Annotated in this window: 40 protein-coding genes and 1 pseudogene (1 of these 41 running past the window's edge); 19 read left to right on the top strand and 22 right to left on the bottom strand. The window is 71.2% G+C overall.

Features of this window, described 5'->3' with window-relative positions; translation table 11 throughout:
• The 9 genes from AB0J04_RS18640 to AB0J04_RS18600 all read right to left on the bottom strand — a co-directional run.
• Positions 1 to 6, bottom strand: partial view of an ABC-2 family transporter protein gene (locus AB0J04_RS18640; RefSeq protein ID WP_363169557.1) — the 5' portion only. It extends 798 nt beyond the left edge of the window; 6 of the gene's 804 nt are visible here — the first part of the coding sequence; it begins with the start codon at positions 4 to 6; the stop codon falls past the left edge of the window.
• A complete protein-coding gene (locus tag AB0J04_RS18635; RefSeq protein ID WP_363169556.1) occupies positions 6 to 1,001 on the bottom strand; it encodes an ATP-binding cassette domain-containing protein in 996 nt (331 codons plus the stop codon). Before AB0J04_RS18635 ends, AB0J04_RS18640 begins: the two co-directional genes overlap by 1 nt.
• A gap of 160 nt (positions 1,002 to 1,161) precedes the next feature.
• Positions 1,162 to 4,134 (bottom strand): glycoside hydrolase family 2 TIM barrel-domain containing protein, encoded by a 2,973-nt coding sequence (locus tag AB0J04_RS18630; protein ID WP_363169555.1) that lies wholly within the window; start codon positions 4,132 to 4,134, stop codon positions 1,162 to 1,164.
• Positions 4,135 to 4,146: 12 nt separating this feature from the next.
• Entirely contained in the window at positions 4,147 to 4,962 is an 816-nt protein-coding gene (locus tag AB0J04_RS18625) for a carbohydrate ABC transporter permease (RefSeq protein ID WP_363169574.1), read from the bottom strand.
• Positions 4,963 to 5,039: 77 nt separating this feature from the next.
• Positions 5,040 to 6,005, bottom strand: coding sequence for a sugar ABC transporter permease (locus AB0J04_RS18620; protein ID WP_363169554.1), 966 nt, complete (start codon positions 6,003 to 6,005; stop codon positions 5,040 to 5,042).
• 20 nt (positions 6,006 to 6,025) lie between these two features.
• Entirely contained in the window at positions 6,026 to 7,288 is a 1,263-nt protein-coding gene (locus tag AB0J04_RS18615) for a sugar ABC transporter substrate-binding protein (RefSeq protein WP_363169553.1), read from the bottom strand.
• Between the two features lie 285 nt (positions 7,289 to 7,573).
• Positions 7,574 to 8,035, bottom strand: coding sequence for a hypothetical protein (locus tag AB0J04_RS18610; protein ID WP_363169552.1), 462 nt, complete (start codon positions 8,033 to 8,035; stop codon positions 7,574 to 7,576).
• A 46-nt stretch (positions 8,036 to 8,081) separates the two neighbouring features.
• Positions 8,082 to 9,335: an ROK family protein gene (locus AB0J04_RS18605; protein WP_363169550.1), complete on the bottom strand. Its 1,254-nt coding sequence runs from the start codon at positions 9,333 to 9,335 to the stop codon at positions 8,082 to 8,084.
• A 162-nt stretch (positions 9,336 to 9,497) separates the two neighbouring features.
• On the bottom strand, positions 9,498 to 10,748 hold the full coding sequence (locus AB0J04_RS18600) for an FAD-binding protein (protein ID WP_363169549.1): 1,251 nt from the start codon (positions 10,746 to 10,748) through the stop codon (positions 9,498 to 9,500).
• Between the two features lie 163 nt (positions 10,749 to 10,911).
• Between AB0J04_RS18600 and AB0J04_RS18595 the strand changes: the two genes are divergently transcribed.
• The 5 genes from AB0J04_RS18595 (at position 10,912) to AB0J04_RS18575 (ending at position 17,976) form a co-directional block, all read left to right on the top strand.
• A complete protein-coding gene (locus tag AB0J04_RS18595) occupies positions 10,912 to 12,231 on the top strand; it encodes a radical SAM protein (RefSeq protein ID WP_363169548.1) in 1,320 nt (439 codons plus the stop codon).
• A gap of 288 nt (positions 12,232 to 12,519) precedes the next feature.
• A complete protein-coding gene (locus AB0J04_RS18590; RefSeq protein ID WP_363169547.1) occupies positions 12,520 to 14,025 on the top strand; it encodes a cellulose-binding domain-containing protein in 1,506 nt (501 codons plus the stop codon).
• 586 nt (positions 14,026 to 14,611) lie between these two features.
• Entirely contained in the window at positions 14,612 to 15,766 is a 1,155-nt protein-coding gene (rsgA, locus tag AB0J04_RS18585) for a ribosome small subunit-dependent GTPase A (protein ID WP_363169546.1), read from the top strand.
• Between the two features lie 222 nt (positions 15,767 to 15,988).
• Complete coding sequence (locus AB0J04_RS18580) at positions 15,989 to 17,377, top strand: AlkA N-terminal domain-containing protein (protein ID WP_363169545.1); 1,389 nt, start codon at positions 15,989 to 15,991, stop codon at positions 17,375 to 17,377.
• Positions 17,374 to 17,976 carry a methylated-DNA--[protein]-cysteine S-methyltransferase gene (locus AB0J04_RS18575; RefSeq protein ID WP_363169544.1) on the top strand — a complete coding sequence of 201 codons (603 nt, stop codon included), beginning with the start codon at positions 17,374 to 17,376 and terminating at the stop codon, positions 17,974 to 17,976. The genes AB0J04_RS18580 and AB0J04_RS18575 overlap by 4 nt, the downstream gene beginning before the upstream one ends.
• A 76-nt stretch (positions 17,977 to 18,052) precedes the next feature.
• Here the strand turns inward: AB0J04_RS18575 and AB0J04_RS18570 are convergent, their stop codons facing one another.
• On the bottom strand, positions 18,053 to 18,535 hold the full coding sequence (locus AB0J04_RS18570; RefSeq protein WP_363169543.1) for a DUF456 domain-containing protein: 483 nt from the start codon (positions 18,533 to 18,535) through the stop codon (positions 18,053 to 18,055).
• A gap of 72 nt (positions 18,536 to 18,607) precedes the next feature.
• On the bottom strand, positions 18,608 to 19,591 hold the full coding sequence (locus AB0J04_RS18565) for a helix-turn-helix domain-containing protein (RefSeq protein ID WP_363169542.1): 984 nt from the start codon (positions 19,589 to 19,591) through the stop codon (positions 18,608 to 18,610).
• Between the two features lie 578 nt (positions 19,592 to 20,169).
• Between AB0J04_RS18565 and AB0J04_RS18560 the strand changes: the two genes are divergently transcribed.
• Entirely contained in the window at positions 20,170 to 22,437 is a 2,268-nt protein-coding gene (locus tag AB0J04_RS18560; protein ID WP_363169541.1) for a protein phosphatase 2C domain-containing protein, read from the top strand.
• Between the two features lie 5 nt (positions 22,438 to 22,442).
• Here the strand turns inward: AB0J04_RS18560 and AB0J04_RS18555 are convergent, their stop codons facing one another.
• Positions 22,443 to 23,735 carry a helix-turn-helix domain-containing protein gene (locus AB0J04_RS18555; RefSeq protein ID WP_363169573.1) on the bottom strand — a complete coding sequence of 431 codons (1,293 nt, stop codon included), beginning with the start codon at positions 23,733 to 23,735 and terminating at the stop codon, positions 22,443 to 22,445.
• Positions 23,736 to 24,011: 276 nt separating this feature from the next.
• On the opposite strand from AB0J04_RS18555, the gene AB0J04_RS18550 reads away from it, so the two are divergent.
• From AB0J04_RS18550 to AB0J04_RS18540, 3 genes are all read left to right on the top strand, one after another.
• Complete coding sequence (locus AB0J04_RS18550) at positions 24,012 to 24,644, top strand: hypothetical protein (protein WP_363169539.1); 633 nt, start codon at positions 24,012 to 24,014, stop codon at positions 24,642 to 24,644.
• Between the two features lie 254 nt (positions 24,645 to 24,898).
• Entirely contained in the window at positions 24,899 to 25,378 is a 480-nt protein-coding gene (locus AB0J04_RS18545; protein ID WP_363169572.1) for a hypothetical protein, read from the top strand.
• Between the two features lie 1,043 nt (positions 25,379 to 26,421).
• A complete protein-coding gene (locus AB0J04_RS18540) occupies positions 26,422 to 26,820 on the top strand; it encodes an ATP-binding protein (protein ID WP_363169571.1) in 399 nt (132 codons plus the stop codon).
• 84 nt (positions 26,821 to 26,904) lie between these two features.
• Here the strand turns inward: AB0J04_RS18540 and AB0J04_RS18535 are convergent, their stop codons facing one another.
• Positions 26,905 to 27,978, bottom strand: a complete 1,074-nt coding sequence (locus tag AB0J04_RS18535; protein ID WP_363169537.1) for a DUF2637 domain-containing protein — start codon at positions 27,976 to 27,978, stop codon at positions 26,905 to 26,907.
• A gap of 331 nt (positions 27,979 to 28,309) precedes the next feature.
• The gene (locus AB0J04_RS18530; protein WP_363169536.1) at positions 28,310 to 29,179 is read right to left on the bottom strand and encodes a (2Fe-2S)-binding protein; all 870 of its coding nucleotides are present in this window, start codon (positions 29,177 to 29,179) and stop codon (positions 28,310 to 28,312) included.
• A 322-nt stretch (positions 29,180 to 29,501) separates the two neighbouring features.
• On the opposite strand from AB0J04_RS18530, the gene AB0J04_RS18525 reads away from it, so the two are divergent.
• The gene (locus AB0J04_RS18525; RefSeq protein ID WP_363169535.1) at positions 29,502 to 30,245 is read left to right on the top strand and encodes a GntR family transcriptional regulator; all 744 of its coding nucleotides are present in this window, start codon (positions 29,502 to 29,504) and stop codon (positions 30,243 to 30,245) included.
• A gap of 702 nt (positions 30,246 to 30,947) precedes the next feature.
• Here the strand turns inward: AB0J04_RS18525 and AB0J04_RS18520 are convergent.
• Positions 30,948 to 31,733: a hypothetical protein gene (locus AB0J04_RS18520; protein ID WP_363169533.1), complete on the bottom strand. Its 786-nt coding sequence runs from the start codon at positions 31,731 to 31,733 to the stop codon at positions 30,948 to 30,950.
• A 329-nt stretch (positions 31,734 to 32,062) separates the two neighbouring features.
• Positions 32,063 to 33,853, bottom strand: coding sequence for a PucR family transcriptional regulator ligand-binding domain-containing protein (locus AB0J04_RS18515; RefSeq protein ID WP_363169532.1), 1,791 nt, complete (start codon positions 33,851 to 33,853; stop codon positions 32,063 to 32,065).
• A gap of 400 nt (positions 33,854 to 34,253) precedes the next feature.
• On the opposite strand from AB0J04_RS18515, the gene AB0J04_RS18510 reads away from it, so the two are divergent.
• The 5 genes and pseudogenes from AB0J04_RS18510 (at position 34,254) to AB0J04_RS18490 (ending at position 39,809) form a co-directional block, all read left to right on the top strand.
• Positions 34,254 to 35,144 (top strand): xanthine dehydrogenase family protein subunit M, encoded by an 891-nt coding sequence (locus AB0J04_RS18510; RefSeq protein ID WP_363169531.1) that lies wholly within the window; start codon positions 34,254 to 34,256, stop codon positions 35,142 to 35,144.
• Entirely contained in the window at positions 35,144 to 35,728 is a 585-nt protein-coding gene (locus AB0J04_RS18505) for a (2Fe-2S)-binding protein (RefSeq protein ID WP_363169530.1), read from the top strand. The genes AB0J04_RS18510 and AB0J04_RS18505 overlap by 1 nt, the downstream gene beginning before the upstream one ends.
• Before the next feature lie 2 nt (positions 35,729 to 35,730).
• Positions 35,731 to 38,127 carry a molybdopterin cofactor-binding domain-containing protein gene (locus AB0J04_RS18500; RefSeq protein WP_363169529.1) on the top strand — a complete coding sequence of 799 codons (2,397 nt, stop codon included), beginning with the start codon at positions 35,731 to 35,733 and terminating at the stop codon, positions 38,125 to 38,127.
• 108 nt (positions 38,128 to 38,235) lie between these two features.
• Positions 38,236 to 38,493 (top strand): annotated as a pseudogene (locus tag AB0J04_RS18495) (NCS2 family permease); the annotation flags it as partial.
• 32 nt (positions 38,494 to 38,525) lie between these two features.
• Positions 38,526 to 39,809: an XdhC/CoxI family protein gene (locus tag AB0J04_RS18490; RefSeq protein ID WP_363169528.1), complete on the top strand. Its 1,284-nt coding sequence runs from the start codon at positions 38,526 to 38,528 to the stop codon at positions 39,807 to 39,809.
• Here the strand turns inward: AB0J04_RS18490 and AB0J04_RS18485 are convergent.
• From AB0J04_RS18485 to AB0J04_RS18475, 3 genes are all read right to left on the bottom strand, one after another.
• Positions 39,761 to 41,056, bottom strand: coding sequence for a lanthionine synthetase LanC family protein (locus AB0J04_RS18485; RefSeq protein ID WP_363169527.1), 1,296 nt, complete (start codon positions 41,054 to 41,056; stop codon positions 39,761 to 39,763). The genes AB0J04_RS18490 and AB0J04_RS18485 overlap by 49 nt on opposite strands.
• A 138-nt stretch (positions 41,057 to 41,194) precedes the next feature.
• On the bottom strand, positions 41,195 to 42,739 hold the full coding sequence (locus AB0J04_RS18480; RefSeq protein ID WP_363169526.1) for a helix-turn-helix domain-containing protein: 1,545 nt from the start codon (positions 42,737 to 42,739) through the stop codon (positions 41,195 to 41,197).
• A gap of 621 nt (positions 42,740 to 43,360) precedes the next feature.
• Entirely contained in the window at positions 43,361 to 43,801 is a 441-nt protein-coding gene (locus AB0J04_RS18475; protein ID WP_363169525.1) for an SRPBCC family protein, read from the bottom strand.
• Between the two features lie 146 nt (positions 43,802 to 43,947).
• Here AB0J04_RS18475 and AB0J04_RS18470 point away from each other — a divergent pair, with 146 nt between their 5' ends.
• A complete protein-coding gene (locus AB0J04_RS18470) occupies positions 43,948 to 45,195 on the top strand; it encodes a cytochrome P450 (RefSeq protein WP_363169524.1) in 1,248 nt (415 codons plus the stop codon).
• Position 45,196: 1 nt separating this feature from the next.
• On the opposite strand, the gene AB0J04_RS18465 is transcribed toward AB0J04_RS18470, so the two are convergent.
• From AB0J04_RS18465 to AB0J04_RS18455, 3 genes are all read right to left on the bottom strand, one after another.
• Positions 45,197 to 45,964: a polysaccharide deacetylase family protein gene (locus tag AB0J04_RS18465; protein WP_363169569.1), complete on the bottom strand. Its 768-nt coding sequence runs from the start codon at positions 45,962 to 45,964 to the stop codon at positions 45,197 to 45,199.
• Positions 45,965 to 46,049: 85 nt separating this feature from the next.
• Positions 46,050 to 47,498, bottom strand: a complete 1,449-nt coding sequence (locus AB0J04_RS18460; RefSeq protein WP_363169523.1) for a family 43 glycosylhydrolase — start codon at positions 47,496 to 47,498, stop codon at positions 46,050 to 46,052.
• Between the two features lie 43 nt (positions 47,499 to 47,541).
• Positions 47,542 to 49,032 (bottom strand): family 43 glycosylhydrolase, encoded by a 1,491-nt coding sequence (locus AB0J04_RS18455; protein WP_363169522.1) that lies wholly within the window; start codon positions 49,030 to 49,032, stop codon positions 47,542 to 47,544.
• Between the two features lie 579 nt (positions 49,033 to 49,611).
• On the opposite strand from AB0J04_RS18455, the gene AB0J04_RS18450 reads away from it, so the two are divergent.
• The 3 genes from AB0J04_RS18450 to AB0J04_RS18440 form a co-directional block, all read left to right on the top strand.
• A complete protein-coding gene (locus tag AB0J04_RS18450) occupies positions 49,612 to 49,977 on the top strand; it encodes a DUF5132 domain-containing protein (RefSeq protein ID WP_363169521.1) in 366 nt (121 codons plus the stop codon).
• 482 nt (positions 49,978 to 50,459) lie between these two features.
• Positions 50,460 to 52,406: an ABC transporter ATP-binding protein gene (locus AB0J04_RS18445; protein ID WP_363169520.1), complete on the top strand. Its 1,947-nt coding sequence runs from the start codon at positions 50,460 to 50,462 to the stop codon at positions 52,404 to 52,406.
• 257 nt (positions 52,407 to 52,663) lie between these two features.
• On the top strand, positions 52,664 to 57,671 hold a 5,008-nt coding region (locus tag AB0J04_RS18440; RefSeq protein WP_363169519.1), incomplete at its 3' end, for an amino acid adenylation domain-containing protein.

Here is a 57,671-nt window from a genome sequence, read left to right as displayed (position 1 = left end):
CGTCATCAGGCGTCCCCGGCCTGTACGTACGCGGCCCGCATGACGTCCTCCAACTCGGCCTCGTCCAGGGCGATGTCGGTGACCTCGTACCGTTCGATGACCGACTTCAGCGCCTGATGCACCGTCGGCGCGCCGGATCCGTCCGGACCGAAAACCACGCGTGAGCCTTCGTGTCGCAGCAGCGTGATTCCCGGCAGTGCCACGACCTCGGTGTGCGGATCGGCGAGGGTGGCCCGCACCTGCCAGGTGGAGCCGAACTTGCGGCGGATCTCGTCGAGAGTGCCGTCCAGGACCAGCCGGCCGTGGTTGATCAGCACCACGCGCTCGGCGAGCCGCTCGACCTCCGTCATGTCGTGCGTGGTCAACAGGACGGTGCGGCCCCGCTGTTCGACCTGGTGGCGCAGGAACTCGCGGACCTGCTCCTTCACCACCACGTCCATCCCGATCGTCGGCTCGTCGAGGAAGACGACGGGCGGGTCGTGGAGCAGGGCCGCGGCGAGATCGCAGCGCACGCGCTGGCCGAGGGAGAGGTGCCGCACGCGGGTGTCCCAGAAGGTGGAGAGCTCGAGAAGTTCGTCGAACTCCCGCAGTCGGATGGCGTGTTCGGCCTTCGGAACCTCGTAGATGTCCCGCAGGATCGCGAACGACTCGCGCACCGGAAGATCCCACCACAGCTGGGTGCGCTGCCCGAACACGGCGCCGATGTTACGGGCGTTGCGTTCCCGCTCCCGGTACGGCACCACACCCGCGACGCGCGCCTCGCCGGAGGTGGGGGTGAGGATGCCGGTCAGCATCTTGATGGTGGTGGACTTGCCGGCGCCGTTCGGGCCCAGCAGGGCGAGGAGTTCGCCCCGGGACACGTCGAAGGAGATGTCGCGGACGGCGTGCTTGGCGACCCGCTCCGGGTTGACCAGGGAGCGCAGGCCTCCGACGAGGCCGGGCCGGCGGACGGTGGTGTGGAAGGTGCGGGACAGGCCGTGCACCTCGATGCTGCCGATCACTCGTTCAACCTCCAGTGAAGCGCGGCCGGCCGGCTGGGGGCCGGCCGGCCGCGGGAGACGTCGTCACCGTGTCGGAATGTCGATCAAATGGTCAATCGATTAATCGGTGGTCCGAGTCGGTTGATCGGTGTCGGTCGAGCGACGCCGATCGAGCGCACGGTCAATCAGTTGCAGTGAACACGAACGAGAACTCGGCGCTCGCTGCGTTCAGGAAGTACTGCGGCAGCGGGCCGGGGCCACAGGACTGGGAGCCGACGCCGTGCTGACCGTGGTCGAGGTTGACCCACACCGTCCCGCCCGGGACCAGGTCGGTCAGGTGCCGGGCGGCGTCCAACTGCTCGGTCGTCCAGCGCCGTGCGGTGAACCAGAACTCCGGGTCGCCCTCGACGCGCAGCCCGCCGAGCTCTGCCCAGCGGACGTCGGCACGGGCGCCGTTCTCCTGCGGACGGACGTACGGCGTCTGCATACTGTCGACCGTCGACTGCCAGCGGCCGACCGCAGACGATGTCCTGCTGTCCGGATACGCCTCGCCGGGGCCGCCGCCGAACCACGTCACCCGGTCGGCCTCGGACAGTCCGAAGCGGACGCCGAGGCGAGGGAGCGGCACCGTCCAGTCGCCTTCGGGGGTCACGGAGACGGTCAGCCGTACACGGTTTCCGTCCGACGTCCACCTGTATACCGTCGACAGTCCGATCTCCCAGGCGGCCGGCGCCACCCGGGTCCGTATCGTCAGCGCGTCCGCCCCGGCCTCGACGGCGTCCAGGCGGTGCCGCATCCGGTGCAGGCCCAGCTTGCGCCACAGGATGCCGTGCCGGACGTCCGACTGCCAGGGCGCGCCGTCGTCGTTGTCGGTAGGAGCCCGCCAGACGTCCAGGCGCAGCCCGGTCACCGCCACCGAACCGATGCTGCGCAGCTCGCCCGTGCGGGCGTCGAAGGAGGCCGGGCCCAGGGTGATGAGCCGCTCACCGACGACCGGTTCGACGGCTGCGGCAACCGACGGCAACGCCCGCACGGCGACGGGCACTTGTCCCCACGCCACCACATGCCCCGCAGGCGCCCAGTCGGTGTCCTCGGCCAGTACGGCCCGGACGGTCCATCCCGTCTCCGCGCCGGCCGGGGTGTCGGCCGGCGGCTCAGGGAGCTTCACGTCGGCCGACCGGCCCGCCGCGAGCGCCGGCACCGCGAGGCCGCCCGAGTCGACGCTCACGCCGTTCACCTGGAACGCCCATGTGAAGGCCAGTGCCGACAGGTCGGCGAAGTCCTGCTTGTTGGTGACGCGGACGGTGCCGCCGTCGGAGCCGTCGAGGGCGACCGGCTCGATCACCTTCTTGAACTCGACCAGGCCGGGGGACGGGGTGCGGTCGGGGAAGAGCAGGCCGTCGCAGACGAAGTTTCCGTCGTGCAGTTCCTCGCCGAAGTCGCCGCCGTAGGCGTAACCCAGCTTCGGGTGCTTGATGCCGTGGTCGATCCACTCCCAGACGAACGCGCCCTGGAGGCGGTCGTGCGCCTCGAAGATCCGCTGGTAGTAGGCCAGTCCGCCGGGTCCGTTGCCCATCGCGTGGGCGTACTCGCAGAGGATGAAGGGCAGTTCGCGTCGCCTGAGCGTGCCGCCGTCCAGCCCCCGGCCGATCCGCTCGACCTCCTCGTGGAAGGCGTACATGCGTGAATAGACGTCTGTGTCACGGCAGTTGACGTCACCCTCGTAGTGCACGAGGCGCGAGGCGTCACGGCCATGGATCCACTCGGCCATCGCGGTCAGGCCGCGCCCGGTGCCGGCCTCGTTGCCGAGGGACCAGATGACGACCGACGGGTGGTTCTTGTCCCGTTCGACCATCCGCGCGGCGCGGTCGAGGAGGGCAGGGGTCCAGCGGTCGTCGTCGACGGGGTTGTCCCGCCAGTCCTGCTCGACGAATCCGTGGGTCTCCACGTCGCACTCGTCGATCACCCACAGCCCGTACTCGTCGCACAGGTCGAGGAAGGCCGGGTGGGGCGGATAGTGCGAGGTGCGGACGGCGTTGACGTTGTGCCGCTTCATCAGCAGCACGTCCTCGCGCATCGTTTCCAGGTCGAGTGCGCGGCCCGTCTCCGGGTGCCATTCGTGGCGGTTGACGCCCTTGAAGAGGATCGGCCGGCCGTTGACCTTGATCAGACCGTCCGCCAGCTCGACGGTACGGAAACCGATGCGCAGGGGCACCCGCTCGCCCGCCGTCACCAGCTCACCGTCGTACAGGGTGGGCGTCTCCGCCGTCCACGGCCGAACCGGTACCGTAACCGTTTCTCCGGTCGCGACATCGATGTCGAGAGCCGGCACGGTCACCCGGCCGTCGACGTCGGAGTCGACGCGCAGGGCGCCCTCCCCCGTGACATGGTCGTACGAGGCGTGCACGAAGAAGTCGAGCACGCTGCCCGCCGGTCGGTGCAGCAGCGTGACGTCACGAAAGATGCCCGGCAGCCACCACTGGTCCTGGTCCTCCAGATACGAACCCGCCGACCACTGGTGGACACGGACCGCGAGAACGTTTCCGCTCGGCTTGAGCAGATGTCCGACCGCGAACTCGTGCTGGAGTCGGGATCCCTTGAACTCGCCGAGGTCGGCGCCGTTCAGCCAGACGCGCGCGCAGGACTCGACACCGTCGAAACGGAGAACGAAACCGCCTTCGGAAACGCCTTCGGAGCTGCTTTCAAAGCCACCCTCGGAACCGCTTTCGCAACCGCCTTGTGAAGCGTCGGTCCACCCCTCGGGCAGGTCGAAGACCCTCAGATGGTCGCCGGTCGGGTTCTCGGTCGGGACCCGGGGCGGGTCGACCGGGAAGGGGTAGAGGTGGTTGGTGTAGATGGGCGAGCCGAAGGCGCCGTCACCCTGTAGAACCCAGTGACCCGGGACGGTCACCTCCGCCCAGCCGCCGGCGTCGTACCCCTCCTCCGCGAACGAGTCGTCCTCGGCATCGGCCGTCGCCGACACCCGCAGCCGCCAACGTCCGTTGAGGGAGAGGGACTTCGCGTCCGACGACGCGTACCAGGCGCGCGGCGGAAGAGCCCCGTTGCCCGGCGAGACGTCCTCTACATAACCGATGGATCCAGGTTCCCCCGCCCGAGGGGATCCGAGAGCGGGGGAGGTGGTGCGGAAAGACATCTGTCTCCTAGCTCAGCCCTTGATGCCGGTCTGCGCGATCCCCTGCACCAGCCAGCGCTGGAGGAAGAGGAACACGAGCAACAGGGGCAGGATGGAAATGGCCGTGGCCATGAAGATCAGGTGGTAGTTGACGGTCTGGTTGGTCATGTACGACGACAGCGCGACCTGCACCGTCCATGCGCTGGGGTCCTGGCCGATGACCAGGGGCCAGAGGAAGGAGTTCCAGCCGTTGATGAACGTGATCGTGGCGATCGCCGCGAAGAAGTTCAGCGAGTTCGGCACGACGACCCGCCAGTAGGAGCCCCAGTAACCGAGTCCGTCCACGCGTGCCGCCTCCTCCAGCTCCTTGGGGAACCCCAAGAAGTACTGCCGGAACAGGAAGCAGGTGAAACCACTGAAGAGGCCCGGGATGATCAGACCGCGGTAGGAGTCGATCCAGCCGAGGGACGACACCAGCACGAACCCGGGCACGAACGTGACCGCCGTGGGGACCATCAGGGTGAACAGGACGGCGTAGAAGACCTTGTTGGTGTGCCGGAACGGGATGCGCGCCAGTCCGTAGCCGGCCAGCGAGCACACCAGCAGGACGCCGACGGTGTGCAGGACACCGACGATCAGCGAGTTCACCATCGCCTGGCCGAAGTCGACCGTCGGATCGTCGAAGGGCTCGGTGATGTTGCCCCACTGGATGTCGGTGGGGAAGAACTTCCACTCCTCTCCGGTGATCTCGGGGTCTGTGGAGAAGGCGTTGCGGATCAGTACGTAGAACGGGACGAGGAAGAGAAGCCCGGCGATGCCGACCGCGATGTACAGGCCGACGGAGTTCATCACTGCACCGCGCCGGTTGCCGCGGGGTGTGGGCGACTGCCGTGGCGCGGCGTCCTGCGCCTTGGCGACGGTGGTGGTCACTTGGACTCGTCACCCCTTCCGAATCCCATGATCTTGCCCTGGAACAGGGTGATGACGACGATCAGCAACGTGAGGATCACCGCGCCCGCACTGCCCGCGCCGTAGTCCTGGTTGTCGCCGAGGGCGGTGTAGTAGAGCTCGACGAGCGGTGGCCGCCCCCAAGTGGTCTTCGACAGCAGGTTGAAGAACTCGTCGAAGGCCTGGTAGGCGGCGATCAGCAGCAGCAGGATGACGGCCGTCGAGGTCGCCCGCAGCTGCGGCAGCGTGATGTACCAGAAGGTCTGCCAGCCGGGCTTGGCACCGTCGAGCGAGGCCGCCTCGTACAGTTCGTCCGGGATGTTCTGCAGCGCGGCCAGGAAGAGAATCATGTAGAAACCGGACTGCAGCCACAGCCTCGCGCTGACGATGACCAGCCAGTACCACGGCGGGTCGGGGTTGGCGAGCCAGGCGATGTTGTCGACGCCGAACCAGCCGATCACGGTGTTCGCGAGACCGAAGCGGACGCCGTTGAAGATGGACATCTTCCACACGAGGGAAGCGGCTACGTAACTGCACGCCGTCGGGAGGAAGAAGACCGACCGGAAGAACGCCCGCATGAAGCGCAGCCGGTTCACCATCAGCGCCAGGCCGAGTGAGAGCGCCCAGGTGGTGGGCACGATGATCGCGGCGAAAACGGTGAACGTGAGCAGAGCGCCGGTGAAGTTCTGGTTCTCCAGCATGAACCGGTAGTTGTCGAACCCGACGAACGTGCTGGGAGTGACGGTGAAGCGGGCCTCGAAGAAGCTGAGCCAGAGGCTCCAGCCGATCGGGACATAGACGAAGACGAGCAGGCCGATGAGGAACGGCCCGGTGAAGAGCCAGAAGTTGAAGGTGGCACTGCCCCGCAGCCCCCGCCGCGGTCTGGCCTTGGAGGACTTGGCCGGGGCGGGGCGCTCGAGGTCGAGCTTGGTGGTCGTCGACATGTCGAGGTCCGTCCGCCGGCCTATCCGAACAGCTTCTTGAGTTCGGCGTCGACCGCCTTGTCGCACTTGTCGAGTGAGGCCTCCGGGTCACCGTCCTTGCGTACGGAGTCGGCGAAGACGTCCTCCGTCGCCTTGATCATGGCCTGGGTCCAGCCGATCTTGTCGAAGTGTCCGTAGTCGGTGAAGAGCTTGACGCCTTCGGCCGGCAGGCCGGACTTGAGCTTCTCGGCGGACGCGGCGATCGAGGTGCGCGGCGGGACGTGGAAGCCGTAGGAGAGGGCCCAGTCCTCCTGGTACTCCTTCTGGTCGATCCACAGCCACTTCACGTATTCCTTGGCCTCGTCGACCTTGTCGCCCTTGGCGTTGACGAACATCGACCAACCGCCGTTGTAGACCGAAGGCTTGCCCGCGTCGCCGACCTTCGGGAAGGCGAAGATGCCGAGGTCGTCGCCGAGCGCCTTCTGCATGGCGGGCATCGCCCACATGCCGCAGAACTGGATGGCGGTGAGGCCCTGGACCAGTGCGGACGGGTCCCAGTAGTCGGCCGGGGCGTCGAGAAGCAGGTCGCCGCTGGTGAACAGCTTGCGCATCTGCTTGAGGCCGGCGACGACGCCGTCCGTGTGGTAGGCGGGCTTGTTGTTGTCGTCGAGGGTGTCGGCGCCGGCCGCCCAGATCATCGGGCGGATGACCGCTTGCAGCGTGTTTCCGAGGTAGACGCCCTTCACCTTGTCCGTGGTGAGCTTGGCGGCGGCCTCGAGCAGCTCGTCGAGAGTCTGCGGCGGCTCGACGCCCGCCTTCTCCAGCAAAGACTTGCGGTAGAAGAAGAACTGCGGGTCGTCGATCATCCGGATGCCGTAGATCTTGCCGTCCACCGTGTGCGACTGGATGTCGGCCTGGTTGAAGTCGTCCTTGACCGGCTCGATGAGGTCCGTCAGGTCCGCCACCTGGCCGCTCTCGACGAGCTGGATCTGCGGGTGGAACTCGAACAGGTCGGGCGCGTTGTCGGTGAGCAGGGACGCGAAGAGCTTGCTCTCGAAGTTCGAGCCGGTGATCCACTGCGTGGTGACGCTCGCGTCCTTGTAGGCCTTCGCGTACCGCTTGATGGCCTGCTCGGTGCCTGCCTCGCCGTAGGCGTGGAAGTACTGGACGAGGTTCTTGCCCGAACCGCCGCTGCTTCTCCCGTTGTTGCCACCGCATGCGGCGAGGGTGCCGGCCGCGGCCATGCCCGCGGCGGCGCGGAAGAGGGATCGGCGGGACCAGTTGCTGTTGCTCATTGCCGACATGGTGACGTCCTTGTCTCGAGTACGGCTGTGGCTCAAGCGCTTCAGCGCCGGGTGGCTCAAATGGCGCTGCGGAGCGGGACGTTAACCTTCGGCTAAGGCTTCGGCAAGGGGTTGGGCGAAGCCTGTTCGAAGCGTTGTGATCGGTTCGGGATGGCGAACGGGCGGGGGTTGCGGCGTGTGTGCAGAGCGGTTGTGGACGGGGTGACGCTGCTGCGCTGAGGAGGGTTGAGGGCCGCCGGTGTCAGGGGCCGGCGGCCCTCGGTCCAAGGGGTGAACCCTGGACGGCTATTGCCTGACCCGGGCCTTTTCGGCCTCGGCGGCACAGTTGCGGGGGATCGCCTTCGAGCTGTGGACGGTCGCGCGCGGCGCGGCGGCGTCGAAGATCGTGTGACCGTAGGCGTCCGGGTGCATGCCAAATGCAGCGCCGACGATCCGGCCGCCGGTGTTCATCGGCCGGCGCCGAGCGGTTTCACCGGATGCGGTATCGGTAGCGTTTGCGGCGGTGTCATCGATGGCCGCAGCTGGGGCCGCACCGGTGGATCCGGCTGTCGGGGACCGCCCTGAACTCCCCAGTGTGAAACACCCGTTGCCGGTGATCGCGTAAGCGGTTACGACGGTCGTGTGGGGTAAGTCCGCCACGTCGCCATGGGTGGCCGCGCCGGCCGTGTCGGCCGCGGTGGTGACGCTGCTCGCGCCGGGGGCGCGGACGGAACGGTCGTGCCGGTCGTGCCTGTCGGTGCGCGTCAAAACTGCCTCCCTTCCGGGCGTGGTGCAGACGGTGCGGCCGGTCGGCTCATGAGGGCGGTGCGGTACGGCTCCTCACCCGTGCGGGGATGTCGCGTTTCGCGTTCCTCTGCCCGACGGACTGCAGCGCCCCTTCGAGCGCGAACGTCGCCGCACCCAGGCAGGCCGGGTCGGTGGGGATCGGGGAGAGGACGATCCGGTTGGCGGCCAGCGGCCGTTTCAACGCGTGGCGGGCGACGGCCTCGCGCACCTCGTCGAGGAGAGGTTCGCCGAGCCGGGCCGCGACCCAGCTGCTCAGCACGACCACCTCGGGGTTGAGCACATTCACCAGGTTGGCGATGCCGGCGCCGAGGTAACGGGCCGTGTCCCGTACGACCTTGACGGCCACGGGCTCGTCGGCGGCGACCCCGGCGGCCAGGGCGTCGATCGTGGCGGTCTGGTCCTCGGGGTGCAACAGCGGGCTGCGCGGGCTGAGTTCGCGGAGGTTCTGCATGATGCCGAGCGCCCCGACGTACGTCTCCACGCAGCCGTGGTTGCCGCAGCGGCACAGCCTGCCGTCCAGCACGAGCGTGGTGTGGCCCCACTCGCCGGCGCTGTTGCTGACCCCCCGGTGCAGTCCGCCGCCCAGCACCAGCCCGGCGCCGACGCCGGTCCCGAGGTTGACCACCACCGCGTCCTGGTGCCCGCGCGCCGCCCCGAACCACAGCTCGGCGATCGCGCCGGCGCGCAGCGGGTTGTCCAAGTAGAGCGGATACGCGATGTGTTCGGAGAGCAGGTCGAGCAACGGCACATCGTGCCAGTCCCAGTTGGGCGCGTACTCGGAGATGCCCGTGGCGCGGTCCACCTGCCCCGGCACGCTCACCCCGACGCCGAGCACGCGGGCGGCCTCGACCCCGGCCTGCGCGACCACCGAACCGGCGGCCGCGGCGACATGGGCGACCACCTGCTCCGGACGACTCTCGCCGGGCCGCATGTTCTCCTCGGCGCGCGCCAGCACGTTCAGCGCGAGATCGAACAGCTCGACATGGACGTACGTCTCCGCGATGTCCACGCCGATCAACGCGCCCCCCGACGCGTTGACGGCCACGAGGCCTCGGGGGCGGCCACCCGCCGAGTCCTCGAACCCGACCTCGGTGATCATGCGGAGGTCGAGCAGCTCACCGACGAGGGTGGCGACGGTGGCGAGCGAGAGACCGGTTGCCGCCGCCAGCTCCTGCCGGGAGGTGGGCGAGGCGGCGACGATCTGACGCAGCACCTCGTAGCGGTTCGCGGTGCGGATGTCGCGTGATGTGCCGCGCTTCATGGAACGTGCCCCCTCATCCCTGCCGTCCCTTCCGTGCCGGGCGGGCCCGCTCTGCGACGGCACCGGCGCCGCGTCAGGCTATGGGGTGCCACACCGTTCGACAAGGGGTTAGGAAAGGGGCTTTATAAAGTCGGGCGAAAGTTGAGGGAAAACGGTCCCGAGTCAGCTCTCCAGGACATCCCGGACGAAGGCGTTGGTGAACTTCCCGGCCGGGTCCAGCACTCGCGCCAAGGCCGTGAAATCGTCGATCCGGGGGTATCGCGCGCGCACCACGCCGGCCGGCGTCTCGAACACCTTGCCCCAGTGCGGCCTCGGCTCGAAGGGCTCCAGCGCCGCCTCCACCGCCCGTACCGCCGGCAGTACGGCGATCGTGTCCGCGATCCAGGTGAAGTGAAGCGCCACCGTGTCCCGCCCGTAGGACGGGCTCATCCACTGCTCGTCGGCGGCCACGGTCCGGACTTCGCAGATCTGCAGTACACGGGAGACCGTCTGCCGGATACCGTCGATTGCATACAGCGCCTCGGTGGCGTGCCGACGCGGCAGCAGGTACTCGCTCTGCAGTTCGCTCCCGCTGCTCGGGGTGAACTCGGCCCGGAAGTGCGGCAGTCGCTCGTGCCACGGCCCCGGCACCCCGAACTGCTCGGTGCAGTTCACCGCGGGCATCCCGGGCACCGGATGCAGCGCCTCCACGGCGGGAGCGGCCCACGGGAAGTCGGCGAGAGGCTCGTCCGTGCGCCGCTTCAGCCACACCTGTCGGAAGCCGGGAGCACCCCAGTCGGTGAACAGGCTGACGCTGTACGCCGCCCCGGCGACGGTGTCGAAGTCCAGCCCGTCCAGCGGCAGTTCGGTGAACACATGCTGCTCGACCCCGTAGCCGGGCTCCAGGTCCAGGACAAGAGCGGTGACGACGCCGAGGGCGCCCAGCGAGGTGACGGCACCGTCGAACCGCCGGTCGTCGCGCCCGACGACGACGGTGGAGCCGTCGGCGGTGACGATCTCCACCTCCCGAACGGCGGAGGCGAGCGAGCCGTTCCCGACGCCCGACCCGTGCGTACCGGTCGCCACCGACCCGGCGACCGAGATGTGCGGCAGGGAGGCCATGTTCGGCAGCGCCAGCCCGTGCGCGTGCACCCGGCGCGCCAGCTCCGCGTACCGGATCCCGCCCCCTACCCGCACGGTCCGGGCCGCGGTGTCGACCTCGACGCCTGCGTCATCGCTCAGGGCGCCGAGCGACACCAGTACCCCGTCGCCGCCCGGCTCGGCGATCTCGTTGAACGAGTGCCCACTGCCCAGCACCCGCACCCGCCCGCTCCCTGCCACGAGCGAGCGGAGCGCGTCGAGAGAGTGAGGGCGGTGCAGTTCCTTGGCGGTGAAGGTGATGTTGCCGGCCCAGTTGGAAACGGTTTCGGTCATGAGACTGCTCGCCCTCCCGAAGAGATCGAGAACCTGGATTTCCCAGGTGGAACCTACCTTGCCGACAACACGAGGCCCCCCGCCCCCACCCGAGTGCCGCCGGGGGCATACCGTGAGGAGTCGTACGCCTGAGCCGGGAGGCCAGAGCCGGGAGGAGAGACGGATGGGCAGCCGCACCGCGCTGGTCGAGGATCTGATGGAGCGGTTTCCGCATGTTCCGCGGGAGGCCGTCTTCAAGGAGGACCTGCTGCGTGGAGGTGTGGCCTTCGACCCCTTTGCCCTCAGCGACAACGAGTCGGGCGAGGTGAAACCGAAGTCGTACTTCATCTTCTCCTTCGACCACGGCACCCTGCCCGAGCTCGGCGAGGCCGCGCTGCGCCGCCCGCCGGAGGAGATCATCCTCACCGGCGGCCCGTACGACCTGCGGCGCACGGTCGTGTCGGTCCGCGTGAATCCGTCCTCGCCGTATCGGGTCGCGGCGGACGGCGACGGCCTGCTCGGTCTCTATCTCGACGGAAAGCGCATCGCCGACGTCGGTGTGCCGCCGATGCCGGAGTACTACCGGCACAAGCTCTCCAACGGAAAATCCGTCATGGAGGTCGCCCCCACCATCCAGTGGGGCTATCTCATCTATCTCACCGTTTTCCGCGTGTGTCAGTACTTCGGCGCCAAGGAGGAGTGCCAGTACTGCGACATCAACCACAACTGGCGCCAGCACAAGGCGGCCGGCCGGCCTTACACGGGAGTGAAGGACGTCGAAGAGGTCCTCGAAGCGCTGGAGATCATCGACCGGTACGACACCCAGCGGGCGTCCACCGCCTACACGCTCACCGGCGGCGCGATCACCAAGACCGTCGCCGGACGCGACGAGGCCGACTTCTACGGCCACTACGCCAAGGCCATCGAGGAGCGCTTCCCGGGCCGCTGGATCGGCAAGGTCGTCGCCCAGGCGCTGCCCCGTGACGACGTGCAGCGTTTCAAGGACTACGGGGTGCAGATCTACCACCCCAACTACGAGGTGTGGGACCGGCGACTGTTCGAGCTGTACTGCCCGGGCAAGGAGCGCTACGTCGGCCGCGACGAGTGGCACAAGCGGATCCTCGACTCGGCGGAGATCTTCGGTGCGCGCAATGTCATCCCCAACTTCGTCGCGGGGGTGGAGATGGCCGAGCCGTTCGGTTTCACGACCGTCGACGAGGCCATCGCCTCCACCACGGAGGGACTGCGGTTCTTCATGTCGCAGGGCATCACGCCCCGTTTCACCACCTGGTGCCCGGAGCCCACGACCCCGCTCGGCAAGGCCAACCCGCAGGGTGCGCCGCTGGAGTACCACATCCGGCTGCTGGAGGCCTACCGCGCCACGATGGACGAGTTCGGGCTCTCCTCGCCGCCCGGCTACGGCCCGCCCGGACCCGGCCGCGCGGTCTTCTCCGTGAGCTCCTTCATGGACAGCCTTCCGGCCCAGGACGCGGCGACCGCATAGCCCGGGACGCGGCGACCGTACGGTCCCCGCGTCCCCGAGCCGGTGTCGAAACATGGTGCCGGCGTTGAGCGCAGCGCGGTCCGCGTCCGTACAGAAGGTTGGAGTACTGGGCGCGGCCGCCCCTGTTGTGCTGTTCCGCTGTCCTGTTCTGCTGTCTTGACATGACATCTGAACAGGGCGCTTGTCAGTTGTGTTGGAAACGTGAAAAGCTCTGCCCCTGCCGCGAGGTTCCCCCCAACTCCATTGCCGTCATGGTGAGTTGACCTCGCTTGTGGATGCAGGAGACCCATGCCCGACCTGCCGACCCCGAAGGACGCCGCCGAGGCCGCGCTGTTCTCCGAGTGCTGGGACGCCGTCCTGTCGTACGCCGACCTCTGCACGTCCGGCTCGACCGCGGCGAACCAACTGGCCCGTGAGGCATTCGCACTCGGCATACGCGAGGCCCGCGCCGCCGAGGACGATACCGTGCGCGGCGCCGGCCGTCGCTCGTCCCGGCTGCCCCGGATCCCCCTGCTGCTGACCGCCGTACGCAGCACGGCGGCCGCCTGGGAGGCCCAGGGACACGGCCATAGACTCGACCCCGATCTCCGCCTGTGGCTGAACTCCGGCAAGGCCGCACGGTACGTCGGACCGCCCCTGAGCCGTCCCATCGCCCTGCGCGGCCTGCGTGACATGCAGGAACCGGACGCCGCCCTGCTGTGGCTGGCCGAGGTGGAGGCGTTGCCGCTGCACGCCGTGGTCCGCCGGCAGGGTCTGGACCCCACCGCCGCGGTGGAGGAGCTGAACCAGGTCCGCGGTCTGTTCCGGGACCGCTGCCACCGCAACCATCTCGACACGCCGATGGACGCGGAGTGCCGCAGCTACGTCCGGCTCCTGGACGCCGTCACCCGCTCGCCCGCGGCCGACACGCCCGCCGACCTCTCCCGGCATCTCGCCACCTGCGTGGAGTGCGCGGAGGCCGCGGCCTGTCTGCGGCTGCACGGGGGCGGGCTGCCCGCCGCGCTCGCCCAGGGCGTGATCGGCTGGGGCGGCCTCGCCTACCTCGAGCGCCGTCGCCGGGCCGCCGAGGTGCGCCTCGGCGCCGGACGCCCCGACGCGCCGGACCCCGAGGGCACCGCCGCCCGGGCCGCCGCCGGGCGGGCACGCGTGCTGCGCAACGGACTTCTCGTCGCCGCCGTCCTCGTCTCCGGGCTGGCGCTCGCCGTGTCGATGATGCCCGGCGGCAGCAGTGGCGACACCGTGGCCCAGAGCGGCCCCACGGACAGCAGCCCGGTGGCCGGCCCCGGCGTCTCCCTGCCGACCGCCACTCCCGCCGCCTCCGCCACATCGTCCGCTTCCGAGCCGGGGCCCTCCACCAGCGGCACGCCGGAGGCGAGCGGTAGCGCCGACTCCGGCAAGCCCGATCCCGAGCCCCAGGGCACATCCTCGTCCACTGCCGGCACCGGTGCCGGAACCGGCGGGAGCGGGGGCGGGGGCGGGGCGGCCTGCGAGGTCCAGTACGACCTCGTCAACCAGTGGCCGGACGGCTTCCAGGCGACCGTCACCGTCACCACCGTCCAGGCCCTCGACGCCTGGCGCGTGGCCTGGTCCTTCCACGACGGCCAACGGGTCGACCAGATGTGGGACGCGAGCCTCGCCCAGAGCGGCTCCCGCGTCACCGCGACCGCCGCCGACTACAACAGGTCCGTCGCGGCCAACGGCACCCTCTCCTTCGGCTTCCTCGCCTCCTGGCAGGACAAGAACTCCGCACCGGACGGCTTCACCCTCAACGGGCAGGCGTGCACGAACTCTTGAGCCACAGCCACAGCCACAGCCACAGCCACAGCCACAGCCATAGCCGCGGCCACGGCCGCTGAAGTCGGGCGCGGACGGAGGAAGACGCGGAGCATCGGAAACGCGGGAGGCAGGGTCGACCGGTGTCGGCGCTGCCTCCCGTTGTCTCGCTGTCCCGTTGCTTCTTCCCGGCTGCTCCTCTGCCTCTGCTTCTGCTTCTGCCTCTGCTTCTGCCTCTGCCTCTGCCTCTGCCTCTGCCTCTGCCCCTGCCCTTGCTTCCGCCCTCGCGTTCGCATGCTTCGCTCGTTCGTCCGCCCCGGAGCCGGAATTCGGTGGCATCCGGCTTCGGGCGTCCGTACTCTGAGTGAGTCTTGAGCGGGGCCGACGGCCGCCGCTGTCAGTCGTATGAGGAACGGGAGGTGTGACCGATGACTGTCGCCATGAGGGTCGCTGTGCGCAGCGACGAGACGTTCGTTCACTCCACCTCCGCGGTCTCCGGCTGACCACTTCTTCTGCTGCGCGTGCGTAACCGCTTTCGGGTATTCGTGCGTGCGTGGGTTTCGATTATGTGAGCAATGGCCGGGCTGCCCCCTGTGAAGGGTTTTCCTTGTCTTTCTCCTCCTCTTCGGTTTCGTCGCACCCTCTCGCCGCCTACGGCTGGGACGAGGGTTGGGAAACCGATTTCGCTCCTTTTGCCGAGCAGGGTCTCCTGCCCGGTCGTGTCCTGCGCGTCGACCGCGGTCTGTGCGATGTCGTCACGGAGGCCGGCACCGTCCGGGCCGACACCGAGTTCGTCGTGCCCCGGGACCCGATGAAGGTCGTGTGCACGGGGGACTGGGTCGTCGTCGACCCCGAGGGCGCCGATCCGCGCTACGTGCGGACACTTCTGCCGCGCCGTACCGCCTTCGTCCGCTCCACTTCCTCCAAGCGGTCCGAGGGACAGATCCTCGCCGTCAACGTCGATCACGCCGTCGTCGCGATGTCCCTGGCCGTCGAACTCGACCTCGGCCGTGTCGAGCGGTTTCTCGCCCTGGCCTGGGAGTCCGGGGCCCAGCCCGTCGTCGTGCTCACCAAGGCCGACCTGGTGCCCGACCCGGTCGCGCTGTCCTACCTCGTCGAGGACGTCGCGACCAGCGCGCCCGGCGTGCCCGTGCTCACCGTCTGCGCCCGGGAGGACGAGCGCGAGGGAGTCGAGGAACTCGCCGCACTCCTCGGGCGCGGTACCTCCGTGCTGCTCGGCGCGTCCGGCGCGGGCAAGTCGACGCTCGCGAACGCGCTCGTAGGCGAGGACGTGATGGGCGTGCAGGCCACCCGTGACATGGACGGCAAGGGGCGGCACACCACCACGACCCGCAACCTGCTGACGCTGCCCGGCGGAGGCGTCCTCATCGACACGCCCGGGCTGCGCGGCGTCGGCCTCTACGACGCGGGCGGCGGGGTCGGACAGGTCTTCTCGGAGATCGAGGAGTTCGCCCGGGACTGCCGGTTCCACGACTGCGCGCACGAGTCCGAGCCGGGATGCGCGGTGCTGGCAGCCGTCGACGAGGGGGAGCTGCCCCTGCGACGGCTGGAGAGCTACCGCAAGCTCGTCCGGGAGAACCAGTGGATCGTCGCCAAGTCCGACGCCCGCATGCGTGCCGGCGTCCGCCAGGAATGGAAGCGCAAGCAGGCGGAGGGGAAGGCGGCGGGCGAGGCGAAACGGGGACGGGGGCCCTGGCGACCCGCTCCTCCCGGGCAACCCGGTGGCGGGCTTTCCTGGTAGGGGATTCGCCGGGTAGTGAGGTAATCGTGCGTTACCGGCTACCGGTTACCGGCTACCGGTTACCGGTTACCGGTTACCGGTAACAACCTCACTCGCCCCTGCCCCTGCCCCCCGCCCCCACCCCGTACCAGTGTCACGTCCGATTTCCGCTAGCACGGTCTCTCCGGCGGGCGAACACTGGGACCCATGACGGGACTGACGACAGGGCTGAGGACGGGACCCATGGCGGACCAGGACACCCGCTACGAGGCGGTCCGCAGCCGGGACGCCCGGTTCGACGGCGAGTTCTTCTTCGCCGTCGAGACGACCGGCATCTACTGCCGGCCCAGCTGCCCCGCCGTGACGCCGAAACGCCACAACGTGCGCTTCTTCGCGACGGCCGCCGCCGCCCAGGGATCCGGTTTCCGGGCCTGCCGACGGTGCCGTCCGGACGCCGTGCCGGGCTCGGCGGAGTGGAACGTGCGCGCCGACGTCGTCGGCCGGGCGATGCGGCTGATCGGCGACGGAGTCGTCGACCGGGAGGGCGTCGCCGGGCTCGCCGTACGGCTCGGCTACAGCGCCCGCCAGGTGCAGCGACAGCTCACCGCCGAGCTCGGCGCGGGACCGGTCGCCCTCGCCCGGGCCCAGCGCGCGCACACCGCGCGGGTCCTGCTCCAGACCACCGCCCTGCCGGTCACCGAGATCGCCTTCGCGTCCGGGTTCGCCAGCGTGCGCCAGTTCAACGACACCGTCAGGGCCGTGTACGCGGCGACCCCGACCGAGCTGCGGGCCGCCGCGCGCGCCGCCCGCCGCCGCGCGACGCCGTCCGCAGGTATCCCGCTGCGGCTCGCCCACCGGGGCCCCTACCACGCGGGCACCGTGTTCGATCTGCTCCGACGGGAGGCCGTGGCCGGGGTGGAGGAGATGAGCGGCCCGGTCGGCCGGCGCACCTACCGCCGTACGCTGCGGCTGCCGTACGGCAGCGGGATCGTCGCCGTCGACGAGCGGGCGGGCGACCCCGGCCGGGCGGTCTCGGCCGTCCATGCCGGAGGCTGGCTCGACGCCCGGCTGCACCTCACCGACCTCCGTGACCTCACCACCGCCGTCCAGCGGCTGCGACGGCTGTTCGACCTCGACGCCGACCCGTACGCCGTCGACGAGCGGCTCGGCGCCGATCCACGGCTCGCCCCGCTGGTCGCCGTCCGGCCCGGTCTGCGCGCGCCGGGGGCCGCCGACCCGGAGGAGCACGCGGTGCGGGCGCTGGTGGGGCGGGCGGAGGCGGAACGGCTCGTCCGCGCCTACGGCAAGGCCCTCGACGCGCCCTGCGGCACCCTCACCCACCTCTTCCCCGAGCCGGCCGTCCTGGCGGAGTCCGAGCCCGACTCCCCCCTGGGCGCGCTCGCCGCCGCCCTCGCCGACGGCACCGTCCGGCTGGACCCGGGCATCGACCGGGACGACGCCCAGGAAGCGCTGCTCGCGCTGCCCGGGCTGGACGCGCGTACCGTTGCGGCGATCCGCGCCCGCGCCCTGGGCGACCCCGACGTCGCGCCGCCCGGCGCGGACGTCCCCGACACCTGGCGCCCCTGGCGCACCTATGCCCTGCACCACCTGCACGCCGCGGAGGAACGATGACCGACGACCTGACCCACGACCTGACCCACGACCAGGCCGTCGACCCGACCGTCGGCCTGCGCCACTCCCCGAACCACGACCCGAACCACGACCCGACCCACGGCCGGACGTACTGGACCAGCGTGGCGAGCCCGCTCGGGTCCCTGCTGCTCACCGCCGACCCCGACGGAGCGCTGACCTCCCTGTCCGTGCCCGGTCAGAAGGGCGGACGGACCGTCCGGGAGGGCCGGCTGCACGACCCCGGCCCCTTCCGCGCCGCCGAGGAGCAGCTCGACGCCTACTTCGCCGCCGACCTGAAGGAGTTCCGGCTCCCGCTGCGCAGCGAGGGCACCGCCTTCCGTGAGCGGGTGTGGGCCGCCCTCGACTCCGTCCCCTACGGGGCGACCACGACGTACGGCGAGGTCGCGGCGCGCATCGGCGCCTCGCGGATGGCCGTCCGGGCCGTGGGCGGGGCGATCGGCGCGAATCCGCTGCTGATCGTGCGCCCCTGCCACCGCGTGATCGGCGCGGACGGCTCCCTGACGGGCTACGCGGGCGGCCTGGACCGCAAGGTGCGGCTGCTGACCCTGGAGGGGGCGCTCCGGACAGACGCGACCTGACAGTCGTCGAATACGGGTTCCGACGCGGTTTCCGTCGGCTGGGGCGAGTGTCGCCGGATGGCGTGGCCAAGGGGCGTCAGCCCCATATCTCCGCCCCCAGCCACGCCCCCGCGATCAGCAGGCAGGTGAACAGTTCCGCCAGGACGCTCCAGCCGCCTGAGCGCATCGCCGTGCGCAGGGCCGCCCGGGCCTCGCCGTGGCGGCCCAGGCGGAGGCGTTCGGAGAGGTAGATGCCGCCCATGAAGCCGGGGATCGCGCCGACCACGGGGAGCAGGACGAAGCCGAGGAGCGCGCCGAGCCCCGCGTACGCAGCCATCCGAGGGGTCGCGCCGCTCGTGCGCAGCCGGCGGGGCGGCAGGGCCCAGCGCACCACCTGGGACAGGAACAGGGCCACCGTGGCGCCGACCAGCACGGCCCAGGCGACCGGCCGCGGATCCTCCAGCGCCCACCACAGGACCGCGGCCCACACCAGCCACGATCCCGGCACGCCGGGCACCAGCACTCCGCACAGGCCGAGCAGAATGACCAGTCCGACCAGCAGGAGTTCCCACACTCCCATCTGCCCAGGGTGCCCGAGTCGGAGAGAACACGCAGGTCAAGAGGTGCGGCCGGACGGGTCGCGCCGGTGCCGTCAGCGCTCCCGGGTCACCCAGCCGCGTTCGTACGCGTGCCAGCCCAATTGCAGTCGGGTCGTGACTCCCGTCAACTCCATCAGTCTCTTCACCCGGCGCTGCACGGTCCGCAGTCCCAGGTCGAGTTGCTTGGCGACGCTCGCGTCCGTCATCCCGGCCAGCAGCAGGGACAGGATCTCCAGGTCGGCGGCGTCGGGGCCGTCAGGGTCCTGTTCGGCGACGCCGGCCGCGCCGAGGCGCAGCGGCAGCGCCTCCCGCCACACCGACTCGAACAGGCCCGACAGCAACTCCAGCAGCCCGCTGGCGTGCACCACCAGCGCGGCGGGCTCCGCCGAGCGGCCGGTCAGCGGCACCAGGGCGAGCGAGCGGTCGGCGACCACCAGCTTCGTCGGGACCTCGTCCACCACCCGGACCTGCTCGTCCCGGCCCAGCGCGGCGGTCAGCTCCGTCATGCCGTCCGGCTGGTCGAGCACGGCCCGTTCCAGTACGACGCGGAAGCGCACCCCGCGGGCGGCCGCCCGCTCCTCCGCGTCGTTCTCGCTGCCGGTCACGGCCACCGTGGTGCCGCTGACGAGCGCGCACACCTCCTCGCTCGCCCCGAGCTGGATCTGCAGGAAACGCTGGGCGACGGCGGCGGCGCCCGTCACCACCTCGACCAGATCGTGCACCGCGGGTTCCGCCGCGGCCGCCCGGTACTCCTCCGCGAGCAGGGCCGCCGCCAGTTCCGCCTTCTCCAGCTCGTGACGCTGCTGGGTGAGCAGCGCGCCCAGCGCGACGCCCGGAGGCGCGGCGACCCAGCGGCCGGGGCGGCCCGAGGACTGGGCGGCGAGCCCGTGCCGTTCCAGCCGACGCAGCGCACGTTCCGTGTCGTTCTCGCCGAGCGTCAGCCGGCGTGCGAGATCCGGCACGTCGGCGGCGCCCACGGACACCAGTGCCCGGTACGCCGACTCATGCGTCTCGTCGAGCCCTATCGCTCCCAGCATCGGCTGCCGTCCCTCCTTCTGACATCCGCATACATCCGCATACATCGACATGGCAGCTACACGGCAGCCACATGGCGGCCGTAAGACGTCGGTACGGCGTCCGTCGGTGCCTGTCCGGCGTCCGCATCACGTCCGTCCGACATCCGTTTCCCACATCCATGAGTGGCGGGAAACAGCCACGGCGTAAACCCGCCGCCGCACATCATCGCCGTACCGCCGGTCACTCTGCCAAGGTGTGGCCACGGCGGGAACATGTGATCATCCACTGATCATCCACAGCGGAACTCCAGGAACGCCGTGGACACTCGGGCCGACCGACCACGAAGTCGGGGCATCGAGGTCTTTCGAGAACGTGATCCGGGCTCATGACGCGCAGGGGCGCAGGGGATCTGAGCCGGGGTCACCCGTGTCGCCGGACGGTTCTCCCGTGGGGGGTGGAACCGTCCGGCGACCCCTGTCGCACCTCGCGTCGCACTGCTGTTCCGGGCGTCGCTCGACATCCTGTGCGATACCCGTGCCGTGACGCATTTTCCTGATGCCCCGTTCTCATATGGCCCGTGCGGTGGACAATTAGGGGCATGAGCCAGCAGGGGGGAAGGGCCACCGGTCACGAGGACGACTGGTGGGGGCAGTTGTACGACGACTCCACCGAGGACACGGGTCCCGCGCCCGCCACCGAATCCCTGGACGACCGCTTCGCCTCGGCCGCCGGAGCGGTGCGCTCCGCGGGCGGGGCGACGGGCGTCGGCGCGAGCGCGAGCGCGGGCGCAGACGCGGAGGACGACGTCGGTGCGGGGGCCCCTGACCGGGGCGGTGCGGGGGACTCGGCGGGCCGGTGGGACGCGGCCGTCGCACGGGATCCGGCAGGCGGCCCGGACGACGAGGCAGCCTCCGGCGCCGCCCGCGCGGTACCGGCGCCGCGCGGGGAAGGACAGCCCGGTCCCGGCGCGCGGACCGATTGGTGGAGCTCCCCGCAGGACGGGGACGCGAGGCCGGAGGTGACACCTGCCGCGCCGCAGCCTCGGGGCCGATTCGCTGCCGGGGCCGACGCCAAGTCCGATACCAGGTCCGATGCCGCGTCCGCCGGTGGGTGGGACGGCGGGGTCGCCGATGAGGCCGACGTCGATCAGGGCGCCGCTGCTGACCCCGACGACAGCGTCTGGCACGAGGTCAGGGGGGATCTCGGGTGGGGCGTCGCGCCGGTAACCGGTTCCGACGTCGAACGCCATGCGGGTTCCGGCCCGAGGCGTGACGCCGGCGGCCGAGGTGCGGAGCCTGGCGACACCGAGCGGTCCGACGGCGTCGAGGTCGGCGTGGGCGCTGCCGCCGCTGACGCCGCCCCGGGTGCCCGTCCGCCGCAGCGTCACCGGGCCCCCTGGGAGCCGCCGGCTGACACGCCGCCGGAGCCGACGAACTTTCCGCCCGGCCCGCTGCCGCCGGGGTTCGCCGAGCGTGCGCCGCACGGCCCGGTCACCTCCACGACCGGCGACGGAATGCCCACGGAGACATCGTCGGCGTCGGCGATCGCCGAACCCCCGGCGGAGCCTTCCGTACCCGTGCCACCGGCCGCACCGGCCGCGTCCACCCCGTCCGCGATCTCGGCGACCACGCCTCCCAGGCCCTCCTCCGCCCCCCTCGTGCCGCCGCCCGCACCCGTGACGCCACCCGCTCCGGCCCACGCGCCGCCACCCCCGAACGCCCCCACGGCCTCCGCCCACGGCTCGGCGGTCGCCCCCTTCGCCCCGCCCACCCCCGAACGCGCTCCCATCCTCGAACGCGCTCCCGCCAGCGGGCGTGCGCTCGATTCCGGGCACGACCATCTCCCCACCGTTGTCGCCCTCCCCGCTCTGCCGGCTCTCCCGGCCCACCCTCCCCTCCCGATCCTGAAGGCGTACGTCGGTTCCGGGCCGCCCACCTACGACGCCGAGCCCACCGCCCTGCCGCCCGCCGATCCGGACGAGTTGGACGATCTGGTCGCCGACACCGTCCTGGACGGGGCCCGGTACGGGACTCTCGCGCTGCGGGCCGCGTCCGTGCGTGGGGATTCCGCGCGGTACCGCGGAGAGCCGCGCCGTGACTCGCTCCTCACCGCCCGCTTCGGCTCGGGCGAGCACGCGCTGATCCTGGTCGCGATGGCCACCGGCGCCAGGGCGACCCCGGGAGCGCATCGGGCGGCCGCCGAGGCGTGCCGATGGATCGGGCGGGCCGTGGGCCGCAGTCATGTCCGGCTCGCCGAGGACATAAGGGCTGCCCGGCGCGGCGACCTGAAGTCCGGCCTGCACCGGCTCACCGACCGCAGCCTCGGACGGCTCCGCGCCAGCGCCGCCGAACAGGGCCTGGAACCCGACGAGTACGCGGCCACCCTGCGCTGCCTGCTCCTGCCCGCAGACCCCGACTGCCGTACGCGTGTCTTCTTCGGCGTCGGCGCCGGTGGACTGTTCCGGCTGCGCGGCGGAGTGTGGCGGGACATCGAGCCCCGGGTGGGCGAGGTCGTCGGCGAGCCGGTCGTCGGGTTCGGGTCCCTTCCGGCGGAGACGCCCGAGGGCGACCGGCTGACGATGGACCTGGGCATCCCCACACCTGCGAACCCCTACGACCCCGATCCCGAACCGCCCCGGGAGCCCTTCCGCTTCCGCGCCTCCGTAGCCCGACCGGGTGACACGCTCCTGATGTGCACAGGCGGGCTCGCCGAACCCCTGCGCGGTGAGCCCGACCTGTCCGCGCACCTGACGGAACGCTGGTCGGGGCCCACCCCGCCCGGTCTCGCGGCCTTCCTCGCCGACACCCAGGTGAGAGTGAAGGGCTACGCCGACGACCGCACGGCGGCGGCCGTCTGGGAGGCGTGAGCGCGTCAGCCCGTGACCGGGACCCACTTGCGCTCCCCGTCGTCCGAGCCGTACCAGTAGCGGGGCAGGCCCTTGATGCTGCTCGTGCGGAACGGACGGCCGTGGTCGTCGATGCGGACCGTGCCGGTGCGGCCCTGGGAGGACCAGTCGAGTTCGAGGTACCAGTTGCAGTCGCACGACTCGGTCCGCGCCGTGACCAGCAGCACCTCCGGGTCTTCACTGGACACGCGGTACGGCAGACTCACCGCCGGGATCGGCGTGCCCGCGTCGTTCCCGGCGACCGAGTGCGCGACGGGGCGGTCCTTGTCCAGGTCGACCGAGAAGTACCGCTTGCTCAGCGAGCCGCCGCAGCCCTGGTCCATGGCGTACGCCGTGCCCGACGCCGGTGCGGCACGGCCGACGACCCGCACGCGCAACGCCGTCAGCACGACGGCCGTGGAGCTTCGGCCCTGCACCGAGATCTCCACGTTGGTCTCCCGCCCGTGCACCGCTCCCTGGGCCGATGCCCAGGGCCCGGCGTCCTGCTCCGCCGGGGGCGGCGGAACCTGTGCCGGTGGTCTGCCGATGACGTAGTCGTGAGCGCAGCCGAATGCCCAGACCTGGGAGTCGGCGGTCCAGGCGAGCGGGACGCCCGTGCCGGGGGCCGAGGCCTTGCCGCCGCCCGGGGCTGCGTTCGAGGAGGGGGAGGTTCTGCCGGGGGCGGAGCCCGAGCCGGAGCCGGGTGCGGTTGACGCGGTGCCGGGAGTGGAGGAGGCGGTGGTGCTTGCGGTGGGTGTGGGGGAGTGGCGTGGAGGCGTCGTCGCGCCGGACGGACCGGCGGAGGACCCTGCTGACCGGGCCGGGCCGTCGGAGGCCGACGGGTGGCCGCCGCCGGGCAGCGCGGACAGCGTGCCCAGGGTGGCGAGGAGCGCGCAGGCGACACCGACGAGGACCGTGGTGCGACGGTGCCGATACCAACGGCGGCGCGGTACCGGCACCTGTTTCTGACCCGGTTCCCGAGTTTCCGTAACCGCCGAGGCCCGGGTTTCCGTAGCTGCCGCCGTGCCCCGGGGCCGCTGCCGTGCCGCCACCGCTCGCAGCCACCGACGGTGCAGTTCGAGACGCTCCTCCGGTGTCGCCCCGCAGAACTCCGCGAGGCGTTCCACGGGGGCGAAATCCTGTGGAACCGCTTCTCCGGCGCAGTACCGGTGCAACGTTGAGGTGTTCATGCCGAGTCGGCGCGCGAGGGAGCCGTAGCTGCGTTCCGTCCGCCCCTTCAGTTCCGTCAGCAGCGCCGCGAACTCGGTCACATCGCCCACACCTTCGTCGGTCGACACCGTTCCCCCGTGCTCGTCCGGCCCGGTCGGTCATCCCAGGCACTCATATACCTGCACGTCAGATGGGCTGGGATGGTTCCACCGCAGCCGATCGGGCGAAGGCCGTTGCAGCGAGCCGTGCAGACGGCCGATGCTCTTGGTGTCGCACCGACCAGGCCGGACGGACCGACCACCCGACCGGCCCCGCCGCGACGATCCACACCTGCACCGCTTCCACACCCACACCCGCACTCATGCACTCACTCACGGGGGACACCCATGCCCAAGCGCACCCGAGCCGCCACGCTGACCGGGCTCACCGCACTCACGGCCGCGGGCCTCGCCCTCGGCGCCGTACTCGCCGCACCGGCAGGGGCCGCCGTCCCGCAGCCGCCCGGTTTCCTCTCGGCCGCCGACCTGCCGCCGCACGCCGGCTCGTCCTGGACGGCCGGCGCGATCACCGCCGGCGCCTCACCCGAGGTGGAGGCGGACCGCTGCCTCGGCAAGGCGCTGGGCGATGGCCGGGACTCCTGGTACCGGGATTTCCGCACCGATCTCGACACCAGCGCCCGTCAGGTCGGCGTCGAGCTGTCGAGCGTCAGCGCGGCGAAGGGCCGGTACTCGCGGATCAACCAGGACATCAAGTCCTGCGCCCGGTGGATCGAGGAGGCGGACCCGGAGGTCGAGGCCACGCTCAAGGACTACGGGAAGCTGAACGTCGAAGAGGGCGCCCACGTCTACGGCCTGCACACCGAGACGTCCTGGGGTGCGACCGACATCCGCCTCCTCTCCGTCGGCCGGGACGGCACGACGGTGACCGTCGTGGACTGGGGCCGGCTGGGCGACTTCGGGGACGCCCCGGTGAAGGCCTTCAAGAAGACGACCGTCATGGCCGTCAACAAGCTCCACTGACCCCGAGACCCGGAGGACCACTGAGAAAAGCCGGGGCCGCCGCCCTCCCGCCACGGGGGTCGGGAGGGGCGGCGGCCCCACATGGCCACTCAGTCACCGACAGACATACGAGACTCACGGGGAACACGCACATGACCAGCAAGACCAGCAAGACCAGCAAGACCAGCAAGACCGGCGGGACCAGCAAGACCAGCAAGACCGGCGGGACCAGCAAGACCAGCAAGACCGGCGGGACCGGCGGGACCGGCAAGAGCGTGGCCCGCCTTCGCACCACTCGCCGCCGCAGCGCCCTGGCCGTCGGCCTCGCCCTGGCGCTGGGGCTCGGGGTGACGGCCCAGGCGTCCGCAGGCAGCCCGCGCAGCGTCAGCGGAAAGCCGTCCGACGACATCACCCGCATCGCGGACTTCTACGGCGCCTACATCGACGCGGTGACCGACGAGGGCGGCGGCAAGCTCGCGGACGAACTCCGCAAGCACTACCTCACCCCGGCCTTCCAGAAGGAACTGACGGCCTGGGAGGACGAGAACCACGCCGACGGCGTCCTGCGGGCCCAGAACGTGCCGCTCGCGTGGAAGGTCACGGACAACGGCACGGCGAACCACACGGAGGCCGTCGTCACGCTCACCTGGGGCAGCGGCCAGACCACCGAGCTGATCGTCGACATGACCCGAGGCCACAAGATCTTCCACATCGGCACGACGGGGATCGAGGGCAGCTGGACAATGCCCGGATGAGGACCAGCGCATTCCGGCCAACCTCGCGGCCAGAGGGAACGCGCGGTGCGGATGACGGCGTCCGGCAGCCTTTGCCGTAAGAGAATCGGCGGTCGGGAAAGGGTACCCCGGCATCCCGGCCCGTCCCGATGCCCAGCACCAACTGCCCCTCGCCTTCCCCGAGTACGACGGGATCGGCAGCGGCGAATCGCTCGACGGGGCGATGACGGACGGTCGATGCGTGACCCAGGTGTGTAGGTTCGAAGGTGTGGGTGACGGCCGGGTCGGGGGCCGCCTCGAAGGGCGGATGCGCCGGCTCACCTCCGCTCGCGGGGGAGGCTCCCGTCGCGTGCCGGTTGCGCGGGTGCGCGCCGTTCACGGGTACGTCCGCGCCGTCGTACGGCATCCCCTCCGCCCGGAAACCGTCTCGCTCGTCGTCGCGACCGGAGCCGATCGCGGCTCGTCCCCGCCGGCCCGTCCGCTCCCCGGGCGCCTGCCCAGCCGACCGCCGACGGGCTCGTCCACCTGGGGTGTTCCCCACTCGAAGGCGGTCGCGGACAACTGACGCGCCGTCGGAAGGGCCTGCTCGACGGGCGCCGGCCCGGCCGGCCCCTGCCGAGCGGGCACGACCACCGGCCCACCCGCCACACACCGCACACGACGCTCGAACCGACGCATCGCCCGCTCCGGACACGCCTGTACCAGGGCCCGGTCGTCGTGGACGGCGCCCTCCGCGGCGGCTCGGACGGCGCGCTCGGCCCGGTACTTGCCCCGACCGCCCACTCCGGGAGTGCCTCGGAGGACCGGCCGAACATGGCCGAACACCCGGTCGTTGATGATTCGACATGACTGGCCCGCTGTCGACCGGGCAAGGATCCCCGTGAACGTGTTCGAGCAGGAGGGGAACCGACATCGACACGCGGGCGGGGGTCATGGAGAGGCAGGCACGAGGAAGCGGTCCGACGACGATCGCGGGCACCTCGGCGACGAGACGGACGGGGGCGGCGGGCGAAGCAGGCGAGGGCGCGACCGAAGAGGCCGCGGAGTACGCGGCCGAGTATGCGGTGGAGCAGGACCGGGCGTCGCAGCTCAGCCGCAGACTCGGGCGGGCGGACCTGCGGGCGGTGCCCGAGGCGCGCAGGGCGCTGCGGGAGCTGCTGCGGGACTGGGGGAAGCCCGGCCGGTCGGAGACGGCGGAACTGCTCACCAGCGAACTCGTCACCAACGCGCTCGTGCACACCGACGACGACGCGGTCCTGACGGCCACCGTCTCACCGTCCGGCCTGCGGGTGGAGGTGCGGGACTCGGCGGCCCGCCGCCCTCGGCCGAGTGTGCAGAGTACCGACGAGGGCACGCACGGCCGGGGCCTGGTCCTGGTGGAATCCCTCGCGGACACCTGGGGCGTACGGGCGCACGGCGCCGGGAAGGTCGTCTGGTTCGAGCTGGACGCCGGAGCCGCGTGAGCGTTGCAGAGCGCATGGACGCGCAACGGGAAGGGGGCGCGACCGTCGTGGTCGCGCCCCCTTCCCGTCGGGCCTGTCGGTCCGTCAGCCGAACTGCTGCTCCAGGTCCTTGAGCTTGCGCTCCAGGGAGTCGAGGCGCGGCAGGGCCATGGTGTCGTCCTCCGCGGTGAGATCAACGGTGAACGAGTCGGAGGAAGCGGAACCGTGGCGCGCGGGCTGCAGGGAGGGCCGCGAGCGCACGGGCAGCTGCTCCGCGGAGTTCGCTATGGCGGGCTCCGCGGAAACCCGCTCGGCCGTGGCGCGCTCCAGCGCGGCCTGGGCCTCCACCTGACGGCTTCCGCCGCCGCCACCGCCGCGGCCGGGGAAGCGTCCGTTGCCTCGGCTGATCGCCTTCAGGTGCGCCCGCTCGACCCGCTGCTGGTCGCGACGGCGCAGCTTGGTCTCCTCCTTGCGGGCTTTGTCGTCGCGGACCTCCTCGACGGCCTCGTCCAGGCTGCGCACGTTCTCCAGCAGCATCAGCGACCACGCCTTGTACGTCTCACGGGGGGCGCGCACCCAGCGGACCACACGGATCTGCGGCAGCGGACGGGGCACGAGACCCTGCTCGCGCAGCGCGGCGCGGCGGGTCTGCTTCAGGGCCCGGTCGAAGAGGACGGCGGCCGAGAGCGACATGCCGGCGAAGAAGTGCGGGGCGCCCGCGTGGTCCAGGCCCCGGGGCGCGTGCACCCAGTTGAACCAGGCCGCCGCGCCCGCGAAAGTCCATACGAGTATCCGGGAGCCGAGAGCCGCGTCACCGTGGCTGGCCTCGCGCACCGCGAGCACGGAGCAGAACATCGCCGCGCCGTCCAGGCCGAACGGCACCAGGTATTCCCAGCCGCCGGTCAGGCCGAGGTTCTGCTCGCCGAACCCGACCAGGCCGTGGAAGGAGAGCGCGGCGGCGACGGCCGCACAGCAGAACAGAAGGACGTAGGAGGCTGTGCCGTATATGGCCTCCTTGCGCCTGCGGCGCTCCTCGCTGCGCTCCCACGAGTCTTCGCCGCTCGTGTCCTTCCCCGAGGGGCGCTTGCCGCGCGCCAGCACCGCAACCGCCGCCAGCATGCCCAGGAGGAGTACGGCGCCCGGAAGCAACCAGTTCAGCGATATGTCGGTAAGTCTCATCTGGGGTCCCTTGCATTGGGATAGGGCGTAACGCCCGCCATAGTGGCCCAATCCCGCCGTCCCTCAGGGGGTTTCGGGGCAAGAGGCCGCCAAGGAGGTGCAAGGGGATGCCCAAGGCGACGTTCTGCTCGAACTGCCGCTTGAGGGGCGGGAGTTGAGTTCGAATAAGACTACCCATACGAGTGGTTCCACGGAAAGTTCCCGTGGCGGGTGAGGAAGTTGTGAATCGCTTGTAACCGTTGGGGAGCCTCGTCCGGGTGATCCTACGGGACTCTCCGCGCCCTTCCGCCCACGAGGGGTGACCCGAGGGGAAGCGGTATCTGAGCGTTACTCAACTGCCTGCGGACGCCGTCGCGGTGAGCTTGGCGACCCGGTCCGCGTCGCAGGTGCGCGGGCAGGTGACGCAGGTGTCCTCGGGGCGCACCGTGTAGAACATGCAGCAGCTCGCGCGGTCCCGGGTGGGCAGCGCCTCGCCGTTCGGGCCCGTCAACTCGCGAAAGGCCGCGGAGCCGACGTAGGGCTGCGTGGCGCCCGGCAACAACAGCTCCAGCTCCCGTCGCGCCCGCTCCGGCTCGTCCCCGCCGAGCAGGTCGGCGATGTACCAGAGCCCCTCGACGATCTCGTCGGTCACCATGCCCCACAGGGCCCGGCCGCGCCGCCGGGCACGCGGCCCGAAGCCGGCGAGCAGCGGCTCGTGGTGCTCGGCCACCGCCGCTCGCACCTCCGCCCGCAGCGCCTCCTCGTCGGGGACCACCCGGGCGCCGGGCAGCAGCGCCCCCGGGTCCCCCGGCAGGCAGGCGAAGGAGGACGGCGGACGGACGGCCATCCGCATGCCGTCGCCCGTGCGGTCGTACGAGACGTGCGTCACGGGGAAACGCGGCACTCGGCGCTGCAGAAACCAGGGGACGGTGATCAGCAGGCAGGCGGGCCAGGCGTACCGGTGCAGTCCGAAGCTCGCGACCACGTCGGGACGCGCCGGTCGGCCGTAGTCGCGGACGACCTGCGCGTCGTCCCATGCGAGGAAGGCGTCCAGGGCTGCTCGGCCCTCCGCGAGCTCGGCCGCCGTGACCCAGCCCCCGCCCCGGGGAAACGGTTCCACGACTCCCAGCTCCGTGACGGTCAGGCCTGGGTAGGCCTCCGTGAGGCGGGCGTAGGCCTCCGCCGTGGCCGACGGGGCTGTGGTCGACGGGGCTGTGGGCATGCCGGGACCGCCGTTTCGGGTGCGATTGAAGGTAAGCCTTACCTTACCCGGTGTCGTCGGGATTTGAACTGGCGGCCACTGCGCCTAAGGTGCTTGACGGACGAGTAGCAACCCGCCGTAATGACCCCAAGTACCGACAAGGCCGTAAGGAGGCCCCGTGGAGCAGGGAGCGCACGGCTCCACCGGTATGGGGAAACCGGTTCCGCAGCAGGTCGACGGCCGTGCCCGGGTGCCGGCGCAGTCGCGCACCGGGTCGGTCGGGTCGCCGGGGTCTGGTGCGCCTGCCGGTCCCGCCGGGTCCGCAGGGTCCGCGGGACCTGCCATGAACGCCGGGTCCGTCGAGTACGGCGACGGTGCGGACCGCGAGCGGTGCGGCCCTTCGGGGACCGCGCGCGGTGAGCACACCCACAGCGAGATCCCGATTCCGCGTCCCCGGCCGGTCGTCCAGCGTGCCTCGGTGCGCGGCCAGATCCTCGACGCCCTGCGCACCGCGCTCGTCGGCGGGGAACTGGTGCCGGGCGAGGTGTACTCCGCGCCGGTGCTCGGCGAACGCTTCGGGGTCTCGGCGACGCCGGTCCGGGAGGCGATGCAGCAGCTCGCGCTGGAGGGCGCCGTCGAGGTCGTCCCCAACCGCGGGTTCCGGGTGATCGTACGGGGCACGCGAGAGCTGGCCGAGCTGGCCGAGGTGCGGGCGCTGATCGAGGTTCCCGTGATGCTGCGGCTCGCCCGGACGGTGCCCGCCGAGCGGTGGGCGGAGCTGCGGCCCCTCGCCGAGGCGAGCGTGCGCGCGGCGGCGTCCGGCTGCCGGGCCACGTACGCGGAGGCCGACCGGGTCTTCCACCGGTCGCTGCTCGCCCTGTCCGGCAACGAGCAGCTGGTCGGGATCGCCGAGGATCTGCACCGGCGTTCGCAGTGGCCGCTGGTCGGCGCTCCGGTGCGGCGGGGGCGGGCGGATCTCGTCGCCGACGCGGCCGAGCACATGGCGCTGCTGGAGGCGTTGACGGCGGGAGAGCTGGACGCCGTGCAGGCGTTGATGCGGGAGCACTTCGCGGGCGCGAGCGGCTGACGAGACCGGTGGCGGCGCCACCTTTCCGAGGCCCGCAAGCCCGAGAGGCCCGCAAGCCCGAGAGGCCCGCAAGCCCGAGAGGCCCGCATGCCCGAGAGGCCCGCATGCCCGAGAGGCCCGCATGCCCGAGAGGTCCGCATGCCCGAGAGGCCCGCATGCCCGAGAGGCCCGCATGCCCGAGAGGCCCGCATGCCCGAGAGGCCCGCATGCCCGAGAGGCCCGCATGCCCGAGAGGCCCGCAAGCCCGAGAGGCCCGCAAGCCCGCAAGCCCGCAAGCCGAGGCTCCCGTGGCCTCCGAGGCCCTTTCGCTCCGCTCGCGATACGGCGGCACCCGTTGCGCTGCGCCCTGCGCTGTCTCCCCCGCCGTGATCCGCTCTCGCCTGCCGCGGCCCACCTCTCCGCCTGCGCGTGCCGTGATTCCGGCCGCTGAGGCCCTGTCTTCCTGCGTCCACGCGCTCTGCCCCCGCTCGCCGCGGCCCAGATGTCCCCCGGGCCCCCGGTCGCTGCCCCCGCCGACTGTGGCCGCGTGCACTGCGGCTCCGTCCGTTGCGCTCCGGTCGGGTGTGCCGTCGTCGGCTGCGCCCCCGTTGGCCGCGCCGTCGTTGGCTGCGGCCTACCGTGGTCTCGTCCTGTGCGCCGCGATCCCCGTGCCCCCGTCCTCCCCATGACCCGCTCGCGTGGCCGGCACCCGGATCGGCCCCCTCACACCCCGGACGGGCTCGGGGCCGTCGGTGGTGCCAACTGCCTTGCCAGCCAGGTCGGTACGCCTCCCAGCAGGCGGAACAGCCGGCGTGCCTCCTCCCGCAACCGCGAGGCCTCCGGCTCGACTTCCGCGTCCGCAAGCGAGGCGAGCGCCGGAGCGGTGCCCACCAGGTAGCCCAACTCCTCCCGGATGCGCAGGGATTCGGCGAAGCCGTGCCTGGCCTCCGCCAACTCGCCGTCGCGCAGGGCGAGTCCGGCGAGGTGGCGCCAGGTGAAGGAGAGCAGCAGCGAGTCCGAGTGCGCCGCGGCGGCCGTGTGGGCGCGCCGGTATGCGGCCCTCGCGGCCTGCGGGGAACGGGAGATGTTCTCGGCGAGCAGGCCTCGGCGGAAGTCCAGCAGTGCTCTGCCCGCCGCGTCCGGCGGGATCAGCGCCGCCGCCCGGCCGAGCGCGGCCCGCGCCTCGTCCACCCGGTCGCGCACGCCGTGCAGCGTTGCCGCGTAGGCGAGTTGCCCCCGCTCGCACGCGGCCGCGCCCCGTTCCTCGTCGTCGTGGGCCAGCGCCTCCGCGATCCGTAGCGCGTCCTCGGCGTCCTGCCAGCCCTGCTCGGTGTACAGGCACCGCTCCACGAGCAGTGCGGCCCGCTGGATCGAGCCCGTCGCGGTGTCCGGCGGGATCAGCGCCGCCGCGTCGGCCCAGCAGGCACGCGAGCGCAACCGCCACACCGCGGTCTGGAGGGGATCGTCACCTGAGGTCGTTCCGGTACCGGACATGGCGCTGTACGCCACGTTGCCCTCCCCAAGGTCCTGTCCTGCGGATCAGCTCGTGGGCGACGCAAGGCACCGTGCCCCCGACTCCGACCTGATCCGAAGGACAGGCCCAGCGCGCCATCGAGCTTTGAGTGGTGCGCGCATCTCAGCACGAATGGCGGCACCGGGCCAAGGGGGCGGGTGAAGGATTTCACAAAGTCGTGGGATCTCGGTCGCCAGAGGTTTCGGCGGCTGGTGACTGAGGGGTAGTAACCGGTGTCGGCCAGCTATCGGTTGCGCAGTCGGCTGACGGTCGGCGTGCTGTCTGTCCGCCATCGTCGCGCCGTCGGTCCGCCGACGTTCTGCTGTCAGCTCATGCGCAGCGCAAGGAAGAAGTCCAGCTTGTCCTCCAGCCGCGAAAGGTCACGGCTCGTCAACTGCTCGATCCGCCCGATCCGGTAGCGCAGTGTGTTGACGTGCAGATGCAGACGGGAGGCGCATCGGGTCCACGAACCGTCGCAGTCGAGGAACGCCTCCAGCGTCGGGATCAGCTCGGCGCGGTGGCGTCGGTCGTAGTCGCGCAGGGGGTCCAGAAGACGTGCAGTGAACGCTCTGCGCACATCATCGGGGACGAACGGCAGCAGCAGGACGTGCGAGGCCAGCTCCTGATGGCCGGCCGCGCAGACCCGGCCGGGTCGGGCCGCGGCCACCCGCCGAGCATGCCGTGCCTCCTCCAGCGCCCCGCGCAGCCCCTCGGCGGAGTGCACGGCCGCGCTGACGCCCACCGTGAGCCGTCCGTCGCCGTCGAGCCCGGACGAAAGCGGTTCCCGTACGGCCGCCAGGAGCGCGTCGGCGAGGACGCCCGTCCCGGAGCTGTCGTGCGCGCTCGACACCGCGGGCAGCGGGACCAGCGCGATGGCCTCGTCGCCCGTGTGCGCCACGGCGATGCGGTCGGAGGGCTCGGGGCCGTCGGCGAGCGGGTCGACCAGGATCTCCTCCAGGAGCGCCTGAGCGACCGGGCCCGGCTCCAGATCGCCGTCGTCCCACTCGACGCGGGCCACGACCACCTGCCAGTGCGGGGCGGCTCCCAGACCCGGCAGCAGCACCGGCGCGGCCACCCGCAGCCGGGCCGCGATCTCCGCCGGGGCCGCGCCCGTCCGGACCAGCTCCAGCACCTCCTGCGCGAGGCGTCTGCGCACGGTGCGCGCCGCGTCCCGGCGGTCCCGCTCGACCGCGATGAGCTGGGTGACGCCCTGGAGCAGGTCGAGGCGCTCGTCCGCCCACTCCCCGGCGTCCGCCTCGACGGCCAGCAGCCAGTCCGACAGCACGCTCTCGCGCACGTCCCGCGACAGCGGTGAGACTCCTGGGGTCCCTGCGACCCCGGAGGCCGATGGGACCGGCGAGGTGTGCGATGCCTGAGAGGTACGCGAGGGCGACGCCTTCTGCACTGTCTGAGGAGCACGGCCGCCGTTGCTGCGGATGGGGAACAGCGAGTACGTCGTCTGGCCCACGATCACCCGGTGCGGTCCGCGCCGACCCGTGCGGACGGCCGCGAGGTGTTCCGCCGCGAGCTTCGCGCACACGTCGGGCGGCAGGGCCGGTCCGGCCGGTTTCGGGCCCGTCGGCTTCGGGCCCGCGATGAGCCGGCCGGTGGGTGACAGGACCCAGGCGCGCAGGTCCAGGTCGGAGCCGAGCAGGTCCAGGACCACGTCCGGGCCGCCGCCCGTCGGCCCGGACGTCATCATCCGGCGGTGCCGGTCGACCACGGCCGCGAGGTCGCCGGCGCGCTCGCCGGAGACCTGCCGCACGACGTGCTCGGTGATCGTCGCGAAGGCCACCGACTCGTGCACGGCGAACAGCGGGAGCCGCTGTCGGGCACAGGCCGCCACCAGGTCCTCCGGGACCTCGCCCAGCTCCGCCTCGCCGGCCGCGAGCGCGGTCACCCCGGCCTGCACCAGGATGCGCACGAACGGGTCGGAGTCCGCCGCGTCCCGGCGCCAGGCCAGGCCCGTCAGCACCAGCTCGCCCCCGGAGAGGTAGCGGCTGGGGTCCCGCAGGTCGGTGGTCATGACACCCCGCACCGTGCGGTCCAGCTCGTCCTCGCCGCCGAGGAGCCTGAGGCCCAGCGCATCGGTGTCCAGCAGTGCGCGCAGCCGCATCTCGTCGCCGCCGTTCTCTGTCTCGAAATCTACGATGAATCGTGAAGGGATGTGGTGGAGAGGACCTGCCGCCGGTCCTGTCGTCGACCCCGCCCCGGGGTCCGGGACGCTGCGGCGGTCAGTCAGTAACCGCTTTGGAATCGCATTCTTTGATTGCCAGGCTGTTTCCTACGTTTCCACAGGAAAACGAGGAGGTTACTGATGGCCTCCGTTCATACGAATCTACAAGATGGCCGGGTCGACCAGCCAACTCCTTCATGGTTTCCGTGACTGACCCGGTTGGAGGAAGGCGCTGTGTACTGGCCTGACTACGCGTGAACAGGACATGAACGAGCCGGGCCCGCCGCACCCGATTCTGGCTCGATCCGAACGACTCATGAGACGAAGAAGAGAGCCGGTCATGGACTTCCTTCGCCCCGCCAGCTGGGAGGAGGCGCTCGCCGCCAAGGCCGAGCACCCCTCCGCCGTGCCGATCGCGGGCGGCACCGATGTGATGGTCGAGATCAACTTCGACCACCGGAGGCCCGAATACCTGCTCGACCTCAACCGCGTCGGTGACCTCTACGAGTGGGAGGTCGGCGAGGAGAGCGTGCGGCTGGGCGCCTCCGTCCCGTACAGCGCGATCATGGAGAACCTGCGCGCCGAGCTGCCGGGCCTCGCCCTCGCCTCGCACACCGTGGCCTCCCCGCAGATCCGCAACCGTGGCGGCGTCGGCGGCAACCTCGGCACCGCCTCCCCGGCCGGCGACGCCCACCCCGCCCTGCTGGCGGCCGGCGCCGAGGTCGAGGCCGAGTCGGTGCGCGGTACGCGCCGGATCCCGATCGACGCGTTCTACACCGGCGTGAAGCGCAACGCGCTCGCGCCCGACGAGCTGATCCGCGCCGTCCACATCAAGAAGGCCGACGGGCCCCAGCAGTACTCCAAGGTGGGCACGCGCAACGCCATGGTCATCGCCGTCTGCGCGTTCGGCCTCGCGCTGCATCCCGAGACCCGGACGGTCCGCACCGGCATCGGCTCGGCCGCGCCCACCCCCGTCCGGGCCAAGACCGCCGAGGAGTTCCTGAACGCGGCACTCGAAGAAGACGGTTTCTGGGACAACGGGAAAATCATCACCCCGTCGGTCGCCAAGCAGTTCGCGGACCTGTGCGCCGCCGCCTGCAACCCGATCGACGACGTCCGGGGCACCGCGAGCTACCGCCGCCACGCGGTCGGCGTCATGGCCCGCCGGACGCTCACCTGGACCTGGGAGTCGTACCGCGGCGCCCGCCGCACCTCGAAGGGAGCTGCGTAATGCGCGTCAACTTCACTGTCAACGGACGTCCACAGGAAGCCGACGACGTGTGGGAGGGCGAGAGCCTGCTGTACGTGCTGCGCGAGCGGCTCGGGCTGCCGGGTTCCAAGAACGCCTGCGAGCAGGGCGAGTGCGGCTCGTGCACCGTGCGGCTGGACGGCGTCCCGGTGTGTTCGTGCCTGGTCGCCGCCGGCCAGGTCGAGGGCCGTGACGTCGTCACCGTCGAGGGGCTCGCGGATTACGCCAAGCAGCGCGCCGAGCACGGCAGTTGCGCGAGCGGCCCCTGCGGTACATCGCTGCCGGACGCGCAGCGATGGGCGGCCAAGGGGCAGGACTCCCACACCGGCGAGGGCGCCGAACTCTCCCCGGTCCAGCAGGCGTTCATCGACGCCGGCGCCGTCCAGTGCGGCTTCTGCACCCCGGGGCTGCTGGTCGCCGCCGACGAGATGCTCGAGCGCAACCCGAACCCGACCGACGCGGACATCCGCGAGGCCCTGTCGGGCAACCTGTGCCGCTGCACCGGCTACGAGAAGATCATGGACGCGGTCCGTCTGGCGGCCGCCCGGCAGGGAGAGGCGGTCTGACGATGCCTGCCAACGGCGCCCCCATCGGCACCCCCACCAAGATCACGCAGGGTTCCCGGACCAAGGGCGGGATCGGCGAGTCCACGCTGCGCCCCGACGGCACCCTCAAGGTCACCGGCGAGTTCGCGTACTCGTCCGACATGTGGCACGAGGACATGCTCTGGGGCCAGATCCTGCGCTCCACGGTCGCCCACGCCGAAATCGTTTCCATCGACACGTCCGAGGCCCTCGCCACACCGGGCGTCCACGCCGTCATGACGTACGACGACCTGCCGACCGACGTGAGGAACTACGGCCTGGAGATCCAGGACACCCCGGTCCTCGCGCACGGAAAGGTGCGCCACCACGGCGAGCCGGTCGCGATCGTCGCCGCGGACCACCCGGAGACGGCCCGCCGCGCCGCCGCCAAGATCAAGGTGGAGTACCGGGAACTGCCGGTCATCACGGACGAGGCCTCCGCGACCGCGCCGGACGCCATCCTGATCCACGAGGGCCGCGACGACCACCACATCGGTCACGTCGCGCACCCGAACATACTCCACCGCCAGCCGATCGTCCGAGGCGACGCGACCGCGGCCGCCGAGCGCGCCGACGTGATCGTCAGGGGCGAGTACACGTTCGGCATGCAGGACCAGGCCTTCCTCGGACCGGAGTCCGGCCTCGCCGTGCCCGAGGAGGACGGCGGCGTCCACCTCTACATCGCCACCCAGTGGCTGCACTCCGACCTGCGCCAGATCGCACCCGTCCTCGGCCTGCCCGAGAGCAAGGTGCGGATGACGCTGGCCGGCGTAGGCGGCGCGTTCGGCGGCCGCGAGGACCTGTCGATGCAGATCCACGCCTGTCTGCTGGCCCTGCGCACCGGAAAACCCGTCAAAATCGTTTACAACCGTTTCGAGTCCTTCTTCGGCCACGTCCACCGCCACCCCGCGAAACTCACCTACGAGCACGGCGCCACCCGCGACGGAAAACTGACTCACGTCAAGTGCCGCATCGTGCTCGACGGCGGCGCGTACGCCTCCGCGTCCCCCGCGGTCGTCGGCAACGCCTCCTCGCTGGGCATCGGCCCGTACGTGGTCGACGACGTCGAGGTCGAGGCCATCGCCCTCTACACCAACAACCCGCCCTGCGGCGCGATGCGCGGCTTCGGCGCGGTCCAGGCGTGCTTCGCGTACGAGGCGCAGATGGACAAGGTGGCCGGGCGACTGGGCCTGGACCCGGTGGAGTTCCGGCAGCTCAACGCGATGGAACAGGGGTCCCTCCTGCCGACCGGGCAGGCGGTCGACTCCCCGGCGCCGGTCGCCGAACTCCTGCGCCGCGTCAAGGCGATGCCGCTGCCGCCCGAGCGCCAGTGGGAGAGCAGCGAGGGCGCGGACGTACGGCAGCTCCCCGGCGGGCTGTCCAACACCACGCACGGAGAGGGCGTCGTCCGCGGAATCGGTTACGCGGTCGGCATCAAGAACGTCGGCTTCTCCGAGGGCTTCGACGACTACTCGACCGCCAAGGTCCGGGTCGAGGCGATCGCGGGCGAGCCCGTGGCCACCGTGCACACCGCGATGGCGGAGGTCGGCCAGGGCGGAGTCACCGTCCACGCCCAGATCGCCCGCACCGAGCTGGGCGTCGCCCAGGTGACCATCCACCCGGCCGACACACAGGTGGGCAGCGCCGGCTCCACGTCGGCCTCCCGGCAGACGTACGTCACCGGCGGCGCCGTCAAGAACTCCTGCGAGCTGGTGCGGGAGAGGGTCCTGGAGATCGGGCGCCGCAAATTCGGCTCCTACCACCCCGCCTGGGCCACCGCCGAACTGCTCCTGGAGGGCGGCAAGGTCGTCACCGACGGCGGTGAGGTCCTCGCCGACCTGGTCGACGTGCTCGAGGACGAGGCCGTGGAGGTCGAGGCCGAGTGGCGGCACCGGGCGACCGAACCCTTCGACCTGCGCACCGGACAGGGCTTCGGACACGTCCAGTACAGCTTCGCGGCGCATCGCGCCGTGGTGGAGGTCGACACCGAGCTCGGCCTCGTGAAGGTCATCGAACTGGCCTGCGCGCAGGACGTCGGAAAGGCGCTGAATCCGCTTTCCGTGATCGGTCAGATCCAGGGCGGCACGACCCAGGGCCTGGGCGTGGCGGTCATGGAGGAGATCATCGTCGATCCGAAGACGGCGAAGGTCAGGAACCCGTCCTTCACCGACTACCTCATCCCCACGATTCTCGACACGCCGACCATCCCCGTCGACGTGCTCGAACTCGCCGACGACCACGCCCCCTACGGGCTCCGTGGCGTCGGCGAGGCCCCCACCCTGTCGTCGACCCCGGCCGTCCTCGCGGCGATCCGGAACGCGACCGGGCTGGAGCTCAACCGCACACCGGTGCGTCCGGAGCACCTGACGGGCACCGCGTAGTCACCCACGTTCGTCTCGGGCCGTCCCCCGGGTCGTCCATTCCCAAATCCCGCGCGCCTCGCCGAAGGCGACGCGCGGGGGCACCTGTGAACCTTGGGAGATGGCCCCATGACCCAGCGGTCCCTGGAGCCCAGGACCACGGCCGAAGACGCGGGCGAAGGCACCCGCCTCCCGGCCGGACGGTCCTGGCTCGACCGCTACTTCCACATATCCCGGCGGGGATCCACGGTCGCGCGCGAAGTGCGCGGCGGCGTCACCACCTTCATGGCGACGGCGTACATCCTCCTGCTCAATCCCCTGATCCTGTCCGGCAAGGACGTGGCCGGGGACACCCTCGGCCGGCAGGCCTTGATTACCGCAACCGCCCACCGCACAACCGCAGTCAAGGAGACCGAGACATGCTGGACATCGCCGAAGAGCTGAACCGGTGGGTCGAGCAGGGCCGAGACTTCGCCGTCGCCACCGTGGTGGCCGTCGGCGGCAGCGCGCCCCGCCGGCCGGGCGCCGCCCTGGCGGTGGACGCCGACGGCACGGCGATCGGCTCGGTCTCCGGCGGCTGTGTGGAGGGCGCGGTGTACGAGCTGTGCCGGCAGGCGCTCGAGGACGGGGAGTCGGTCCTCGAGCGCTTCGGCTACAGCGACGACGACGCCTTCGCCGTCGGGCTCACCTGCGGCGGGATCATCGACATCCTCGTCACCCCGGTGCGGGCCGGCGACCCCGTCCGCCCGGTGATCGCGGCCGGCGTCGAGGCCGCCGCCTCCGGCGAGGCCGCCGCGCTGGCACGGATCGTGAGCGGCCCGGCGGACCTCGTCGGCCGCGCACTGCTCGTCCGCGCCGATGACAGTCACGACAGCGGTTCCCCCGATGGCGGCTGTTATGACAGCGGTTCCCCCGATGGCGCCCGTTACGGAACCGGTTCCCGCGATGGCGCCCGTTACGGAACCGGTTCCCGCGGCGGCCGTTACGACAGCGGTTCCCGCCGTGGTGGCTTCGGCGCGCACCCCGAGCTGGACCGCACCGTCGCTGCCGAGGCCCGCGCGTTCCTCGACGCCGGTCGCACCGGCACCCTGGAGATCGGTGAGCAGGGCTCCCGCTGCGGGGCCCCGCTCACGGTGCTCGTCGAGTCGTCCGTGCCTCCGCCCAGGATGATCGTGTTCGGCGCGATCGACTTCGCGTCGGCGCTGGTGCGAGTCGGCAAGTTCCTCGACTACCACGTGACGGTGTGCGACGCGCGCTCCGTCTTCGCGACCCGGGCCCGGTTCCCCGAGGCCGACGAGATCGTCGTCGAGTGGCCGCACAGGTACCTGGAGCGCACGGCGGTGGACGCGCGGACCGTCCTGTGCGTCCTCACCCACGACGCCAAGTTCGACGTCCCCCTGCTCCAGCTGGCGTTGCGCCTCCCCGTGGCCTACGTCGGCGCCATGGGCTCTCGCCGCACCCACCTCGACCGCAACGACCGGCTGCGCGAAGTGGGCGTCACCGAACTGGAGTTGGCGCGGCTGCGCTCACCCATCGGCCTCGATCTGGGTGCCCGAACACCCGAGGAGACGGCGTTGTCGATCGCCGCGGAGATCGTCGCCGACCGGCGTGGCGGCAGCGGGGTCTCCCTCACCGGCGCGCACACGCCGATCCATCACGACGTGACGTCGGCGCCGACGGGCCGGATCGGCTCGGTGGCCTGAGCCGCCGTCCCGGGCACGGCCGGTTGGTCCGGCCAGGTGAACGCGTAGCGAGGGTCGCCGCCGCTGCTCACCCGCACGTGGCGCAGCAGTTCGCGCACGATGCCCGCGTTGCCCATCGCCCACCCGGTCTGCGGTTCCAGGTCGCTCGGGGTGGCCCGGTGCTCGACATTGGACCAGCGCACCCCGTCGGCGTCCCGGATCGCGCGGGAGACGAGGTCCGCCACGAGGGTCCGGGCGAAGTCGGGGGAGTCGCCCTGCTCGGCGATCCGGTCGCAGGCCAGCGCCAGTACGCCCGCCGTGCCGCAGCAGCGGCCGTTGTTGTCCCAGAAACCGGGCCGCGGCCGTCGCGGCAGCCCGGAGTGGGTCACGGTGTGCCAGCAGCGGTCGGCGAGACCGGACCAGGCGGGTTCGCCGAGGACGTCCCTCAGCAGCCGGAACACCTGGGCGTCCCCGGCCGGCCCGTGACACCAGCCGTAGCTGTGGCGCTCGATCAGCTCGGGGGCGCGCTGCGGGTCGGAGTGCGGCACCAGGAAGCCGTCGGGGCCGCCCTCGTCACGGGCGACGACGTCCGCGACCCCGGCCCGCGCGAGCTCGACCAGGTCCGTACGGCCGGCGGCGGATCCGACGGCGGCCAGCGCGTACACGACCCCGAGTGTGCCGTGCGAGAGATGGTGCAGCCGTGACTCCACCCCGAGCCGGAACTCCCAGGAGACACCGCCCCTTTCGGTCGCTTCGGCCGTTCTCAGATACGGCTCCAACGCGCGTACGGCCAGCTCGGCGTCCCCCGCCGCCCATGCCCCGAGCCCGATGCCCGCGTTGCCGCCCATCAGCTCGAACAGGTCGCCCCAGCGCGTTCCGTCGAAGCGCGAGCGCACCCGCTCCAGGGCTCGATCGGCGGCGGCGCCGGCCTCGTCGGCGCCGAGTTCGCGGTCGATCGTCCGCAGCACGAGGGCGATGCCGGTGAGGCCGAAGTACAGGGAGTCGTCGGGGTGTTGGTCGACTGCGTCCGAGAGGCTGCGGGCGGCGCGCAGGGCGGTGTCGGCGTAGGCGTCGTCGCCGAAGTGCCGCCAGGCTTCGAGGAGTACGGGGACTACTCCGGCCGTCCCGTTGTAGAGCATCGGGTCGACGCCGTCGTCCGAAGGCCTGACGGGCCAGCCGAGCCCGCCGCCCCCGGTGTCCCGCGCGACCCCGACCAGCCACCGCAGCCCGTCCACGGCCAGCGACTCGACCTCTTCCGTTCCTGTCATGGGCCCACCCTGACACGCGCGTACGACGGCTGCACAGAGCGCCCTCAGGCCTGAACTCCGGAGGGGGGAAGGCGAGATGGGTGTCCTGCACGCGTGTCGGCTGGTGCGTCCGCGCTGAGATTTTGTGATGCTCGGCCGTCAGCCGACGAGCACGTCGACGGGCGTCCCGGAGGGTCCCGGCTCCTTGAGTTCGGTCACCGTGAGCGTGTGCACCAGGTCGTGGACGCCCGCGCCCGTGGTCAGCAGGTCCCGCTTCAGGAGACGTTCCGCGGTGCGCAGTCGGGCGCGGACGGTGTTGCGGCTCAGCCCGAGACGGGCGGCGGTCCGCCGTGCGTCGGTGTCGGCGTCGACCCAGGCCGCCACGGTGACGTACACCTCGCGGTACCGAGCCTCGCGCAGCGGACGCAGGAACGCGTCCGCCCAGGCGACGGCGGGCTCGGTACGCAGCAGTTCGTCCAGGGTCGGTGTCTCCCGCGGGAAGGCGCCGTCCGGGTCCGGGGCGAGGCCGGTGAGGGTCAGGGCGAGGTCGAGCGCGGCGCGTGCGCGGACGTCCCCGAGATCCACACAGAGCGCCTCCTCGGCTCTGCGGCAGTGCGCGGCGACCGTGGTGCGGCTGATGTCCAGCAGGCGGGCCACGGCCGTGCGCGGGAAGGCGAGCGTCAGCCGCGAGACGTCCACGGTGAACTTCGGCACCTCGCGCAGGGGCGCGGTGAAGGCGCGCGCCCAGGCCAGGCCGGGCTCTCTGGGGAGCACCTCGACCAGCGAGGACCGCCCTTGGTAGGCGGCCACGCGGTCCGGAGAGTTACGGGCGACGGCGAGGGCGTGCACGGCCTCGCCGTAGGCGGAACCCGTCGCGCCGAGCGGCTGGGGGCGACTGGTGCCGAGGGCGTATCCGGGGGTCTCGCGCACGAGCCGGCGCAGCATCTCGTCCTGCGGGGAGCTCTCACCCGGACCGGCCGACTCGGCGGTCAGGCAGATGAGGTGCTCGTCGAACGCCGGGCACGGCACCATCAGCCCGCGCCCGTGGTAACCGGACGAGTCCAGGCGGGAATTGGCCAGCAGGTCACGGTCGGCCGGGGGACAGTGCAACAGCTGGACCCGTAGTCGCTCGGCGTCCAGCAGCGGCGGGACGTTGCCGGTCGTCATCCTCCGCGCGAGGGTGACGTCGCCCGTCATCAGAGCCGTGAGCACGGCGAAGCGCACCTGCCGGGCCTTGCCCTCATACTCGCGTCTGCTGGTGTCGGCGGCCAGCGCCCTTCCCATCAGTTCGAGGAGCCCGCCGGCCTGCGATGCCAGGGCCGCGGCCTCCTTCGATAAAGATGCCGCGCTCAACGTCACCAGGACCGCGCGGGGTTCACCCGGCCCGAAGCCCTCCAGCCGGACCTCGCGACCGTCCAGAGGGGCCGCGGAAGCCGCGAGGCGCCCAGCGGCGACCTTGGCGAGGGGCTCCGCCAGGGCGGCCAGGACGGTCACGGGAAAGCCGGCGGTCGCCGTCCGCGCACCTCGTCCGCTCACCCACGCGATGTCCGCCCCGACGCGCGACGCCACCCATGCCAGCACCTCGTCCGGGGGCACCTGGCGCCGTATCAGCCGCAGGAGTTCGTCAAGGTCCTCCCGGCCGCCCACCGTCCGCACCGCCCCTCCCGCCATTCCGCCCGCCAACCCCTGTATCTTCCCCGGCACTTTACCGCCCCTTTGCCTGCTGTGCGGGTTCGGGTCCCACCGCGGACCGACGCCGACGGCCGGCGGTCACGATGCGTGAGCACGTGCTCGACCCGCGTCGTCGCGCGGCCCCGGAACGCGTCGGCCCGTGCCGGGAGCGGTGCCGTCCGCACCGGTACTCGGTTCCTGGACGCGGACATGTGTGTCCAGTACGACATCCGGAACGGGAAGCGACCTCGGACTTCCCTGTGATCGCCCCACCCCGCCCGGCGTCAGCAGGCCGCGTACCCGCTCGGCGGAGGCCGTCCTGTCCGCCAGGAACGCGAACACCGGCCGCATGGTGACCGGTTCGAAGGACCCGGCGGGCAGCGGGGCCGGCCTCCGCCGGGTCTTCGAAGGCCAACCGGCGTGTGGACAGGCGCGGTTCGAGGTCCAAGCACCGGTCGCGTGGCGCGGCCACCGACGTGCCGGGACCGGTCCACGGCGAGGGCGTGGCAGTCCGGCGAGGCGAGCGCGGCCGACGTCCGGGGCGCGGGTGCCGGGGGTCGGTTCCACGGTCTCGGCGAGCAGCCGGAGTCTTCGGTCGTCCTCGCGCCGAAAGGGTGTCCTCCCAGTGCCGTGGACCGGAGCGGTCCGGGTCCGTCAGGGGCGGCGCAGCAGCCGGTTGACGGCGCGGCCGAACACCCGGCGGGAAGCGGTGCGCAGGAGCGGGTCGCACAGTGCGGGGAGCAGGCGCACGCGCAGTTCCTCGCGCCAGATCACCCGGGTCCGGCCGCCGGGGCCCGGGCGGACCTCGATCTCGGCCCAGCCCAGCACGACCCGGCCGCGTTTCTCCAGGCGACACAGTCCGGGTTCGTCCTCGGCCGGCGGGTACCAGGAGGTGACCTCCATCCGGTCGGCGAAGGCGAACGGGCCGAGACCCGAGCGTGCCACGAACACCGTGCCCACGCGGGTGGGCGGCGGAGTGAGGACGGTGACGCGGGTCAACGGGACCACGTCGCCGTGCCGGTGCCACTCGGTGAGCCGGCGCCACGCCTCGTCGAGGGAGAGGGGGGCCGTGCGTTCGAGCTGGAAGGTGACCACACAATGATCGTAAGGAGTCCCGGCCGCCCGGCGGCATGTTCTCCTACGGCTCACACGCTTGGCGCAAACCGTATGTCCCCTACCCACCCGTACGCCCGTACGGGAACATGAGCGCGACCCCGCACCACCAGCGGCCGGGAGGACTCGTGGACAGCTCAGGGCTCGGCAGACTCGACGAGGTGCAGCGCGACCCGTATCCGCTCTATGCGCAGGCCCACAACGCCCAAGGGCTGCTCCACGTACCGGAGTTGGACGCCTGGCTGGTCGCCCGGGACGCCGATGTGCGGGAGGTGCTGCGACGCGCGGAGGACTTCTCGTCCGCGGGGTCGTTACGGCCGGACGTGCTGCCCTCGCCCGCCGCGCTGGCGGTGCTCGGCGGCGGGTTCGGCGGGCGGCCGGTGGTCGTCGGCTCCGACGGGGAGGCGCACCAGCGGCTGCGTCTGCCGATCGTGCGCGGGCTGTCGCCGGCCCGCGTCGCCGCCGTCCTGCCGTACGCCGCCGAGCGCGCCACGGCCCTCGTACGGGAGTTCGCCGGAGGGGCCACCGAAGGGGAGGTCGCCGGGGACGGGCGGGTGGAACTGATGGCGGCGTACGCGCGGCGGCTGCCCGGGGAGGTCGTCGGGCGGATCTTCGGGCTCGACCCCGCCGATGTGCCCGCCGTCGTGCACGGCGGACACCGCGCCGAGGAACTGCTGTTCCGGCCGCTGGCGGAGGACGAGCAGATCGCCGCCGCCGAGGACGTCGTCGCCCACCAGCACCTCCTCGACCGGTACGCCCGGGAACGGGCAGCCGACCCGCGCGAGGACCTCTGCACGGAGATCGTGGCCTCGGTGGCCCAGGTCCCCGGCGACCTCACCCTCGAGCAGCGCCACGAGGCCGTCTCCCACCTCCAGAACCTGCTGATCGCCGGGCACCTGACCACCACGGCCCTGATCGGAACCACCGTGCTGCACCTGCTGCGCCATCCGCGCCAGTGGGAACTGCTGTGCGCGGAGCCCGAGCGGATCCCGGCGGCGGTCGAGGAGGCCGCCCGCTACGACGGTGCCCTTCAGGGCTTCCGCCGGGTCACCACCCGGCCCGTCACACTCGCCGGCACCGAACTCCCCACCGGGGCCTCCCTGTTCGTCGCCTTCGGCGGAGCCAACCGGGACGCGCTGCGGCATCCGCGCCCGGACGCCTTCGACATCACGCGCCCGCCCGGCCGCCATCTGGCCTTCGGGCACGGCCCGCACGCCTGCCCGGGTGCCCAACTGGCCCGCGAGCAAATGCGGTTGACTCTGAGCGAGTTGACGCGTCGACTGCCGGGTCTGCGGCTGGCGGACACGGAGCGGCCGGTCGAGATGCGGCCGACGATGATCCACCGCTCGCCGTACCGCCTGGACGTGGCCTGGTGAGTCAGCGGTAGACCTCGCCAGGCTCCGCCGTGCCGGGCGCCAGCAGCTGAGGCACCGTCACGAACACGTATCCGCGTTCTTTCAGCGCGTCGATGATCCCGGGCACGGCCGGCACGGTTCCGTCGTAGATGTCGTGCAGCAGGATGATGCCGTCCCGGTCGGCCTGCTCGAGGACCCGGCGCTGGATCAGCGCGGAGTCGGTGGTCGTGTAGTCCTTGGCGGTCACCGTCCACAGCACCTCGGCGAGGCCCAGCTCGCGGCATATCTCGTGGACGGTCTCGTTCGTACGGCCCTGCGGCGGCCGCATCAGGGTGGGGCGCCGGCCGGTGAGGCGCTCTATCTCGTCGTTGGGGCGCCGGAGCTCCTCGCGTATCTCCTCCGGCGTGATCTCCGTGAGGATCTTGTGGTCCCAGGTGTGGCTGGCCACCTCGTGTCCCTCGGCGGCCATGCGTCTGACCAGCTCCGGGTATTTCTCGATGTGCCGTTCGCCCAGCAGGAAGAAGGTCGCGGGGACCTGTTTCTCCTTGAGTATGTCCAGCAGCCGGGCGGAGTTCTCGCTCGGGCCGGCGTCGAAGGTGAGGGCGATGCACTTCACCTCCCGGCAGTCGACGGCGCCGAAACGGGCGGCCTGGGCGGTGGCCGCCGGCTGGGCGCGGGCGGTGCTCGGGTGTGTGGTGTCGACGCCTCCGCAGCCGGTCAGCGTGACCGCCAGACAGGCGGCCGCCGCAGAGAGGGCGGCGGGACGCAACGCGGCCCCCGTGTTCTTCATCTTCCTGGTCAGAGAAAACATGCCGAGACTATACATAGGGCGTATACGCGCTATGTATAGTCTCGGCGGTGTGCCCTTCAGGCCCTCACTGGGCGTAGAAAGTGGCGTCTCCCCGGTCTGTCGCCGTGCTCGGGGTCTGCACGTTCAGCAGGTAGTTGTAGTGCCGGATGTAACGGCCGGCGTAGTTGTACGACTCGTAGGAGATCCCGGCCGAGTCGGCGAGCCCGGCCCGCTGGTGGAAACTCGCGTCGGACGCGAACGTCGACGTGCCGTCGTTCTTCTCCAGCCACACCTCGAAGTTCTTGTGCCGCAGGTAGTAACCGGGGAAGTTGGCCGACTCCAGAGAGACCGTGCCGGTTCCCGCGAGACCGGTTACCACCCGGAACTGCGAGTCGGCGAGCGGGCTGACGTTCGCCTCGATACGGGCCCGGTACTCCCAGTGGCGGATGAACCGGTCCGCGAAGTTGTACGAGGAGAAGCGCTGCGGGGTGACTCCGTCGGCCACCGGGATGCCGAAGTCGGGCGAGCCGTCGGCCTTCCAGTACACCTTCTGCACCCGCGTGCGGCGGTTGGGGTCGTTCAGCGGGTCGCCGGTGATGTCCTTGTAGCTGCGGTCGTGGTAGACGAGGATGTCGGACTTGCCGTCCTCGGACACCGTGAACGAGTTGTGGCCCGGCCCGTACTGTGAGGTCGAGGCGTTCGAGGTGAAGACGGGCTGCGTCCCCTTGGTCCAGGACGCCGGATCGGTCAGGTCGGCCGTCGCGGAGGCGGTCAGCATGCCGAGGCAGTAGTTGGCGTCCGTCGCACTCGCCGAGTAGGTCATGAAGACCTTGCCGCCGTGCTGGATCAGCGCGGGCCCCTCGTTGACCTTGTAGCCGATCGTCTCCCAGGAGAGCGTCGGCTGCGAGATCTCCGCCGGAGTGCCTTGGATCGTCCAGGGATTCGCCATCTTGGCTATGAACAGGCTGGTGTTGTTGTTCTCGGACGGGTTGCGCTGCGCCCAGGCGAGATAGCGGACACCGCCCACGACAAAGGTCGTGGAGTCGAGTGAGAAACTCTCCCACGTGGTCTTGATCTGGCCCTTCTCGGCCCAGGTCGCGGTGAGCGGGTTGGCGCCGGCGCCCTCCAGGACGTACATCCGGATCGCCCACACGTCACTCGTCGACCCGGCCGCGAAGTACACGTACCACTTGCCGTCGATGAAGTGGATCTCCGGCGCCCAGATGTGGGCACCCATGACCCCGCTGCTGTGCTTGGTCCAGATGGTGACCTCCTGGGCCGTCGACAGGCCCTGGATGGTCGTCGCCCGGCGCAGCACGATGCGGTCGTACTCGGGGACCGTTGCGGTGAAGTAGTAGTAACCGTCTGTGTGCTTGTAGATGTGCGGGTCGGCGCGCTTCTCGGCGATCGGGTTGGTGTACGTCACCGCGGGGGAGTCGGGCACAGCGGCCTGGGCGGGGGCGCCCACGCCGGTGAGGACGGCCGCGAGGGCGACGAGGCCGGCCAGGAGCAGCCGAACGGCGTTGCGTCTCAAGGGAGTTCTCCAGATGGGGGGAGGTGCGCTGAGAGGGGCGGGCTCAGGTGGTGGGCACGAGGCGCCACTGCTGGCAGGTGTTGTTCAGCCAGGTCCACTGCCGTACGTCGGCGCCGTTGGCGGTGGAGCAGCCCGCGACGTCGGCGACCTTGCCGCTGTTCTCGTTCACGAGGCGGACGTAGTCCCCGGTCGCGGTGAAGACAGGACGGAAACGCTGGCACTTGTTGTTCAGCCACGACCACTGGCGCAGATCGGCGCCGTCGGCGGTGGAGCAGTCGGCGGTGTCCATCACCGCGCCGGTGGCCACGTTCACCAGCCGGCTGGTGTCGTCGGCCTGGTCCTCGATCCGCCACTTCTGGTTGGCCCCGCCGTTGCAGGTCCACTGGAGGATGTTGGTGCCGTTGGCGGTGGAACCGCCTTCGACGTCAAGGCACTTGCCGCTGTTGCGGTTGACGAGGGTGTACGCCGTCGGAGTCGCCGCCGTCTCGCCGGACGGGCCGGGGAGTGTCGTGCCGAGCGCGACCGGGGTGCCGAAGTTCGGGGTGCCGTCGGCGTTCCAGGTGAACTTCTGGGCACGGGTCGTCCGGCCGTTGCCGCAGCCGCCGCTCGCGGAGGAGTTGGCGTGGTAGACGATCCAGTTCTCGGTGCCGTCGGGTGAGCTGAAGAAACCGTTGTGGCCCGGGCCGTAGACGCCGTTCGCGTCACTGCGCTGGAAGACCGGGGTCTGCTTCTTCGTCCAGGACGCCGCGCTGAGCGGGTCGCCGCCGGTCAGCTCCAACAGGCCGAGCTTGTAGTCCGCCGTCTGGCAGTAACTCGCGGAGAACGAAAGGAAAGTGCGTCCGTCGTGGTAAAGCGGCTCGGGTCCCTCGTTGACGGGCGCGCCCGAGGTCTCCCAGCTCAGCGTGGGACTGGAGATGACCGTGAACGTGTTGCTGGACAGCGTGTACGGGTTGCTCATCGGCGCGATGACCAGGCTCTGCGTGCTGCCGTTCACGAAACCGCTTCCGACGAGATACAGGTTTCCGTTCGCCTGGAGCACGCTGGCGTCGATCAGCCAGCCGCCCGGCGTGAGATTGGAACCGGTGAGGGAGCCCTTGTAGGTGTACGGGCCCAGCGGGTCGGTGCCGGCGCTCTCCAGGACGTGGGTGCGCTGGGAGTCGCAGCACGCGGTGCCGCCCTGGCCGGCCGAGTAGTACAGGTACCAGTGGCCGTTGAACCGGTGGATCTCCGGCGCCCAGATATTGGTGTTGCGGGTCGAGGTGGTGTCCGACCACACCTGAACGGTGGGCGCGGTGGCGAGGCCCGCGAGGGTGGGTGCCTTCCGCATGCCGAGCACGCCCGTGAACGTCGTCGTGATCAGGTAGTAGTTGCCGTCGTAGAACTCCAGCCAGGGGTCGGCGCCCTTGGCCGACTTCACCGGGTTGGTGTATGGGCGGCCGTCGGCCGCGGACACCGGCTGGGTCGCCGCCACCAGAGCGACGAGGAGCGCCAACACGCAGACGAGCAGGGGTCTGCGGCGATACTTCCGAGGCATACAGGACCGTCCCTTGTCCATGAAGCCCAATGTCCGTGATTTCGAACATGGTTCGTAACTTCGGCCAGAAGATATGGGGCGTGCATGTCCTCGTCAATGGTTTGGGCAGCACCGCCGGTATCGGAAAGCAGTCGGAAAGCGGCTGTCGCTGCGGTTACTGCACCGCCGTTCAGGCCGCCTCTCCCGCCGGACCGGTTCCTGCCCGGTCCCCTCCCCGTTCCCGAGGGCCGGTGCTGCCCGGGAACGGCTTCGGCCCCGCGGGACGGCGGAACCGGTTTCGACTCGTGGTGCATTTACTGGCCACCTTTCTTCCGTACGCTCCGTGAAATTAATGGGGAAAGGTCGTCCGCTCGACGCCTGATTCCGCCCTCTCCGCAGGGTCCGTTGCCACTCGTTCCTGCTGGATCCTGTCGGCGTGCTGGCCTGAATCCGTCGTCCCCGTCGGTCCGTATTACTCTTCCGGGTGACGAGGCAGGTCTCGGCTTGGTTTCTGCCCCAACGGCTCCGATAAGCTGATGCAGGTTCGCAAATGCCGGGGGCTAATGAGTTTCGGCTCCCGAAAAGAAGGGGTTACGAATCATGCCGCCTGTACTTCCCCCGTTCCTGATCGGTCTCATCGCCGCACCCCTGGCCAAGAGGGTCGTCAAACCGTTGATGCGGGGGCTGGTGAAAACCTCGGTGGGATTGGTGCTGGAAGTGAAACGCGCCGCGCACGAGGCCGGCGAAGGTTTGCAGGATCTCGCCGCCGAGGTCACGGCCGAAGTCGTCGCCGCGCAGATGACGGGCGGCGGTGAGTCGGAATCGCCTGCACAGCCTCAGGCCAAGAACCAGGCTCAGGTGCAGGCACCGGCGGTTGCTCAGGGGCGGCCCGTCACCGACGCCGCCGAGCACAAGGGGCCCGGCAAGGGGCGGACGCCCGCCGTGGCCACCGGCAAGGCGCACTGAACGCCCACGCCGCACAGAGGGAACAGCTCGGGGATCTACTGAACATGACATTGCTGGTGGCGGCTGAGGCCACACACGGGCCTGCCCGGGAGAACGCGGAAACGTACTCGCTGAGAATGCACTCGTCGATTCCTGGACGGCAGCGCTGGAAGATTTCCGAACTGGCGGGCAGGAAGCGTTTCGCGAGCGTTCTGGAAAGCGTTCTCGGAAAACATTCCGGCATTAGATCGGCGAGGGTCAGCGAGGTTACGGGAAGCGTTCTCGTCCTTCATGATCCGGGCCTGGGAGCCGTCGAGGTCGGAAACATCATCCGAAATTCTCTGGCCGCCGTTTCCCAGGCCGGGGAACAGTCGCCCGGGCCGCGCCGCAGCGGACAAGCCTGCGGACAGGCCCCGGGCGCCGGTTCAGCGTCCGCTTCCGCCCTCACCCCTGCCTCCGGGCGTACCCCTGCCCCCGCCCTCGTGCTCGCGGGCGGTGCGACGGTGGCCGCGCTCGCCCTCGGCCCCGGAAAGCTGCTGCGCAAACCGCTCGCGGTCCTCGGCGCCGTCGTCACCGCCACGGTCGTCGTCGTACGCCGGGCCGTGCGCGCGGCAGCCGCCGACGGCCACACCGCCCCACAGGCCGCCGACTCCGCCGCGGACGGGGCGCCGCCGGGCCGGCCACCGTCCTCCCTGCGCTCGCTCCTCGACATCGTCGGCCCGCACAGACCCAGACTCTGCCTCGCCTCCGTACTCTCCGCCGCGTGCCAGCTGACCGAGGTGGCGCTGGGCCTCTTCCTCGGCTGGATCGCGCTCGTCCTCATCAAGGGCGAGGCCGCTCCCCTCCTCGCCCTCGGACTGACCAGCGCCTCCGCCCAGTTGTGGTTCCTCGCGGGCGCCGCCGCCGTGGCCTGCGCCGCCGTCGCCGGTCTCTCCTACGCGGCGAGCGTGCAGTGGCGCGGGCTCGGCCAGGCCGTCCAGCACGACTGGCGCAACGACACCTACACGCAGGTGCAGAAGCTCGAACTGAGCCACCTGGAGGGCGAACGCACCACCCGCATCGCCGGCGTCCTCACCGAGGAGGTCACCCAACTCGGCGCCTTCTTCACGACGGCAGCCGGCGACGTCGTCCAACTCGTCACCAGTTTCCTGGTGTTGGTGCCCGCCTTCCTCCTGCTGGCTCCCGAGATCGCGTGGATCGCGTTCCTGCCGATGCCGATCGTGGCCTGGCTGTCCTTCCACTACCACGACCGGGTCGCCGCCGACTACGCCGTCTCCAGCGAGCACAAGGCCCAACTGCACAGCCAGTTGGTCAACAGCCTCGAGGCCGGCGCCACGGTCAAGAGCTTCTGCACAGAGGAGTACGAGGCCGCGCGCGTCGAGAACCTCAGCGAGGTGTGCCGGGAGAGCACCCATCGCACGGACCGCTCCACCGTCCGCCACGCAGAGACGGTCCGCGCCGTCACCACCGCCTCCATGACGGGCACCCTGCTCCTCGGCGGCCGCTCCGTCCTGAGCGGCGCCCTGCCCTTCGAGGTGTTCAGCCCGCTCATCGGCCTGCCCCAGCAGGTCCTGCTGCGGCTCACCCGGCTCGGCAACATCGTCGACCAGTACCAGCGCACCCTCACCGCGCTCGACCGCATCCAGCACCTGCACGCCCTTCCCACCGAACCCGTCGGCCCCGAACACCCGGTGGACGCCGACGGCGTCAAGGGCGCGGTCACCCTGGACCGGGTCACCTTCGCCTACCCCGGTCGGCCGCCGGTGCTGAGGGACCTCTCGCTGCGCATCGCGCCCGGCCGTGTCACCGGCATCGTCGGTCCCACGGGCTCCGGGAAGACCACGATCGCCAAGTTGCTCATGCGTTTCCAGGACACCGACTCCGGCCAGGTCCTGCTCGACGGCCGGGACGTGCGCGAACTGTCCCGGCAGGGACTGCGGGGCGCCGTCGGATTCGTTGCCCAGGATCCCTTCCTCTTCGACGGCACCATCGCCGACAACATCCGCTACGGCAGCTTCGACGCCACCGACGAACACCTGGTCGGCGCGGCCCGCATGGCCGAGGCCCACCCCTTCATCGAGGCGCTGCCCAACGGCTACGAAACGATGATCGGCGAACGCGGTGCGGCCCTGTCAGGCGGACAGAGACAGCGTCTCGCCCTCGCCCGGGCCATCCTGAAGGATCCGCCCGTCGTCGTCCTCGACGAGGCCACCTCCGCCGTCGACAACGAGACCGAGGCCGCCATCCAGCGCACGCTGCGCACCTTCGCCGAGAACCGCACCCTGATCATCATCGCCCACCGTCTCTCGACGATCCGCAACGCCGACTGGATCCACGTCCTCGACAAGGGCGGCCTCGTCGCCGAACAGGGAACCCACACCGAACTCCTCGCCCGCGACGGCCTCTACGCCTCGCTGTGGCACCTACAGGCGGGTGAGGCGGCGGCGTGACCCGCCCGGTCCCGGGCGCTGCCGGATTCCGGTAACCGCTCCCGACCGACTCGTCGTTCGCCCGCCCCACGCTGTCCGCGAGCCCGCGCCCGCGCCTTCGTCCGCGCGCCTTCGCCCGTGTCCCCGGGCCGCAGGCCCTGCCTTTCCGTCGCAGTCGCACTGTCCCCCTCCGAACGAGGCGGCACGCCAACCGCTGCCTGTCTCCCGCCTCGCTCCCGGCGACCCCAGCTCCCCACAGCACCCCTGGAGGTACCCCCATGTCTGCTCGCGATGACGTCGCCCTGCCCCTGACGGCGGCTCAGCGCGAACTCTGGCTCGCCGAACAGCGGACGGACGGGGTGATCCCCACCTACCGCGTCGGCGAGTACGTGGACCTCCCCGGCCCCGTGGACACCGACCTGTTCACCACCGCACTGCGCCAGGTCGTCGCCGAGAACGAGGCCCTGCACGTCGGGTTCGCCGACGTCGCGGACGGCGTGCAAGGCGCGCACGTCGCGCACGGCGTGGATGCCGTGGATCGTGCGGTCGACCACGACGACGTGGAGGGCGCGGGCGGTGACGACGGCTCCGACGGGCCGTGGCAGATCATGCGGGACCACGGAGAGTGGAGCCCCCAGTACCTGGACCTGAGCATGCGGGACGATCCGCGCGCCGCCGCCCTGGAGTGGATGGCAGCCGACCGCCTCCGGCCGCTCGACCTCACCCACGACCGGCTCTTCAGCCATGCCCTGATCAAGCTGGCGGACGACCACCACCTCTGGTATCACACCTACCACCACCTCCTCGCCGACGGACTCGGATACGCCCTGATCGCACGCCGGGTCGCGGCCGTCCACACCGCGCTCGCCGAGGGCCGCACGCCGGAGCCCACGCCGTTCCCGCCGGTGCGCGCCGTCCTGGACAGCGACGCCGCCTACCGTGCCTCCGACCGTTTCGCCGCCGACCGCGCGCACTGGACCGAACGTCTCGCCGACCTCCCCGAACCTGCCCGCATCAGCCGCGCCGAGGACCACCCGACCGCCGATACGCAGCACACCCCGCTCCCCGCCGAACCCGTACGGCACGCCCTGCGGACCCTGGCCGCGCGCGCCGGAGTGCGCTGGTCACGCGTCCTCATCGCGGCCACCGCGCTGTACGTGCACCGCCGCACCGGCGCGCACGACATCCTCCTCGGCCTCCCCGTCACCGGCCGGGACCACGGCGAACCCGCCCTCACGGCGACACCGGGCGTGGTCTCCAACATGGTGCCGCTGCGGCTGACCGTACGGCCCGACATGCCCTGGTCCGCACTCCTCGGCCAGGTCGACGCCGAGGTCCGGTCCGCGCTGCGGCACCAGCGCTACCGAGGCGAGGATCTGCACCGTGACCTGGGCCTGCCCGGCGCGCCCGGCTCGGCCTACTCCGCGGTCGTCAACATCATGTCCTTCGACAGCGACCTCCGCTTCGCCGGCCAGAAGGCCACGGCGCACAGTCTCGCCGAGGGCCCCGCCACCGAACTCGGCGTCTGGGCGCTGGACCGCTACGACGGGACGGGCCCGCACGTCGAGTTGCAGGCAGCGGCCGACGCCTGGGACGACGACGAGCGCCAGGCCCACCGACACGGCCTGACGAGCCTCCTGGAGAGCCTGGCCGGGTCGGACGACGACGACGACCGTCCCGTCGGCCGCGTTCCGTTGCCGATGCCGACAACGGCGCTCGCCTCATCCACGTCATCCGCTTCATCCACGTCATCCGCCTCCTCCACATCGTCTGCTTCACCCACGTCCTCCGCTTCACCCGCCTCATCGGCCTCGCTCTCCGCTCTCCCCACCACTCACCTCGCCGACCTCTTCGAGCAACAGGTCCGCCGGATCCCGGACGCCGTCGCGGTCGTCGCCTCCGACACCACGCTCACCTACGCCGGACTCGACGCCCGCGCGAACCGCCTCGCCCATCTCTTCGCCGCGCACGGCGCCGGCCCGGAGCGCCTGGTCGCGCTTGCGCTGCCCCGTTCCGCCGAGCTGGTCGCGGCCGTCCTCGCGGTCCTGAAGACCGGCGCGGCCTACGTCCCCCTCGACCCGGACCACCCCTGCGCGCGCCTCGCCGACCTCCTCGACGACACCCGCCCGACCGTCCTCGTGACCGACGGCGCCACCCGGCCCCGGCTGCCGGGGGAGACGAGCGCTGACGTCATCGTCCTGGACGACCCCGACACGGCCGCGCGGCTCACCGCGTCCGCGCAGGACGCCCCGCACACGACGCGCGACGCCCGTCACCCGGCGTACGTCATCCACACCTCGGGCTCCACCGGCCGCCCCAAGGGAGTCGTGGCCACCCACGCGGCAGTGGCGAATCTGATGCTTCATCAAGTCGGCGCCCTTTACCCGCCCTCGGACGACCGGATGCGGGTGGCGCTGACCACCTCTCTCTCCTTCGACGCCTCCTGGGACCAGCTCGGCTGTCTGTTCGCCGGACATGAGCTGCACGTCATCGACCGCGAGACGTGGGCGGATCCGAAGGCGTTCCTCGCCCATCTCGCCTGCCATCGCCTCGACCTCGTCAACGCCACGCCCTCGTACCTGCGGGTTCTTCTCGATCACGGCCTGCTCGGCGGCAAGCAGCAGCAAGGGCGTCCGTCCGTCGTCGTCGTCGGCGGGGAAGCGGTGCCGGAGAGTCTCTGGCAGGAGCTGCGCGCAGCCGACGGCGTAAGCGTTCACAACTTCTACGGCCCCACCGAGTGCACCGTGGACGCCGTGACCGCTTCCCTCGACACAACCTCCAGGCCCGCGATCGGAAACCCGGTAACCGGTTCCCGCGCTCACATCCTGGACAGTGCCCTGCAACCGGTTCCCGACGGAGCGCCCGGTGAGCTGTACATCGCCGGCGCCGGCCTGGCCCGCGGCTATCTGAACAGGCCGGCACTCACCGCCGAACGCTTCGTCGCCGACCCCTACGGCCCGCGCGGCACTCGCATGTACCGCACCGGCGACCTGGTCCGGCGTACCTCGCAGGGCGTTCTCGAATACCTCGGCCGCGCCGACGATCAGGTCAAGATCCGAGGCTTTCGCGTCGAACCCGCGGAGATCGAGGCGCACTTGAGCGCCCACCCGGCCGTGGCCCGCGTATCGGTCGTCGCCCGCCGGGACGGCAGCGACGCGGACGGCGACGGCGGTGCCCTCCGTCTCGTCGCCTACGTCGTCGCCGAGCCCGGCAGTGTTCCGCCGCGACCCGACGAACTCCGGGCCCACCTGCGCGAACGCCTGCCCGACCACATGGTCCCGGCCGCCTTCGTCGCGCTGGACGCGCTGCCGCTGACCTCCACCGGAAAACTCGACCGGCAGGCACTGCCCGCCCCTGCCTCCGCCCCGGGCATCCGGGAGGGCCGCGCACCGCGCACGGCCCGCGAGGAGGTGCTGTGCGGACTGTTCGCCGACGTCCTCGGCGTACCGCAGGTCGGCGTCGACGAAGACTTCTTCGCCCTCGGCGGTCACTCGCTGTCGGCCATGCGCCTCCTGTCCCGTGTTCGCGCGGCCCTCGACACCGACCTGGGGCTCGGCGACTTCTTCGACGCGCCAACCCCTGCGGGCGTCGACAGGACCTTGGGCGCGACGTTGGCCACATCCTCCGATGCGGCCCTCGATACAGACTCCGATACGGCCTCCGATACAGACTCCGATACGGCCTCCGATACGGCCTTCGGTACGGACCTGGACGCAACGGGCACCACCGGTCCCGTCCGGCCAAGCCCTCCCGCCCGTCCAGCCCGTCCCGTTCGTCCCGTACTGCGCCCGTACGAGCGGCCCGAGGCCGTGCCGCTGTCGTCCGCGCAGCGCCGCCTGTGGTTCCTTCAGCGCATCGAGGGCACCGGCGCCACCTACCACATTCCCCTCGCCCTGCGACTGTCCGGCACCCTCGACCAGAACGCTCTGCGAGCGGCCCTGCGGGACGTCGTAGCCCGGCACGAGAGCCTGCGCACGGTCTTCCCGGACGAGCGCGGGGTGCCCTTCCAGCGCATCCTGGACGTCGACCGGGCCGAGCCCCGCCCGACCGTCACCGTCAGCACCGAGGCCGAACTCCCCGACCTGCTCGCCGCCGCCGCGCGCCGCCCCTTCGACCTGGCCACCGAACCGCCCGTCCACACCGAGCTGTTCACGATCGCCCCCGACGAGCATGTGCTGCTTCTCGTCGTCCACCACATCGTGGGCGACGGCTGGTCGCTGGGCGCTCTCGCCGACGACGTCACCCGCGCCTACGCGGCGCGCTGCCGGGGTGCGGAGCCGGACCGGGCGCCGCTGCCGGTGCAGTACGCCGACTACACCCTCTGGCAGCGTGACCTCCTTGGCGACGCCACCGACCCCGAGAGCCTGTCTGCACGCCAACTGTCCTTCTGGTCCCATAAGTTGGTCGGTCTGCCCGAGCGGCTCGACCTCCCCTTCGACCGGCCGCGCCCCGCCGCGACGACCTACCGCGGCGAGCAGCTGGAACTGAGCCTGGACGCCGAGCTCCACCGCCGTCTCCGTCGGCTCGCCGGCGCTCGCGGGGCGACCCTGTTCATGGTCCTCCAGGCCGGCCTGGCCGCTCTGCTCGGCAAACTCGGCGCCGGTAGCGACATCCCCCTCGGCGCGCCCGTTGCCGGCCGCACCGACGAGGCCGCCGACGACCTGGTGGGATTCTTCGTCAACACGCTGGTCCTGCGCACCGACCTGTCCGGCGACCCGACCTTCACCGAACTCCTCGACCGTGTCCGTCGGGGTGCTCTGGCCGCCTACGCCCATCAGGACCTGCCCTTCGAGCACCTGGTGGAGGAGCTCAACCCGACGCGTTCCCTCGCCCACCACCCGCTCTTCCAGACGATGCTCGCCCTCCAGAACGCTCCCCTGGGCGAGTTCGACCTGCCTGGCCTGCACGTCACGACGAGCCTGGTCTCCACCCGCACCGCGAAGTGCGACCTCACCTTCAACCTGGCCGAACGCACCCGCCCCGACGGCACTCCGGCCGGCCTCGTCGGAGTCGTGGAGTACAGCACCGACCTGTTCGACCCGGAGACGGTCGAGACGATCGTGGCGCGATGGACGCGTCTGCTGGGCGCGGCGGTCGCCGAACCGGCGCTGCGGCTCAGCCGGTTCGACGTCCTGACCGACGCCGAGCGAGAGCTGCTCCTGCCTGCTGCCACGGTCGATGTGCCGATGGCGGAGGGCAGTGTGGTGGGGCTGTTCGAGGCGCGGGTGCGGGAGTTGCCTGATGCGGTGGCGGTGGTCGCGGGTGAAGTGGCGTTGTCGTACGGGG

The organism is Streptomyces sp. NPDC050263, from assembly GCF_040655955.1.
In the GTDB taxonomy this organism is placed as follows: Bacteria; Actinomycetota; Actinomycetes; order Streptomycetales; family Streptomycetaceae; genus Streptomyces.
Note: the sequence above shows the minus strand (reverse complement) of the source record. Positions and strands in the feature narration are given on the sequence as shown.

Excerpts from the sequence above, each read along its gene's own strand:
- AB0J04_RS18630 (WP_363169555.1), bottom strand. The coding sequence starts at position 4,134 with ATGTCTTTCCGCACCACCTCCCCCGCTCTCGGATCCCCTCGGGCGGGG.
- AB0J04_RS18625 (WP_363169574.1), bottom strand. The coding sequence starts at position 4,962 with ATGAACTCCGTCGGCCTGTACATCGCGGTCGGCATCGCCGGGCTTCTC.
- AB0J04_RS18620 (WP_363169554.1), bottom strand. The coding sequence starts at position 6,005 with ATGTCGACGACCACCAAGCTCGACCTCGAGCGCCCCGCCCCGGCCAAG.
- AB0J04_RS18615 (WP_363169553.1), bottom strand. The coding sequence starts at position 7,288 with ATGTCGGCAATGAGCAACAGCAACTGGTCCCGCCGATCCCTCTTCCGC.
- AB0J04_RS18605 (WP_363169550.1), bottom strand. The coding sequence starts at position 9,335 with ATGAAGCGCGGCACATCACGCGACATCCGCACCGCGAACCGCTACGAG.
- AB0J04_RS18600 (WP_363169549.1), bottom strand. The coding sequence starts at position 10,748 with ATGACCGAAACCGTTTCCAACTGGGCCGGCAACATCACCTTCACCGCC.
- AB0J04_RS18595 (WP_363169548.1), top strand. The coding sequence starts at position 10,912 with ATGGGCAGCCGCACCGCGCTGGTCGAGGATCTGATGGAGCGGTTTCCG.
- AB0J04_RS18590 (WP_363169547.1), top strand. The coding sequence starts at position 12,520 with ATGCCCGACCTGCCGACCCCGAAGGACGCCGCCGAGGCCGCGCTGTTC.
- AB0J04_RS18580 (WP_363169545.1), top strand. The coding sequence starts at position 15,989 with ATGGCGGACCAGGACACCCGCTACGAGGCGGTCCGCAGCCGGGACGCC.
- AB0J04_RS18575 (WP_363169544.1), top strand. The coding sequence starts at position 17,374 with ATGACCGACGACCTGACCCACGACCTGACCCACGACCAGGCCGTCGAC.
- AB0J04_RS18570 (WP_363169543.1), bottom strand. The coding sequence starts at position 18,535 with ATGGGAGTGTGGGAACTCCTGCTGGTCGGACTGGTCATTCTGCTCGGC.
- AB0J04_RS18565 (WP_363169542.1), bottom strand. The coding sequence starts at position 19,591 with ATGCTGGGAGCGATAGGGCTCGACGAGACGCATGAGTCGGCGTACCGG.
- AB0J04_RS18560 (WP_363169541.1), top strand. The coding sequence starts at position 20,170 with ATGAGCCAGCAGGGGGGAAGGGCCACCGGTCACGAGGACGACTGGTGG.
- AB0J04_RS18550 (WP_363169539.1), top strand. The coding sequence starts at position 24,012 with ATGCCCAAGCGCACCCGAGCCGCCACGCTGACCGGGCTCACCGCACTC.
- AB0J04_RS18535 (WP_363169537.1), bottom strand. The coding sequence starts at position 27,978 with ATGAGACTTACCGACATATCGCTGAACTGGTTGCTTCCGGGCGCCGTA.
- AB0J04_RS18530 (WP_363169536.1), bottom strand. The coding sequence starts at position 29,179 with ATGCCCACAGCCCCGTCGACCACAGCCCCGTCGGCCACGGCGGAGGCC.
- AB0J04_RS18525 (WP_363169535.1), top strand. The coding sequence starts at position 29,502 with ATGAACGCCGGGTCCGTCGAGTACGGCGACGGTGCGGACCGCGAGCGG.
- AB0J04_RS18515 (WP_363169532.1), bottom strand. The coding sequence starts at position 33,853 with ATGCGGCTGCGCGCACTGCTGGACACCGATGCGCTGGGCCTCAGGCTC.
- AB0J04_RS18510 (WP_363169531.1), top strand. The coding sequence starts at position 34,254 with ATGGACTTCCTTCGCCCCGCCAGCTGGGAGGAGGCGCTCGCCGCCAAG.
- AB0J04_RS18505 (WP_363169530.1), top strand. The coding sequence starts at position 35,144 with ATGCGCGTCAACTTCACTGTCAACGGACGTCCACAGGAAGCCGACGAC.
- AB0J04_RS18500 (WP_363169529.1), top strand. The coding sequence starts at position 35,731 with ATGCCTGCCAACGGCGCCCCCATCGGCACCCCCACCAAGATCACGCAG.
- AB0J04_RS18490 (WP_363169528.1), top strand. The coding sequence starts at position 38,526 with ATGCTGGACATCGCCGAAGAGCTGAACCGGTGGGTCGAGCAGGGCCGA.
- AB0J04_RS18485 (WP_363169527.1), bottom strand. The coding sequence starts at position 41,056 with ATGACAGGAACGGAAGAGGTCGAGTCGCTGGCCGTGGACGGGCTGCGG.
- AB0J04_RS18465 (WP_363169569.1), bottom strand. The coding sequence starts at position 45,964 with ATGAAGAACACGGGGGCCGCGTTGCGTCCCGCCGCCCTCTCTGCGGCG.
- AB0J04_RS18455 (WP_363169522.1), bottom strand. The coding sequence starts at position 49,032 with ATGCCTCGGAAGTATCGCCGCAGACCCCTGCTCGTCTGCGTGTTGGCG.
- AB0J04_RS18450 (WP_363169521.1), top strand. The coding sequence starts at position 49,612 with ATGCCGCCTGTACTTCCCCCGTTCCTGATCGGTCTCATCGCCGCACCC.